Genomic DNA, 57,392 nt, shown 5'->3' with positions numbered 1-57,392 from the left:
GAGCGAGCTATGTATATGTTGAAAGAAATTGCAGAAAAATTTCCTGAGGAAAATGTATTAATTGTTTCCCATGCTGTAACGATTAAATGTGTGGTTAACGCCATTTTAGGCAGAAGCATTGATCAGCTTTGGTCAGAACCATTCATTCATGGTACAAGTGTAACGATTATTGAACGATTAGAGCATCAATTGCTCGTTAAAGATATCGGTAACATTCAACATCTACAATAGGAGGCGTAATCATTGCCACTGATTTTCATTACAGGGGGAGTACGCAGTGGTAAATCCCACTTTGCTGAACAAGCGGCTGTTACTCACTTTCAAACAAAGTTCATGCATGGACAACGACTTATTTATATTGCTTCAGGAGTAGCGATGGACCGTGAGATGGAGAAGCGAATAGGGCGACATCAGGCTGACAGACAGGCGCAAACTGTTAAATGGCTAACGATAGAAGCACCTTATGAAATTGCTGATACATTGAATAACCTGATTGATGGAGATGTCGTGTTATGGGACTGTGTCACGACATGGCTGACAAATGCTTTTTACGAAGGGTTTGATACAGGGACTCCGTGTGTGGCACAACCAGGCTGTTTAGAGGAGAAGCTCCGTGTTGTAAAAAGGGCGGTAGAGACGTTACTTGAGAAAAGGGTGACGTTTTTTGTCGTCTCGAACGAATTGTTTGATGAGCTTCCATATACAAACGAGGAAGTTGAATTATACCGACAAATGCTCGGGAAGTTCCATCAATGGTTCGTTTCTATAGCGGATGAGGCGTATGAAATCAATTATGGAATCGTAAAGAAATGGAAATAAAGAAACGCGCTTTGAAAATAAAAAGAAAGAAGGCAAGGCGATGAAAAATTTCTGGCAGAGCATACAACTTGCATTTCAATTTTTTACAGTTTTGCCGGTACATAAAGAAATTCCTTTAACCAAAGTAACCATTACGGGGATGTTTGCCTTTTTGCCGTGGATAGGGGCTCTGATGGGTACCGTAGTGGCAGCGGTGATATATGGTTTAACAGAATGGACGACGAGCAGTGAAGTCTTGCTTTCCTTTATGATTGTCGGATTATTCGCTTTGTTTACGGGTGGTTTACATTTAGACGGTTTTATTGATATGGGGGATGCTTATTTTTCATATCGGGATCGTGAGAAGCGGCTTGAAATTCTAGATGATCCACGTGTTGGCGCATTTGGAGTGCTTTCAGTCTTATTTTTAGTGCTTGGTAAACTTGTTATTTTACATGAGCTATTTGTGCAGCATAAATTAGCTCTTTGGATGTTGATTTTTATTCCATTATTAACACGAGTGGGTATGAGTTTTTATTTTATGTCGCTCCAGTGTTCAAAAGAAAAAGGGCTTGCCTACTTTTTTAAAACGCATATTAAGCCAGGATTACTTATCTGCTTTATGTTTTTAACATTGGTTGTGGCGTATAGTAGCTTATGGATTGTAATAGGCTTTTCGTTTGTTCCGTTCGTGTTGATGGCTGTATTAGCGATTGCCTTTTTAGTCTTTCGACAATTTACGGTGCGCAACTTTGGTGGCGTTTCTGGGGATTTACTCGGTGCATCAATTGAAGGAATGGAGGTTGTATTGTGGGTGACGTTGTTAATGTGCGCTTAATGAGACATGCACCAACAAAGGAAAATTTAGAAAAACGGTATATTGGCTGGACAGATTCTTCATTAGCCGATGTATCTTCGCTGACTGTTGTAGATAAAGATATCAAGAAAGTGTATGGTAGCGATTTACTGCGCTGTAGAGAAACGGCTGCTCATTACTTTCCGAATGCAACTTACATGGCAGATAAAAGATTCCGAGAGTCGAACTTCGGAGAATTTGAAGGGCGAACATATGAGGATTTAAAATCTGATTGTCGTTATTGTGCATGGTTAGATGATCCGGTACAATCACCGCCTCCAAAAGGGGAAGGTTTTGATGCATTTTGTGCACGAGTCATTGAAGGATTTACAGTGTTACCAAAAGGAGAAGACGTTTATCACCTTGTTGTGCATGGTGGAGTCATTCGAGCACTTCTTGTTGCATTTGCACCGACTGAGCAACCCTTTTGGACGTACCATACACCGCATGATAAAATGTTTTCTTTAACGTTTTCAAGAAAGGCTTGGGAGGAGGGGGCGAGATGCATGTCTTTATCGGAGGAGCTTATAGTGGAAAAACCGACTATGTCATGAATTTACTTGCAGATCAAAAAGTTGAGCTAGTAGATGGCTATGTACCTGATGATACTCCTGCCAGTGATGTACTTGTTATTAAAAACCTAGAGAACTGGCTCGTGACACAAGATCTAGAGGATGATGAGGTCATTGTGAGAACCATTTTGACAAGACTAAAGACTCTTGAAGAAAATTGTGCACTCTATATAATTGTGACCGATATGGGACGAGGGGTTGTGCCGATGGAAAAACAGGCACGATTATTGCGTGATACATGTGGGCGTTTGTACCAGGCTTTATTTGCAGAAGCCGACCGTGTTGTACGCATTTGGTATGGTGTCGGGGAACAGATCAAATGATATAGTTTTAAAAAATTTTTATTAGGCTTTTCGTTTTGTGGATAAGATTTCCAAGGACGTATGCTTTGTAAATAAGTTGATTGGGGTGGAGGATGGGCGACTCCCTGGGGATTAGCGCTAGAGGAACGAAGGCTAAGAGCATCACGTCTGTGATAACGCCTTCATGACCTACATCAGTGCTGCTGCCGCTTCGTTAGCACTACGCTTTCGCGCAAAAAACATCTGTAGGCCCGAGACCCTGGAGCGCAGCGGATGTTTTCTGTGCGAAAGCGAAGCGTCAGCGGCAAATGTTTATCTGTGCGAAAGCGAAGCGTCAGCGGCAAATGTTTATCTGTGCGAAAGCGAAGCGTCAGCGGCAAATGTTTTATCTGCGCGAAAGCGAAGCGTCAGCGGCAAATGTTTTATCTGCGCGAAAGCGAAGCGTCAGCAACAAAGCGCCCAGCCGGAACGGAAATCAACCTCACGCTATGATGAACAAAGTATAAAAGAAAAGAGGGAAGGGAATGGATCGACAAAGATTAATGAAATTGACACTCGTTGCCATGGTAGCGGCAATTTGTGCAGTTGGGGCAGTTATTAAAATTCCAACACCATTTATTACAACTGCTGCGCTGGACGCTGCTCCTGCATTTTTGAGCGTTGTATTTTTATCTCCGGTATTGGCTGGGGTTGCAGGGGCAATTGGGCATTTTATTACGGCCTTAACTTCTGGCTTCCTACTTGGACCACTCCATATTATTATCGCAGTAGAGATGTTTATCGTTGTATGGATCTTCGGAGTGATGCATAAAAAAGGAATGCATTTCTGGAAATGGCCTGTGGCACTGATTTTAAATGGCGTTGTGGCACCATTACCGTTTTACTTTATCATTAGTCCGGCATTTTATTGGGCATCTCTTACTAGTCTTCCGTTGGCAACACTAATTAATTTAGTCATCGTTGCAGTTGTAATGCCAATTTTATCTAAAGTATTTGTGCGTAAGGCAGGGCGATTACATTGAGAAATGCCATAAAAGTAGGTGAGCTGATTGCTACAACAGATAATGCCGCAGCCATTGGTGAAAAGACACAAGATGTTGTGTCTGCCTCAGATCAACTCACGGCATACTTGACAGCACGTGTTACTTTTTTAGAGCAGCTTGCCGCAAATGCTTTACCTACACATGTCCTACTCGCTAATTTTTCAGGGGATGCGGCATGGTCTCGTTATGTGGCGGGTATTCAACAAGTTTTTGATGAAGCTGGTCTTATTTGTCCACAAATAGACGGTAGCACTGAGTCCAATATGCCGACTGTACAATCTGGTTTGTCCATAACGATGCTTGGTGAACAGCAGCAACGCACACCATATAAGCATGAACAGCTAATTTGGTATACATATGGACTGCCGCTTGTTGGCAATGAAGTCCTTGCACAGCCTGAGGATGTTGCCCAGCTACAGCCTATTTTTCAGGCATGGAAAGAGGAAATTGTACAGCAAGTTTGGCCAGTTGGATCAAAAGGTTTGCAAGCAGAATTTACCCGTCTTTTTGGTAATCAACAGGTCAAAAGTTCGTTAAATGTTGAGAAAACGGCTGGTCCATGTGCAGTCATTTTACTCGGAATACATCCAGAAAAAGAGCAGCTGGCACAAAAAATCTTTCTTAGAAATTTTGAGAAACTACGTAAAACTGCATTGTAATTGGGCTTGCTTCGAGAAAAAGTAGTGCGTAAAAAAAATCAAGGGGCAAAACACCTATTGCAACAATAAACACAATATGTTAGATTTGTTTAGGAGTTAAAACACAATATATAGTATTTTGGACGAGCGGTACCAATGTGGTTTAAAAGGGAATTCGGAAAAAGAGTCATCTTATGCCGAAGCTGTCCCCGCAACTGTAAGTGCTGACAAATGATGAAGAGGCCACTGTTAACAATGGGAAGGTGATCATTTGGAGGAAGCATGAGCCAGGAGACCTGCCGATTTGTTCAAGACAGCGACACATTCTTCGGGGATTGAGAAGTGGAGGCGAGAGATTTGTTCACTTCTGTGTGTGCATGTCCTTCATTTCCATTTCCGATTTTACAGCGATCACGCAACCGATAGAGGATGCGTGATCGCTTTTTGTGTTGTCTGGAGAAAGAAAGGGAGAGTATGTGTATATGACAATTCAAATCGAACAGCAAATTGCTAAGCTAAAGAAAAGTTACACGGAGGATGAACTTGAAAGTTTTGTAAGGTTATCGGATCGATGGCTACGAAAAAATGACGATGCCACATTTGAGGCATGGGCGGATGCGATGATTTTACAAACGCTTAGCCTAATTGATGAAGAGGAGCCATATTGGACATTTGTTGCAGCGCAAATTTATTTAGAAAAATTATATGACCAGTTTGCAATGCGTCGCGGTGTTTCAGTAAAAGATGTTTATCAGGTGTTCCCAGCACAATTAGCACGCTATACAGAGGCTGGTTTGTATCATGAAAGTTTAACAACAAAATATAGTAAGCAGGAGCTTCAGGAACTTGCTACATATTTAGAACAAAGTCGAGATGAGTTATTTACATATATTGGCTTAAAAACATTGATGGACCGTTATGTTGTACGTGATTATACGAAAACACCTGTAGAGTTACCACAGGAACGTTGGATGGTCATTGCGATGACATTGATGCAGGATGAAACAGAAAATCGTTTACAAAAGGTGCGAGAGTCTTATTGGGCGATGAGTAATTTATATATGACTGTAGCCACTCCGACATTATCGAATGCAGGTAAAACGCATGGCCAGTTATCTAGCTGCTTTATCGATACAGTCGATGATAGTTTACAAAGTATTTATGACACGAATACAGATGTCGCAACATTATCGAAGTACGGCGGTGGTATTGGCGTTTATATGGGCAAAATTCGTAGCCGAGGCTCATCTATTAAAGGTTTTAAAGGTGCATCAAGTGGCGTATTACCTTGGATTAAACAGCTTAATAATACGGCAGTTTCAGTCGATCAGCTTGGTCAACGCCAAGGAGCTATTGCGGTCTATTTAGATGTTTGGCATAAGGACGTCTTTACGTTTTTAGATTTACGTTTAAACAATGGGGATGAGCGTTTGCGTGCCCATGATATTTTCACAGGATTATGCTTACCGGATTTATTTATGGAGACAGTTGAGGCACGTGGGGAATGGCATTTATTTGACCCACATGAAGTGCGAGAGGTCATGGGCTTCTCATTAGAAGATTTCTATGATGAGAAAAAAGGTGACGGCTCCTTCCGTACAAAATATGCAGAATGTATTGCCAATCCTTTATTAAGCCGTGAAGTCGTACCAGCGATCGATATTATGAAACGTATTATGCGCTCACAGCTTGAAACGGGCGTGCCGTTTATGTTTTATCGTGATGAAGTAAATCGTATGAATCCGAATAAGCATGAAGGGATGGTTTACTCAAGTAATTTGTGTTAATAGTAGCACCTTCAATCAGAAATGGTTGTCGAAAACTCCGTTAAACGGGGAAAGTCACAATGTGATAACCCACCGTGCTAAATCTTTTGATTAAATATACTATGTTTCATATAATAGAACAAATATTCTGTTTTAGGGGTGATCGATATTTCTAAAGCATATGGGTTCATATATGTAACAATAAATAAAGTAAATGGCAAAAAGTATATTGGAAAATGTATTTATGATCGTATAAATAACTGGGAAAATTATTTAGGATCAGGAGTATATTTAAAGAGAGCCATAAAAAAATATGGTAAAGAAAATTTTGAGAGAAAAATAATTTGTAATGCGTATTCCGATGAAGAATTGAATCAATTAGAAGAGTTTTATTTAAATTATTTTGATGTTGTTAATTCTACTGAATTTTACAATATTAAACTAACTTCTATTGGTGGAGATGTTTTCACTTTTCATCCAAATAAAGAAGCAATTAGAAAACAAAGAATTGAGCAAATGACTGGAGAAGGAAATCATCAATTTGGAAAAGCTAAAACGAAGAAAATGATAGATTCAGTGAAAAAAGCCAATTCTAAACGAGTAGTAATTGATGGTGTGCAGTATGATTCAGTTACAATTGCTTCAAAAAAATTGAGTATTGGAATTAGCACAATAAATTACAGATTAAATTCGGTTAACTTTCCAACATATGAACGATTAATGCCGAAAAAAGAACATAAAATTAGTGGATATAAATGCAAAGTTGGAAATCAAGTTTTTGATTCCATTACTGAGGCAGCAAAGTTTTATGGTATTTCAACTCATGCAATGAGGTATCGCATGAACTCTCAAAATTTCCCTGACCATGTTTTTATTAATCAAAAGTAAAAGCCTAACGACTATCGAAAGCATAGCTCATTGAAAAACATGAGTGAAGAAGCGAGTAGAGTACCCCTCAAGCGAGGCCCGATATAGGGATAATTCATAAAGGGAAAAGCGGAGCATCCTACAGGTAGAGCTAAGGATGATGATATAGTCTCCTCTGTATAGTGATATACAGCAGTTCATAAGAGAACGGATTAGGTTTAGCGAACCTAGTTGAAGAAAAGGACAGAAATATTCCAAAATATGTCAGCTACTGAATTTGAGTCAATTACCCTAGAGGATGATGTCATCGTTACGCGTCGTAAGCCTGGAGATTTCGTTGTATGTAACTTATCATCTATTAATTTAGGCAGAGCTGTACCGGCTGGTGTTCTAGAACGATTGATCCCGGTGCAAGTACGTATGCTAGATAACGTTATTGCTCTAAATACAATTCCAGTAAAACAAGCAGAACGTACGAACTTACGCTACCGCGGTATCGGGCTTGGAACATTTGGCTGGCACCACCTATTAGCTTTGAATGAAATTCAATGGGAGTCTGAGGAAGCTGTAGAATTTGCGGACAAGCTATATGAGGAAATTGCCTATTTAACGATTCGTGCTTCTAACGATTTGGCAAGTGAAAAAGGTGCTTACCCATTATTTGAAGGCTCAGATTGGCATACTGGTGCGTATTTTGACAAACGTGGCTACGACAGTGATAAATGGAATGCGTTACGCGCAGCAGTTGCTGATAACGGTATGCGTAACGGCTATGTTATGGCAGTTGCCCCTAACTCATCAACATCTATTTTAGCGGGTAGTACGGCAACGATTGATCCAATCTTCCAAAAGAGTTATTCAGAGGAGAAAAAGGATTACAAAATTCCAGTAACCGTACCAGATCTATCACCGACGACGACTTGGTATTATAAATCAGCTTATTTCATCGATCAAAATTGGACAATCAAGCAAAATGCTGCACGAGCTCGTCATATTGACCAAGGCATTTCACTTAATTTATATGTTCAAAATACGATTAAGGCGAAGGATTTATTGGCACTACATATGAACGCTTGGGCGAGTGGTGTGAAAACGACTTATTATGTACGCTCAACGTCTGTAGAATTGCTAGAATGTGAGTCTTGTGCAAGCTAGGAGGAAGTAACGATGACAACGATTACGAAACGACAAATTATGGATAAAGAAGCGCCGAACCGTTCAACAGGGATTGTGAACGGTCGCTCTTCTAACATTTTAAACTGGGATGATGTGCGTTTTAGCTGGGCTTATCCAAAGTATAAAAAAATGCTTGGTAACTTCTGGACACCATTTGAAATTAATATGAGCAATGATGTGAAGCAGTTTCCTGAGCTATCAGCAGTTGAACAGGAATCATTTTTGAAAATAATTGGTTTACTAGCACTTTTAGATAGTGTACAAACAGATTTTGCTGGTAAAGTAGCAGATTATTTAACAGATTCAAGCTTAAATGCATTAATGATTATTTTAGCGCAGCAAGAGGTTATCCATAATCACTCTTATTCCTATGTGCTATCAAGTATTGTGAACAAAAATGAGCAGGATCGTACGTTTGACTTTTGGCGAACGGAGCCTGTGTTAGAGCGACGCAATGATTTCGTTATTAAAGGCTACCATGCATTTTCGGAAGAGCCATCTGTTGAAAATATGCTAGAAGCGATTATCTATGATGTGATTTTAGAAGGTTTATTCTTTTATTCTGGCTTTGCGTTCTTCTATCATTTAGCACGCAATCAAAAAATGGTGGCCTCGTCAACGATGATTAATTATATTAATCGCGATGAGCAGCTTCATGTCGATTTATTCATCAAAATTTATCAAGAGCTATTAGCGGAATATCCTGAATACGATACACCTGAACGAGCAGCACGTGTACAGGAAATATTCCGTGAGGCCGTACAGCTAGAGGTAGATTGGGCCAATGAAGTGATTGGCGATAAAATTGATGGCCTCGATGTGGAAGATGTCCATGATTATGTGCACTTCTATGCCAATGTTCGTTGTAATCAGCTTGGCGTTGAGCGTCCATTTGAGGGCTATCGCAAAAATCCATTGAAGTGGGTTAAAGCTTACGAGGATGTTGACTTAGGAAAAACGGACTTCTTCGAGCAACGTTCTCGTCAATATGTGAAGGTTAATGTAGAAGATAACGGGTTTGATGATTTGTAATGCTAAATACACCTCAATGTTGAAATAACATTGAGGTGTATTTTTTTGAGCGTGCTCGGGGTAGGGGAAACGCTTAGGTAAAAGAAAGAACTGCTCGGGTTAAACTGCAATAAACAGTAGGGGTTGACTATATTATCGTACCAAACTATTTCTCACTAAAAATCGATCATTAAATGTAATCGGTACACCTTTCCCGTTCTTTTCGGCGTGAATATGTAAATGTGGTTCGCTTGTATTTCCCGAGTTTCCTACTTTCCCAAGTATTTGGCCCGTCGTTACTTTTTCTCCTTTTTCCACCACTATGCTGCCTTTTTGCATATGGGCTAATAAAACGGTAACATCATAGTTCTCACATGATAAGGCGACATGATTGCCCTCAGGGTTTTCTGGATCAGATTTAGGAGGAGGGAGATCAGGTAAACCATTTTGTATATTAACTACTTTTCCGTTACATGGACTATACAAATCCTCTGTGAATATTTGATACTTATCTAATTCTTCTGGATATAGTCCACTTGCGCGGGTTCCAAGCGTATTTAATTTTAAAATGTCTAACGCATATTTTTGGCCAGGATGGTCTTGATGATAGTTCATTAATACCTGATTGCCACCCTGTCCGACATAATAGGTGCCATTCTTAAGTGGGAAAGATAACTCAATTCCTTTTTCGGCTACTATATAGCTTTTTACAATCAAAGCATTATAAGTACCAAAAACCAAAATAAGGACAATAGATGTACCAATTGAAAACTTTTGATTTAGAGTGTATTTTCTTGTAAACGGTAAATTCCTTATCCTTTTCCAAGAAAAAATGAAAGTGACAATCAAGAGAATCAACCAAAGAAAGCGAACATAATATCCGACCCAACTCCAGTTTCCTGCTTGAAATAACCAAACGATTAGTACTGTAGTCACCAATGAGTCCAACAACCATTCCAGTTTACTTTTAAAAGCAGCTTTCCATAGCGAAATAATAAAGCTGGCAGGCAATATGATGAGCAAACCAATGGAAAAAAAGATGGGAAACACTATTTCTCAACCCCCTTTCGATGTTTGGTGTGAGTTATAACATTTTTGGTAATATTTACTTATCTCTGATTTTCATTCTATCATAGTGATAATAGTAATTGAACCTTTGCCACTGATCTTCCTTATAAGATAATCGAAAGCTGATAGCCTGAACAATTGCTACAGTAACTATAAACTACATAAAATATCAATCGTGTCCATAATATTACGAGACACGAAATTTAATTGCCGTTTGAGAATGTTTTTCAGTTATAATTAGAGCAGTTATGATTTATAAGAAACGGAGACGAAAGAATGCAGGCAATTAAACAGTTAGGAGGGTATTTAGGGCCCTATAAATTTTTCACCTTGATTGCACCGCTTCTTATGGTGCTTGAGGTGACGATGGATTTGCTTCAGCCGACCATAATGCAGCAGATGATTGATACGGGCATTGCCAATGGCGACAATCCATATGTATTGAAAATGTTCGTGTTGATGCTGCTAAGTGCTACGCTCGGACTTGTTGGCGGGGTTGGTTGTTCTTATTATAGTTCGAAGGCGGCCATCCATTTTGCCTCTGATGTACGTCAGTCACTTTATAAGAAAATGATGACGTATTCGGCAAAGGAACGGGAGGCTTTTACGACAGGGAAGCTCATTACGATATTAACAAGTGATGTGGAAAGTATTCAGCGCGCCTTTATGATGACGCTACGTATTTTTGTGCGTGGGCCTCTCTTATTTATTGGAGCGGTCATTATTGTTTTTGTGACAGCGCGTGAGCTATTTTCCATACTGCTTATGATCGTCCCAATTTTAATAATCGCGATGTACTTTTTCACCAAGTATTCAGGTGTCCTGTATCGCAAGGTTCAAAAGGCAATTGATGGAGTGAACACGAAGCTTCAGGAGAATTTAGCGGGGATTCGTGTCGTGAAGGCGTTCCGTCGTGAAACACAACAAACTGAACAATTTAGTGAACTCAATAATACGCTCACGAAACGTTTTATTACAGCAGAACAAATTGTTGGTGTTCTAGTGCCATTTACGATGTTTGTTGTGAATATCGGAATCGTAGCTGGACTTTGGCTAGGTGCTATTAAAGTGGAAGCAGGGACTTTGCAAGTAGGGGTTATTCTCGCTTTTATCAACTATTTAACGATCATTTTAAATGGACTTATGTCATCAAGCATGGTGCTCATGCATATAGCCCGTGCGATCCCTTCAAGTGAGCGTATCGTGGATGTCTTAAACAGAGAGGTAACGGTTAAGGAAGCTGAAAATGCGCTTACTACACCCATTCAAGGGGCTTTGGACTTTCAAAATGTAAGCTACCGTTATTATGAAACAGCTGAGGATGTCTTGAAAAATATTTCATTTTCGGCGAAAGTAGGGCAAACGGTAGGTCTAATCGGAAAAACAGGAAGCGGAAAATCAACGCTAGTTAAGCTCTTACCACGTTTATTTGATCCGACGTGTGGCGAAATACACTTAGATGGAAAGCCTCTTAAGGAATATGCATTACCAACTTTACGAAAACATATCGGCTTTACTTCTCAAAAAGCACTACTGTTCTCTGGTGCAATTGAAAACAATATTCGTCTTGGGAAGGAAGATGCAACTTTAGAAGAATTACAGCAAGCTCTTAATGCAGCATGTGCCACAGAATTTGTTGCGCGACTTGATAAAGGCTTAGCGCATGAACTTTCACAGGGGGCAACAAATCTCTCTGGCGGTCAAAAGCAGCGACTAGCATTAACGCGTGCACTTGTAAGACAGCCAGCTATTTTAGTGCTGGATGATACAACATCTGCTCTTGATAGCGCCTCTGAAAAACATGTCCAGCAAGCCATTAGCGATCAATATAAAAACACAACAACGTTTATCGTAGCGTCTAAAATTGCCTCTATTCAACAGGCAGACCTCATTTTAGTATTAGAGGACGGTGAGATTGTTGGTCAAGGTACGCATCAACAATTATTACAGAAAAATAATTCCTACCAAGCAATTTACGCTTCACAGCAAAAGGCTGGTGAACAATAATGAGTCAAAATCAACCAAAGCAAATGAGTTTTGGACGTGGACCACGTATGGCAGGACCAGCTGAAAAGGCTAAAAATTCAAAAGCAACGATCAATCGCGTGTGGCAATATGTGAAGCAACAAAAAACAGGGCTTTATTGCTCTATATTTTTTGTTGTGGCCTCTACATTTTTAAGCTTAGCGGGACCGTACTTAATCGGACATATCGTTGACGAATACATTATGAAAAAGGACATCGCTGGAACCATTCGTCTCGGTATTGTACTAGCAGTTATTTTTACAGTAGCGTCTATTTTTACATGGTTACAAACATATGTCATGATTCATGTGGCCATGAAAACCATTCAAACACTGCGTCTTGAACTATTTGAGAAGCTGCAAACGTTAACACTGAGATTTTTTGATCAGCGAGCACTTGGTGATTTAATGAGCCGTGTGACTAATGATATTGATAATTTAAATACGGCACTTGCACAAAGTGTAACACAAATCGTATCGTCACTTTTAACAGTCATTGGTGTTAGTATTGCCATGTTTTCTTTAAGCTGGCAGCTCGCAATTGTTACACTTATCATTATTCCACTAATTGTTTTTACGACGAAGCAAATTGTGAAACGTAGTAGTAAAAACTATGCGGCGCGTCAACGTGATTTAGGAAAGCTTAACGGTTATATTGAGGAAATGATTACGGGAGCGGAGGTTGTGACGCTTTTTGGGAAAGAGCAACAGACCATCGATATGTTCCATCAACAAAATGAAAATCTCCGTAACTCGGCACAGCGCGCAGAAATTACTTCTGGTCTACTAGGTCCAATTAATAACTTTATGAATAACTTAGGCTTAGCTGTTGTCATTGGCACAGGAGCGTTTTTATCGGTAAAAGGTATTGTTTCTGTTGGGGTAATCGCTGCGTTTGTCACATATACACGACAATTTTTCCGTCCGTTAAATCAGCTATCCAATCTTTTAAATACATTCCAGTCGGCAATTGCTGGGGCAGAACGAGTCTTTGAAATTTTAGATGAACCCTCAGAAGTAGCTGATAAAAAGCATGCCATTGATTGTCAAAGTTTAAAAGGGGATGTGGCATTTCAACATGTGTCCTTTAGCTATGTGCCAGAGAAGCCAGTACTGAAAAATATTAGCTTTCATGCCAAGGCGGGTGACACTATTGCACTTGTAGGGCCGACGGGATCAGGGAAAACGACCATTATCAATTTGTTAACTCGTTTTTATGATGTGGATGCAGGTGAAATATTAATTGACGGTCATAACATCGAGGATTATAAAATGGCAACAATTCGTCAAAGAGTAGGTGTCGTACTACAGGATACATATTTATTCTCTGGGACGATTCGTGAAAATATTCGTTTTGGTAAGCTTGACGCTACGGATGCAGAAGTGGAGGAAGCGGCGAAAATTGCTAATGCCCATAATTTTATAAAATATTTACCAGCACAGTATGATACACCTGTACAGGCAGGCGGGGCAAACCTTAGTCAAGGTCAACGACAATTACTTGCTATTGCCCGGGAAATTTTAGAAAATTCCGATATTTTAATTTTGGATGAAGCTACGTCTAGTGTGGATACGCAAACAGAGGTTGATATTCAAAAAGGCCTACAGCATTTGATGCAGGGACGCACAAGCTTTGTCATTGCACACCGCTTAAAAACAATCGAAAATGCCGACCAAATTCTTGTTATTCAACAGGGAGAAATTGTTGAGCAGGGTAATCACCAAGAGCTCATGCAAAAACAAGGTATTTATAGTCATCTACAGCAAAAACTTTTGCTAGAGCAAGTGGAGTAAGATATAGAAGGCGGTCTATTAAAAACTTTTAGACAGCTTTTGGTATAGCAGTTGTGGTAAACTTCTGTAAACGTTATGATGCACTAAAATGTAGAAGGTGAGGCATAAACATGTACGAATTAAAAACGAAAGAAACGGATGACAGTGTTATTGAATTTATAGAAAACGTTGATCATCCTAAGAAACGTGAAGATGCTTACCGACTATTAGATATTTTTGCTGAAGTAACAGGGCATGAAGCGAAAATGTGGGGGCCAAGTATAATCGGATTTGGTAGCTATCATTACAAATATGAATCTGGACATGAAGGCGATGCACCTTTAGTTGGATTTTCTCCTCGAAAGGCTAAAGTCAGTTTATATTTTGCCCCAGGTGACAGTGAGCGAGACCAATTATTACAAGAATTTGGCAAACATACTACAGGAAAAGCTTGTGTTTATATTAATAAACTAGCAGATGTTGATGAGGAAGTATTAAAGTCGCTTATTAAACAATCTGTATCTTTTTTACAAAAAACGTATCCCCAATCATAATTCTCTTCGGGTCAAGGGCTGTCTAAATGGTGTAAAAACTTTTAGACAGCTTTTTTATTTCTTGAAAAAATTTATTAGAAATTTATTTTTAACGTGTATCCTTTCAAGTATCAACTGAGAGGAGAATTGTATGAAAAAACTAGTTAAGAAAATAGGAATCTACTTTATTGCGTTAATGCTACTTGGGCTTGGCGTGATATTTAGCTATCATCAATACAAGTTAAGTAAGGAATCTGATATTTTGGAAAATAAAGGAGTGATTGTAGAGGTCGATCATAACAAAATGAATGTGTATACTGAGGGCGATGGTGAGGACACATATGTATTTATGGCAGGTTCAGGGGTTGCGGCCCCTATTTATGAGATGAAAGGACTTTATAGTAAATTTTCACATGAACATAAGATTGCTGTTGTTGAAAGAGCTGGATATGGATATAGTGATGTCTCTAACGACGAACGAGATATTGATACAATTTTAGCCCAGACAAGAGAAGCGCTTCTGCAAAGTGGTAATAAGCCTCCTTATATACTAGTACCACATTCCATTTCGGGGGTTGAAGCAATTTATTGGGCACAAAAATATCCTGAAGAAATTAAAGGGATTATTGCACTTGATATCAGTTTGCCAAGCCAATATATAGAGCATAAAATGGGAGTAGTCGATTCTTGGACTGTTAAAGGAATGCATCTGTTAACAGAAATGGGCTTACACCGACTAGCACCTTCGAAAGTGTATAATCCAGAAGTAATGAAGCAAAATTTTTTAACGGATGAAGAAAAAGAAATCTATAAAGCACTATCCTTTAAACAATTTTTGAATGATGATATGAAAAATGAGCTATTACATGTATACGATAATAGTATGAAATCAGAAAAGCTTCCAAAACCAAAAGACACTCCTATTTTATTGATTGATGCCATTGCTAAACAACATAAAGATTCCAAATATACGAAGTACAATCGCCAGAAATATGCGGAATTTGCTGAGCAAATACATATAGCAGATGTGAAAGAATTAAGTGGTACCCATAGCATCTATTTGTATAAACCGGATGAGATTTATCATTTTGCTATGGAATTTATGAAACAAACGAATGAAAGGCTGATGGAATGAAAGGATTTACGATTTTAATTGTAGAAGACGATCCGATGATTGGTGATTTGATGCAAAAAATACTACAGCGTGAAGGTTACGATGTTGTATGGAAAACAGATGGGCAAGAAATGATGAGCATTATTCATCAAATTGATTTAGTGATAATGGACATTATGCTCCCAGGGGAAGATGGTTATCAGCTGACAAAGAATATTAAAAGCTTAGGCTTAAATATACCTATTATTTTTCTGTCTGCTCGTAATGATATCGACAGCAAGCTTCAAGGCTTAACGGTTGGAGAAGACTATATGACAAAACCTTTTGACCCTAGAGAGCTGCTATTAAGAATACAGAAAATGCTAACGCAGCAATATGGAACATTTACGCAAATCCAGCATTTGTTAATTGATGGTGAGCATCGTAAAGTTTTTATTAATACGATTCATGATGAAATTTCATTGACTGCGATTGAACGTAAAATCTTCTTTTATTTATTTGACAACAGGGACAGAGTTTTAACAAAGGATCATTTTTTTGACTATTTATGGCCGCTTGAGGATCGAAATCATAATATTATCAATGTTCACATCAAAAAGATCAGAACAAAAATGGATGATCCTTCAGGGTACATCCTTCAAAATATTTACGGAGAAGGGTATCGATTAAATACCTACATAAAGAAATGACATTAAAAACAAAATATCGAATGTTATTATTTTCTGCCATTGTTAGTGTGCCAATCGTCTTGTTAGGAATCAGTGTATCAATGTCCATTATTTATGATGTTGCCTTTAAAACGCGCAATAAAGGCACACCATTCCATGAATCGTTTGCCTATCCAGCCATGCTGATTGTATTTTTTCTGTCATTATGTTTGCTAGCGTTTTTATTTTCGAAATCAATCAATTCATTACTTTCCAAAATTAATATGCTAAACAAAACGATTCGTGACTTAGCAAGCAATGAAAGAACACCAAGTACATTAAAGGTTGGTAGTGAGGATGAAATTGGACAGCTCATTCAGTCTGTGAATATTTTAATTGAGCGAACGACCTATCGGGAATTAGAGCTTAAGCAACAACAGGAGTTGCAAAAAGAGCTCCTACAAAAGCTAAGACACGATATTAATACACCGCTCACTGCGATCCGTTTACAATTATTTTATCTAGAAGACCACTATAAAGATCAACCGAAAATGATAGAGTCTTTAAACGAGCAAATTCAATACATGGCTAACTTAACGAATGAATTTAATGTGCAGTCCTTAGATACAATCGAAAATTCTTATGTTGTGAATGAAGAAGTGCAGCTCACGATATTGTTGGAAACGATGATAAAAAAGTGGAGCTACTTATATCGAATGCATAACATCGAACTAATCTTTCATGCAGACGATACCGATTTAACATGGACGAGCAATGAGCTATGGCTACAACGCTTGTTCGATAATGTGTTTCAAAACACAATGAAACATTCAAAAGCCACAAAACTTGAGGTAACGATTAAAGAAGGCAAGGTTTATATGAGCGATAATGGGATTGGTTTTGAACAGCATCATGCAAGTACGGGTCTAGGGTTAAAAATAATAGAAGATATCACAAGAATATTGACTATTACCTATACGTTACAATCAACTGGTGAAGGAACTTTTTATTGTTTTTCTTTCGCTGAATATCGATAAATTATGAAAGTTAGGCGATAAATTCTAAAATTGTTCCGATAAATCTGTAAATCGTTCCGATAAATTTAAAAATTAGAGCGATAAATCTAAAAACAGTTCCGATAAACTGATAAAGCCCCTATCGAACTAGCTTTGTTCAATAGGGGCTTCCAGTAATGATTCAATAACATTTTTTAGTTGATCAATGGGTGATTGTTTGCTGTCGCTCTTTTTGTAAATAAAGACTGTTTCTATTATGTTGTGGAGCTGCTGTAAATCGTAGTAGTGAATGTTCGTATAGTTATATAAATCAATTAGTTTTGTATTTAACACAGCAATCGAATTGTCTATTTGAAGGAAATCAAGAATACTACTCACCGATTTTATTTCTTTCATCGTAAACGGAACTTGATGCTTTTTCAGCCACTCGGACATCGCGCGTGAATACATACATCCTTTACTTAGTACAAGTAATGTAACGGGTGAACGTTCCTCAAAATTAATGATATGTGCATTATTCGATATGACTTCAAATGTTTCGGATGCAATCATGTCATAATTTAAATCAGGATAATGTTTAATAGGGTTACTTGTTAGTGCACAATCCATTTCGGCATTGTGTACTTTTTCATTTAAGGAAGTACTAGATTCTACTGTGAAATCGACATCTAAAGGTATATTATTTGTTTGCAAGCTATTCATAATGGATGCGCCATAAATTTTGATTGTTGTATGGGAAGTGCCAAAGCTAATTTTTGTGTTCGTTTGTGCTGCCCCGATTGCTTGTAAAAATTCATCGTACTCTTCGGTAATCAGCTTTAAAAAGTTTAAATATTGTATGCCTACATCCGTAATTTTTAAGCCTTGCGGTGTACGTTTAAAAACTTCTTGACCAATTTCAGCCTCCATTTTTTTTACCTTAGACGTTAAGGCAGATTGCGTATAATTCGTCATTTCTGCGGATTTACTGAGATTTTGCCTCTCCAAAATTTCAATTTTTAATGCTATTTCTTCTATGTTCATGTTGTCGTTCACACACCTATTAAATTTTTTGATAGCCACTATCATTTTCCTCCATTTTACGCGTTGCTATGGCAAGCGTAAACTCTAGATACATAAAGTTATACTGCTCAAAGGAATCAGTGTAACGGTATTGGAGGAATTTTCATGAATACATATTATAAATGGATCATCGTATTAGTAGCTACGCTTTCCCAAACTGCGGCAACTTTTGTAACGTACGGCATGGGGCCAATTGCTACATTTTATCAAACTGAATGGAATTTATCATCGTTCCAAGCAGGGTTTATTGTTTCAGCTGTTAATATTGGACCCATTTTCTCGATGATTGTCTTTGGCTATTTAATGGATAAGAAAGGGGAAAAACAAATCATCGGATGGGGCTCTATTTTACTAGGGTTCTCAGCTTTACTGCTCATGTTGGCGAATAGCTATACGGTGTTAATCATTTTATTAGTAGTCGTAGGGATATGGTATGGAAGTGCGCAAACAGGAGGTAGCACGGCCATTGTGAAATGGTTTCCGGATAAACATCGAGGGCTGGCGATTGGTATTCGGCAGACAGGTATTCCGATTGGTGGCGCTTTAGCATCAGTTATCCTCACATATATGTACCATCATTATAACCTAACATCGGTGCATCTTGTGCAAGGCTTGGTAGCGATTGCTGGTGGACTAATTTTTTTACTGATCTATCAGGAACCTAAAAATCATATCGCAGCGGTGGCATCATCTGTAACCTTTAAAGAAAAGTTGAGTGCCATTAAAAATAACAAAGAATTATACCCGATTTATATTGTAGGTATCGTCATGATGACCTTACAAATGATACTTGTCGCCCATTTTATGAGTTATTTACATCAAGAGGGTGATTATTCATTAACTGAGGCTGGGCAGTATTTAAGCCTTGTATTATTAGGAGGAATGATTGGAAGAGTAGCTATTGCCTGGATCAGTGATCAATTTTTTGCACAGAAGCGGGAGCATTTATTAATCATGGTGATGGCGAGTGCAGTTATTTTCACAGTTCTATTGCCTTTTATCCTGCAGGAGAAAATATTAATGCTACTATTCTGCTTTTTATTAGGCTTTGTAGCGCTTGGCTGGTATTCATTGTATATTGCCTGTGTGACAGAGCGATCAAATCCACATTATGTCGCTCTAACTGTAAGTGCAGCCTTGACGTTAAATCAACTATTTATTGTGATTGCCCCTTCATTATTTGGCTTCATGGTAACGGTTTTTTCAAGCTATCAATTGGCGATGGACATTGTCGCGATCTTTATAGCGCTAGGTGCAGTTAATTTATTTAGATCTTTAAAAAGGTGAATTTTGTTCTATTTCCTAAAATAGGATAAAATTATTTGAAAAGGCATGAATTCTGCAAACGGAGGAGCGCAATGATGAATAAAGAAAAAAGTTCGATTTGGATTGATGCAAGTATTGCTACAGTTTGGCAAGCAATTACGGATGAAGAGCAGCTGTCGCAATGGTACGCCCCAGGTTCAACATGGAAGATCCCTAAATTAGAGGCTGGTGAAAAAATAACTTTCACATTAATGCCGAATGCACATAATCAGCTCTCCGAAGAATTACCGATGATGTTAACGATACAACAAGTCCTTCCGAATCGGGAGTTTTCGTTTTACTTAGAAGTGCCAGAAACAGTCATTGCTATTGTCCTGAAGGAAGAACAAAATGGCACCACCGCAACTTTTAATATGAGCGGCTATGAGGCTTCTCTTACTAATTTGAAGGCGTTAGTAGAGGAAAAAAATATACCCAAATTTTAAAAATGAACCCTGTATGAAGGCAAATGTGTCACAATACAGGGTTCATTTTTGTTGGGTCATATTCATGAGAAAAGTCCTCACTACGTCTTAGGTCGTAGATGAATTTAAAGCTGAGGGGCGTATTTATAAATTGGTATTTTGATACAATTTAATGAGTGGTATATTATACGGTAGGAGGAATTATTTTGAAAAAGTTTTTTGGTTTTGGATTAGTCATAAGTGCTTCATTATTTGTTTTATCAGGCTGCAACTCAGTCATACCAGGTAAAACTAAAGATGAAACAATCTTAGTTGAAAAGGATAAAGCAGAGAAATTAGATGTTGAAATACAATTTGGTGTTGGAGAAATTACGGTTAAAAAAGGTGCTAAAGATTGGGTTGAGGGTACGGCTCAATATAACATTAATAAACTGGCACCAAAAGTTGAATATGACTTACGCGGCAAGACAGGAGAAGTGGTGATTGACCAAAAAGGTTCCACGAAGGTGCGTTTGGGAAAAATAAAAAATACATGGGATATCGAATTGAATGAAGATATTCCAATGGATCTTTTCGTTGAAACAGGTGCCTCGGATGCAGAACTTGATTTACAAGGTCTTCAGTTGGAAAAATTAGAGATTGAAACAGGCGTTGGCGATCTCACTGTGAATTTAGGTGGAGATTGGAAAAAAAGCTTCAAAGCGAACATTGAAACAGGTGTTGGTCAAACTACAGTCATTTTACCATCAGAGGTTGGGGTAAAGCTGACAACAGAAAAAGGCATCGGCTCTTCCAATATAGAAGATTTTATTTCAAAAGGGAATGGCGTGTATGTCAATGAAGCATATGAAAAAGCAGATGTAGTGCTAGAATTGCACTCGGAAATCGGTGTAGGCGATATTTCTTTTGAATTGGATAAATAATGAAAAGTTAAGTAGGCTACTTTGGATGAAGTAGTCTATTTTTTTGTTCTATAATATTTGGCGAGTACTAGTGATGGATAAAAGGGTCGAAGTAGCGGATAGAGAAGCCAGAGTGCCGGATAAAAGCGGAAGAAGCGGATAAAAGAGTCAAAGCTACCGATAGAAAAACAGAAGATGCGGATAGAAGAGTCAAAGCGCCGGAACGATTATGGAAACTTTACATTGTACCTTATTTCAACATTGGAGGTAGGACCGCTTTGTTCTATAAAAAAAGAAATATTTAAAAGTGAAACCTTTTGATAGGGTTATTTACTCTAAGTATTGAAAGGAGGAAACAGCATGGAACATGATCTATCTATCGTCAAACAGGCTATTGCAGGGAATAAGGAAGCGTTTGAGCAGCTACTCATTTTAGAGGAAGAAAAACTATTTTATACTGCGCTTTCTTATGTTGGCCAAAAAGAGGATGCACTGGATGCGATTCAAGAGGCAGCGTGTAAAGCCTATGTAACCGTTCACCAGTTAAAGCATCCAGAATTTTTTTCCACATGGCTGTTTCGCATTTTAATTAATGAGTGCTACCGATTACTTAAAAAAGGGCAAAAAATCATTCCTTATGAAGAAAGTGAATTATTAAATCGTTTACAAGAGCAAGAAAATGTCACGGGTAATCCTATTGATTTATCGGAAGCTATACAGCACCTCAATCATTCTCAACAAATGGCCATCATCTTATTTTATTATCACGATTTACCGATTAAAGAAATTTCAGAAATAATGGAAAAGCCAGTAAGCACGATTAAAACGTATTTGCATCGTGGAAAAAAACAGTTGAAGCGAGAATTAGAAAGGAGTGCAACGTTCAATGAAAAAGTCATTTAATGTAAACGGACCCCTTCCAGAATTCCCAAGAGATGAGGTGCGAGGAGCGATTGCTAAAGGAATACAACAAGCAGAGGAGCAAACAAATATGAGTCAGCCACCTGTACAAATGAAAAGAAAAAGCAAACGTAAACCATTATTATATATAGCAAGCACGGCAGCCGCATTTAGTATAATGATAGGTTCTGCAGCCTATGTATCACCAACCTTCGCAAGCACTTTATCGCAGCTACCGATTGTTGGGTCGGTATTTAGTAACTCTGGCTTACTTGGGCTAAAACAAGCTAGCGAACAAGGGTTAACAAGCACGATTAGAGAAAAGCAGACCATTAACGGTATTTCCGTAACTGTAGATGAAGTACTATATGATGAATCAAATATTACGGTAGGCATTACAATTGATTCTGAAAAGGAATTAAGTGGTTATTACTTCGGGGCAGGACCGAACTTTACTATTAATGGTAAAAACCCTAAAGTGAGTTCTGGTGGCTATGGTGAAAAAGTTGTAAGTTCAACGGTCCGTACAGGCATCGCAAGATTTAACGTGAAGGAGGACATGCCGGATTCCTTTGATATGGGCTTAACGTTAGAAGGGAAAGAAGGGGAAAAATGGGAATTTACAGTTCCTGTTAAAAAGATTACGAATACTATTGATTTTCCAGTTCATCATCAGCAACAAGTAGATGGCATTCAACTGGATGTGTCCAAAATTTCATTAAGTCCATCAGGTATAGCTCTTGATTATAAAGCTTCTGAAAAAGGCACAATTGATAATCCACAAGTAGGTGCATCGCATATAGAATTCCATATTACCGATGAGAATGGCAAGGAAATTACATCGCATTCTGGTGGGACAGAAGGTCATTTCGATAATGGCCTATGGAACTTTAGTAGCACAAAATCCTTTGACCCGATTTCAAAAGATGTTCGTAAATTAATTATTACCCCGTATTTAATGCTTCCATCAGGCGGTGGGGGTGTTCAAATTGATAGTGCTGGGGTAGAAACGAAAATTCCTTTCGATAAATCATCTTTAAAAGAAGTGAAGTTCCAACCATTCACAGTAGAAATCCCTTCCCAACAAAAATAATGAAAAAAGCGTCAAATACAATCTTTGTATTTGGCGCTTATTTTATGGTAGCTTTAAGGAAGCATGAGTATTGAAGGAGCGAAGGTATTGAAAATTTATACATATCAGCAACCAGCGGCGATCGAGTCAACAGAAAAGGTAGCAGTATTAAATGAAGCGGGGGAAGTAACCTTTACTGTTCAACGTGTATATTCAAACGCACTGAAAAAAGCATTCGACCGCTCAATGGACTATCGTTATTTTGTACGTTTCGATGTCAGTGATGTCGCTGGTCAGCCTCTTTTCACCTGTAAAAAGGTGTCGCGTCGTGGGCGAGTGCATTTCAAAGGCAAGGATTTCATCACAGGGAAGGACTATATGATTGCTTATGATGGCTGGCAAATTATGATCCCAGATTTAATCATTACAGATGGTGTCCAAAAAATAAATCTGAACAAAGAGATGGAGGACTGGTCCATATTCTCTCTAGACGATCAACCCATTGCGCGCTGGCAGGCCATTTTTCAGGAGACTCATTTTGAAATTACCCTGCAAATCGAAGACAACAGCCCGATACAGCATGAAGCCTTTTTTATTGCGATTGGACAGGCCGTGTTGTTTGTGGGCGCGTAATATGTCGATAAATTTGAAAAGTAGTGCGATAAATTCAAAAAAGTTTTCGATAAACTGAATAATTAGAGCGATAAATCTTTGTAATAAAATTTGGAGCTAATCTAAAGAGCATGTTTTGAAAAAATTAATCAAAACATGCTCTTATTGAATGTGGCAAATCAGGTCATTTCGATTTGAAGCGCCAACAGCTGGTCCAATGCTTCTTTTAATGGTGCTTGTGCCTTTTGGGTTTCTTCTACAAGATTTTCTATGCTCTCAAAAATCCTACACAGTACCATTTCGCATTCATAAATTTCTTTGTCTTTCAGCGCCTCGAATAGCGCCCCGGCAAGCTCAAGGCTGTCGATGATCAGATTTTTGACCAGCGTGCCTTCATCAATCCCTCCCTGCAATATAGAAACAATCACTGGCATAAGCTCTTTCTTTACGCCATGCGCCTCAATAAACGCCTCTGCATAGCCATCCTGCGCTAACTGATGCTCTGTATCTACTAGTTCCATATAACGGCAGACTAGCGGAAAATAATCTTCGCTGTACAAGCCAAGCCCCATTACTGCATATGTGCCCGGCATGACCGATTCCTCGCTCGGCTCTACATCCTCGTACCATGCGTACTCTTCCATAGCTGTATCCGCATATTCTGCAAGCTTCGGGAACAAAGCAGGGTAGCTAAGCGCATTGGCAAAAAACTGATGTAGCTCGGACCTAGCCAATTCCTTCAAAGGAAGGAAGTTCTTTTGGCTACTCTCCAGCTTTAGCTGATAACTTTTGGAAAACCCTTGCTTCAAAAGGTCAATAATATAATCCAACGCTTCTTTATAAGCAAGTTCTTCTTCGGAAAGAATCCGAATTTCTATCGTTTGTGTAATATCGTTATTTCTTCCTTCTATCAGCTCTCCTCGATATGTACGAGCAAATTTTCCGCTACCATTTTTCAAATAATCTGCAGCTTTCTTAGACCCCAATTGTACCGCAAGTTCCATATATTCCTGCGGGATATCGGTCTCTGTAAATCCAATTTGCAATGCCACATAAAGAAAGAAATCCATTTCTCTAGCATCTACGGAAGGATGATCCTCTTTCAAAGTCCAAATCATTCCATAATCATCGGATCTGGTAAAATGCTGCGGTAAAAAGTAATTATTCACCCATTTTTTTAACGCCAAAGTATAACGGCTAATCAAACCATTTTTGAGCTCTTGCTTAGTAGTCAGCTTGTCGGAGAGACGACGAACCAAAGGATCAATTACTTCCACGTCTTGTTTCATCAAATCAGGATTGCCTAAATGATAGGCGAAAAAGAAAACGTCTTTCTCTTCAGGTAACACGGGCGAATCAGGAAGAATCCTCGTCTGAATAAAATGATCCAGCGTCTTTTGGAGTTGGTTCAACTTGGGCTCATTCAACAGTTGTTTGTTAAGCGTTAATTTCGAATTCTCCCACTCAAACTCAAATACAACTTCAAACTTGTAATCAAAGAAACGAGGTCCCAGTTCCTCTGAGCGGAACAGATCATCCACAAGCCCGCACAAAGCAGGAAAGAACTCCTCAGTCAGAAGTTCATCAGTCAACTCCATGATGTAAGTATCCGCTTCCAATTTATACGAGCTGGAGTATGACAACTTGGAGAAATCGATATGAATTTTACCTTTAGCCCAGGTAAACTTGCCTTTTCTCCACGTCACTCGGAGGTAATTGTGAACTCCAACTTGCAAATTACTTCCATCCTTAATCTCATTAATCCTTTTGCTTTCTTGTGCGTAAATTGTAGTGATTTCCTTCCATACCTTATTCAGAAAAGCATCCACAGCTTGATTCAAAGGTCTCTCCTCCTAATATCACATTCTAGTTGCTCAGTTAGTTAATATAAGTAAAAGGTGTAGTGTACCTACTCTATAGTTTCAACTTAAATATATTTTACATAATTTTACACTAAAAGCGAACAACTTTTTTACTAATCGGATCCGTTCGTTTAGTTCAAGTTCAAAAATTTATATTCTTCACAGTCAGGTTCGCATAAATCTCCAATAAAAAGAGATCTATAGAGGTTAGATAATTTTAATTAAACCCTTTCTTTGGCGGGCTACTTTCGACTAGTAGACTTGGCAAATTGTCATTTCTATTCAATTATTATTATTTTATTGAAATTTAATGGGTAAATCCTAATTTATGGTGATTAATCAATTTACTGCTATAATAGTATAAATCGATTTTCAAATGGAGGTAGGATGTATCCAGTGATTAAAAGAATAGTAGTAGCTGTTGCTTTCATGATATTGATTTTCGCAGGGTATAGTTTTTCTATTAATAAAGAGCGATCGATTGAAAGTGAATTTTCAATGAATCTTTTTGAAGAACAAATTAGAAGCATCGATATCGTAAGCACTCAAAATGACGAGGTAAAAATTATTTCTCTAAAGGAAGAAAAAGAGGTTCATGACTATCTTACACTATTATCAGATAGTAGATTTACAAAAAAAGACATAAGCTACAAGGATAATAAGGAAGATATTCAATCTTATGATGTCAGTCTTACAAGCTATAAAAGAGGAACAACTTTTCATTTAACGGTTGATCAGGCTGGAGGATTTCACTTTGTAGCAGGTGGCAAAATGAAAAACAGCGGGAAAAACTATCGTTTAGTAGACCAGCTGCTATTTGAAGCAACTGCTAAGATAATGAAAGAAAATATGACTGAATAGTGCTTTCCATCGAGGAGGGAAGAAAGCGTGAAGAAAAACCCAATTTATGTGGAGATAGAGATAAATGCACCCATAGAGGAAGCATGGACGTATACGCAAAATCCAAAGCTACACGAGCAATGGGATTTACGTTTTACCTCTATTACATATATGGAGAAAAATTCACCAGAAGAGCCTCAGCGTTTTACTTATGAAACGAAGGTAATGCCAGGCTTAACAGTTAGTGGATGGGGAGAAAGTAAGGGTGAGCATCAGAAGGGAAATGGTAGCAAAACATCGTCATTACACTTTGGCACGCCTCAAAAAATATCACCGATTGCAGAAGGGAAAGGGTACTGGCGGTATATTCCTCATGACAAGGGACTTACATTTTTAACACAGTATGACTACGATGTTCGCTATGGAAAACTAGGAAAGTTATTTGATAGAGTGTTTCGTCCAATAATGGGCTGGGCAACAGCTCTTAGCTTCGATGTCTTAAAAAGATGGCTTGAAAAGGGAGAAAATCCTTCTTCTCAGTATCGTCGCTTTTTTTTAACAATCCTGATCAGTGTCTTATTTTGTTTTGTGTGGTTGTACCATGGATTTGTGCCGAAAGTTATGGTGCAGCATCCTACTGAAGTGATGATGATTGAGGAATTACTTGGTGGGGAGAACAGCCATGTTAGTCAAATTGTAAAATGGATTGGCATTGCAGAGATGATCTTTGCACTTTTTTGGCTGTTACCTCGAGGGAAGCGTTTCTTGTTTGGAGCTCAAATTTTACTATTTCCGCTATTAACATTGGGGGCCATTTTAGCAGATAAAACGATTGCTACTGCTCCGTTCAATCCAGTGACATTTAATCTAGCATTATGGGTATTGTCCATGATTGGCTTTGTTCTTTGTCAAGATATGCCGAGTGCCAAAAGCTGTAAACGAAAGCGGGGGAAGTAACATGACGATTTATCAAACTTTGTTGGGCGAGGATTTTAGACGCCTTCATCCAATGCTTCAGAGGCGTTATACATTACCAGTCGATCAACCTTTTTATGCTACGGGTGTGATGCGCAAAATTGAGTCTGGTGCAAAGTGGCTACGTCCCTTTTATGCGATCGCTACAAAAACGAGATTTTTGTTTCCTGAATCAGGTGAGGATGTTCCGTTTTCAATTTGTAATACTTGTCGAACATTGCCAAGTGGGGAACATGAAGTGTTATGGGAGCGTACCTTCTATTTTTCTAACAAAACAAGACATTTTGATGCGAGGATGACAATTGAACCAGTTCAAAAAATAGTGAAGGACTATCTAGGTTCACCAGCTCTTTTTTATTCAGACTTACATTTTGCGGTGACAAGTGAGGGACGATTAGTTATTCGCTCCGGTGTTCAACGATTTGTAGTCTCGAAATTAGAATGTTCGATACCCAATATTTTGGAGGGACGAGTTGTTGTCGAGGAAGGATTTGATGATAGCAGGAATGTCTTTACGATTCATGTGTCCATTCATAATCCGTTGATTGGGAGGCTGATGATGTATGCTGGCGAATTTACGCAACAATCTAGGTAGCCCCGTAGTACTTTTAGGATTTGTGCTGACGGTCGTTTGTTTTGTCTTTAGTGTTCAACCTAATTATATGTTGTTACTTACAGTTGCTCAGCTGATCTTCGTTCCTGCGATGGTGAAAATGGTCATAGACATAAGCAAAGTCGGCGATTCTATTGTTGTCGTAATGATGCTTGCTGTTACGATGCTCCACTGGTGGTCTGAAGGTTGGGTGGCAATCGCTCTAGCACTGATCTATGTTCTTTATACTGCGTTTATAGCTGTGCAAGGCGTTAAGAGATTTTTACAGCGAGGCTTTACCAATATGGCAGAAATTTCGATTGATGTTGGACTAATCTACCTATTTATTGGGGGACTATGGTTTTTCGCTTATATCGCAAATATTGATACAGGTTTTTCATCATTGATCACGTGGTTAACAGCTATTCATTTTCATTACTCAGCTTGTCTATTAGCGATTTCGATTGGTCTTTTTGGACGTATTCATAAGGGCAGCTGCTACAATGTGGTCGTTGTCATTTTAGTAACAGGTCCGCTTCTTGTTGCACTCGGTATCACGTTTTCTACGATACTAGAAATTATTTCAGTGGTACTTTATATAGTGGCTATTTACTGTTTATTTTTCCTTGCTCTAAAAACGAAACTTCCTCGTCAACAAAGCTTGCTATTACTAATTTCCTACGGTGCTTTATGTATCACGATATTATGGTCGTTTATGTATGCATTTAGTAATCTTGTAGGTAATTCCTATGTAGGGATACCAGAAATGCTAAAATTTCATGGAATTATGAATGGTGTTTTCTTCGGTGGAGTAGGGGTTCTGGCTTGGGCTTTAGCAATACCAGACACTACACACCAACCATTTCATTTTCCAGTTAGCCAAATTCGGGGGAAATTGCAAGACCAAAGTGATCCGCATCCAGGTTTAGTCGATGCGCTTAGTGACTTTGTTGATACGACAAAGCTACCTTACACGATTCCACATTTTTATGAAGAAACCAGTCAGTATCGTTTGCAGGCCTCTGTACAGTGGAAAACTTGGTTTAAACCGTTTGCGTTGATTTATCAAGCTATAAGTCGTGTCATGCAACAGCTGAATTTACCCTTTTCTAGTAAGGAAATCGAGATGACAGGTAGGATTGTTAAAGTGGATGAACTGCAAGATGGGCGACTTGCTCCACGTGCTTGGGTTCGTCAAATCGATAAACAAACAGTCTTTGTTGCAATCTATTCTAAGCACACGACAGGGCAAACAACCTATATGAATATTGCGCTACCATTGCCTTTTTCAACAATGATCGGGGTGTTATATTTATACGAGGATCATGGAGAGTTACATTTAACGAGTAATCATGCTGGAGATGCGGGCATTTATTTAGCCATCAATCGTTTTTTATTCAAACTACCTATACAAGAACATTTTACGATTACTGCAAAAAACGAAAAAACGCTAACGGCCGTACATAAAATGCGGATTTTTGGTGTACCTTTTTTACAAATCGACTATCGAATTACACGAAAATAGATAATTTTAAAGGAATCAGCTTGGCTTTACGAGAAGGACCTTTTGGACGCAATAAAGGGGTGATTTGATGTGCTTAACTGAAAGCAAGAAATCCTCACTTTGTTTATATGCAAGCAGTGATTCAACTCGCGGATGAACAAAATATGATTCTTTATTACAGACTTATGCCCTATGTTGTGTTTGCGAAGTATGATGAGGAACTAAGTTTGGGATGGATGATCGTTTTTCTAAAGAAGGGAGCAGCTTACTTTTGAGGCTGTTTCTTTTTTTAGAACGAAAGTCTTGTTAAAAGGGTTTGGAGATAGTTCATCTGTTTAGTAAATTTGGTTTTGGAAGATGCTAGAAAATACATAAAAATTAACTACTTATTTCTTTAACTTTGGGAAAAATTCATAAACCATCCAAGGCCGGTTTGAGAATGGTAAATTAATATTGATAGGCAAAATCACATTTAAATTACATTTGGTAAATAAGGAGATTTTGAAATGAATTTTAAGTCAATTAGTAAAAGAATCGTATTTTCCTTCAGTATTGTAGTAGCGATAGTAGTTTTATACATCGGTTATAATTCTTATGCAGTCATGCAAAGTAACAAAGCAACGGAAAAAATTATTGATGAAGAATTGCAATTACTAATTACAGATTTTGAGGAAGCTCAAACGATAGGGCTAAGAATTGCCGCAGTTAGAGGATATATCCTTTCTGGTGATGACAAGTATAAGGAGATTTTTGAAGATAATGTAAAGCATGCTCAAGAAAATGAAAAAATACGTTTAGCATTGACAGATTCGGAAGAATTCAACAAATATGCTGCAATGGCTAAGGAATGGACCCGCTATGTTAGAGAAGAAGTATTTAATGTTTATGATCAAGGACAATTTGAACTAGCGAAGAAAAATTTAGCTATTGTGAGTGAAGAGGCTACGGAAATACGCGAAGGCTTTGAAGGGTTAGCCGAGGATCGTAAGCAATCGATAAATGCGTTGGGTGCAGACATTATTAAAGCAGGAGAGACTAAGCAGCTTACAGGTATGATCGTAGGTGCTGTGATTGTGATCATTGCAATGATCATTGCATTGTTTAGTGCTCGACTAATTTCAAGACCAATCATCACAGTGACAAAACGTATGCAACAAATTACGGAAGGTGATTTAAGTGAGCCTCCACTTATTGCGAATTCAAAAGATGAGGTAGGGCAACTTACAGAAGCGACTAATACGATGTCGGATATTTTGAATCGTTTATTAAAGCAAATTCAAACAGTATCAACTGACGTAGCTGCGCATAGTGAAGAGCTTATGCAATCTGCCACAGAGGTGAAGACTGGTACGGAACAAATTGTTGATACAGTAAATGAAATTGCGAGTGGTACAGAATTGCAGGCGAGTAACGCATCAGATGTAGCCACAACAATGGCAGAATTCACCCTAAAGATGTCAGATGTCAATAACAGCAGTAAGGATGTTCATCAGTATTCCCAAAACGTCATGGCTTTAACGAAAGAGGGCCAAGGATTAATGGACGCATCCACTGAGCAAATGACATCCATTCATCATATTGTGAAGGATGCTGTTTATAAGGTAGATGAACTAAGTAAACAAACACAGGAAATCTCAAAAATTGTAGCTGTTATACAGGATATTGCTTCGCAAACGAATTTACTAGCGCTCAATGCTGCGATCGAAGCGGCGCGCGCAGGGGAACATGGTAAAGGTTTTGCGGTCGTTGCAGATGAGGTTCGTAAACTTGCTGAACAAGTAGCTGTCTCAGTAGACGATATTACGGGTATTGTTCAAAGAATTCAACAAGATTCTAACATGGTGACATCTTCACTGGAAACTGGCTTTGGAGAAGTTGAAAAAGGTACAACACAAATCGCCGCTACAAATGAAACATTCAGCCAGATTGCAGAGGCTGTTTACTCGATGTCAACGAATATTGACAACATGTCGACGAAGCTAGAAGACGTTGTACAAAATACGATTAATATTCATAAATCAGTGGACGAAATTGCAGCTATATCAGAACAGTCCGCAGCAGGAATTCAAGAAACCTCTGCAACGATTGAACAAGCAGCAAGCTCTATGGATGAAATCAACAATAGTTCAGTAAATTTAGCGGACATGGCGGAAAATTTAAACGAGCTTACGAGAAAGTTTAAATTATAATAATTAAATCTATTAAATAGAATAAAGAAAATCAGTGAAACCAGCAATTGACGAATAAATCGTATAATTGCTGGTTTTATTTTGTTAAGAATGCACTATGTCTCTTATTAAGAGAAAGTAGTAAAAAATTCTTAATTTCATGCGCAATTCGTCGATAGTGCTCGAATGAAAACTAGGTTAAATAGTTTCAATTATGTATGATTTCTTCTGCAATTATACGTGTTGATGTAAAATGTTAAAATTCGACAAAAAAGCTAATATTTTTTATGATAGAATTATAATAAGACAAGCAACGAAATAGTAACTTCAATATAAATTATTATAAAATAATATTAATGGTTTTTAGAGAAGTTAAAATATTATTAAAATTAAATTGATTTTGGATTGATTAATTTCCATGATTTATCCTATAATTAGTATAAAATGTTCATGGAAAGTGGTAATAGTGCATTGTTTTAGAAGTAAGTGTAATGTTTATGAAATAATAATTTTTCGATGAAATTGAGGTGAAAAAAGCATGTTTGGGCTTTCAAAAGAAGAAATTATGTTAATGCTAGAGAAAGTAGATTTAAAAGAGAATCAAAAAAGTGCCATAGCGGAGATCCTTCAGATGAACAATTTGAGAATTGAGCAACAGCTAGCATTTATTATTCATCTAGTGATCGATGAGCGAGAAAAAAATATTTCACATAATACATATTTAAATTAGAAAATGTCGAAGGAATGAGAAAATTGACTTTGACACATAGTATCCGAAATATTTGGATTTATAAGAATTTTTGTTCCTAATAAATGAAAATCACAAGTGTGTAAAGACAAGCACTTGTGATTTTTTTCTATTTATGGCAATTGGCTGTATACATTTTAGGAGTTAGATGGTTATATAGATGAGTTAACTACGAAATGGATATCCAAAAGTTGGTGAAATATGAATAAAGAGTGGGAGCGTCTATTGCTTGCGCATGCAGAAGTCGTTTTCAAATATTTGATAAAAATAGGGGCTACAAAAGAAGATGCAGAGGACGTTGTACAAGAAGCCATCATTAAAACAATAGAGTGTTTGTCTTCCATACAACATGATAATTTACGGGCTTGGTTATTCAAGGTCGCCCTTAATCGTTACTATACGTTGTATAACAAGCAAAAGCGTACAACATTAATCGGTGACGAAGAAATCGAAAAATTAAAGATAGCATTGGATGATGTGGAACAACATTATTTACAAAAAGAGCAAAATGCAAAAATTAATGAAGCCTTGCTTGGGCTACAGTCGACATTTCAGCAATTGCTTTTAATGAAATACGATATGGAATTATCTTATAAAGAGATCGCTGCAATTCTAGCAGTGAGTGAATCGCATGTGAAAACTTATTTACAACGAGCGCGTAAAGCATTTAAAAAACAGTGGGAGGCGTTAGAAGATGGACAATCTTTTTAATACAGAACAGATGACAAAAACTATGAAAAAAGCACAACGGCGCGCAACATGGAAAACGATCTTTATCACGTTTTGCGTCTTAATTGTGACTTTGTCTGCTGGGAAAATAGCTAATGATGCCATTACTAGATTTTTGCAAAGCCATGCACAGGATTCCTTTTATACTTTACATCAAGTAGGAAGGGCGAATGAGTTTATTGGGACAACGAAGAATTACCCAGGCATTTTAGGTGGGGAAATGCATTATAAAACGTTTAAATACATTGAAGGTAAAATCGTTCCTACAGGAGATGACACGTATGGCTACGGTTTTTTACGAGATGAGAAAGTTTATGAAGGTTCTATTTTCCCTCTTCCATTTGGAAAGAGCGGACGTGAACAAGATTTAGATGTTCAGCATTACAATGAACTTGGACAGCGTGAAATGTTGTTTTTCTATCCATTTATAGATTATCAAAAGATGCGAAATGATTTAGCGTTGTTGCCTGAAATGGATGATCATAAAATAATGGAAGTTGCTTTATCGTTTGATAAAGGCTATTCAATGCAGGAAGCGCTTGCGAAACTGCCGAAAGATGTGACTACTTCTTGGTTATGGGTGAAGGATATTAACGTGACAGATGACCATTATGTTAAGATTGCCAAAAGTGATGGAACAGTTGAGAAAGGGGACTATCTTTTGCGTTCAGAAGAAAATGTATATGGCTTTTCACTTTTTAACGCGAACGGTGAGGTAGCAGAGAACCCGGCCGAGCAATTTGTACGTGCAATAAGTAGTGGCACAAGACAGAAATCAAGATTACAAGATGAATATAAACGGTTGGAAAAAGAAATTGGCGGAGCTGATGGGTTGTCAGTAAATGATCTTGTCATTTATGGGGCTGTCGTCACTGGTAATAAGAAGACACTCACAAGCTTACAGGATCTTGATTTTATTAAAGCATCTTCAATCGGAGTTATAACGGATAAATATTAACATCTAAATAAGAGACTATATTTGGTCGAAATCTTAAAAGCGCGAGTAAAAACGTTGATTTCTCGCGCTTTTCTAATGTGAAAAAAATTTTTTTGCTTTGAAAATATACTTCTGTCCCATGCTCTTATGCTTATAATCTTTTTGTAAAGCAAATAATACGATTAGCTTCTGAGAAACCTAGTTTAAGATGGACGGCTAGACTTTCGAGATTTTGTAATTCACAATCACTTGCAAATTCAATACATCCCTTACGTTTAGCCCACTGCTCACAACTCTCGACAAGGAGCTTTGCAAAGCCTTTCTGTCGATTTGGTTCGTTGACAAAGAGTCCTTCTAAATAGCCGACTGGGCTTGAGTGGGTACCTTCCACATAATCTGTTCGGAGTTGACATTGTGCAAAACCGACTGCTTCATCATCCTCATAGGCAAGGTAGATCGTAGCATTTTCAGCATGAATTAGTTGCGCCATTTCCTCGCTAAATTCTTCTAACGTATGATTTGGCCAAAGTTGTAGTGCTAATAATGCGGCTGTTTGTACATCTTCTATGACGGCTTGTTTAATCATATAAAGTCTCCTTCTTCAATGAAATGGTAAAAATTGAAACTTTTTATTATTCAGAACGTAAAAAGAAATAAGATATAAAATACAGGGAGGTTAGTACTTCTATTATCTATATTAGGAATGAATTTGAGTGAAAGCAATTACTTTCGCATTTTTACGAAGATTCACTGCTTTAAAAGGTAAGGTGCTAAATTGGATGAACACCTAACAATGCAAGCGACACAAGACACCTTAATTGTTAGTTCACAGCAAATTTTTGAAAGGAAGATGGAAAGGGGGAAAACCATAATGACAATTTTACAAAAACTGATACAGCAAGCTAAAAAACCAAAAGGATTCGTAGGGTCATTGATGCTACGAATAATGAATAAGGCACACAAAGGTATGAACACTTGGCTAATGCGTCAAGAAGTTATTAAAGATGGCGATACAGTATTGGATATTGGATGTGGAGGAGGGAATACACTTCGATCATTATCGAAAATGAATCCAAGTGGTACAATTTATGGTATAGATTTTTCTGCGCAGGCTGTGCAAGAATCTATTAAAACAAATGAAACAGATGTAGCAAATGGAAAAGTGATCGTGACGCAAGCAAGTGTTTCAAGCATTCCGTACACGGATAAGTTTTTCGATACGATTACAGCCTTCCAAACACATTATTTTTGGCCAGACTTAGCAAATGATGTAAAAGAAGTATTTAGAGTGTTGAAGGACGGGGGTAGATTCATCATTATTTCGGAGCTCTATAAAATTAATTATCATATGAAAGCGTATAAAACAAAACCTGAGATACAGCAGTTATTTGAAAGTGTTGGGTTTCAAACCGTTACAATACAGGAAAACACACAAAAAGGATGGCTTTGTATTACAGGGCTTAAATAATACATAAAAATGGGGGATATATAAATGAAAAGATGTGAATGGGTCAAGCTAGATGAGCCTTTATATGTTGAGTATCATGACAAGGAATGGGGAAAACCGGCCTATGATGATCGGCATTTATTTGAAATGCTCTGTCTAGAAGGGGCACAGGCTGGACTTAGCTGGTGGACGATCTTACAAAAGAGAGAGGGCTACCGGGCTGCTTTCGACCAATTTGATGTTTCGAAAATTGTTCTCTATACAGAGGACAAGCTACAGGAGCTTAGTCAAGATTCTCGTATCGTGCGTAATAAATTAAAAATTGCCAGTGTTGTGACGAATGCCCAAGCTTTTCTACGAATACAAGAGGAGTATGGTTCGTTCTCTGAATATATTTGGGGCTTTGTGGATCATCAGCCGATCATCAATGAATGGTCGTCAATTGCTGATGTGCCTGTCACGACGGAAATTAGTGAACGGATGAGCAAGCAATTGAAAAAAGACGGCTTTAAATTTGTTGGTAGTACTATTTGCTATTCATTTATGCAGGCCATAGGTATGGTTAATGATCATGTCGTTGATTGTATTTGTCGCAGTGAGGGATTAGTTGATGAAAATCATTGACATCAAGTCACAGTTGGTGAGACAGGCAACGATCTTTGAAACAGGTGGGATTAGACCTACACATGACTTACTAGAAAGTTGGATTGGCTATGTAGGGTGGTCGTTACGACAGGAACAGTGGCCAGAAGGATTTCAGCCACTTGCTACTTTATTTTTAAAGGAACTGCCATTTGTACCAGCATCACTGCAACATTTTAAACTGCTAACGATATTTATTAAAGAAGAAATATTTGATCACCTTATAGAAGATGATCTTAGCCGTTTTTTTGAAATAAGAGCATATACATCTCTAGAAGGGTTAATCCAGCAAAATTGGAAGCATGAACATATTCGTGCTTTCCCACTTATTCCAAAGCATATTGATAATGATTATCCAGCATGGGATGGGGGAGGGATTCCATCCGATATGGAGGATGAAATTTTGAGTCTAGAGCATGAGGAACATATTGAGTATTTCGATGATATCGTAGAGGAAATATACGCAATTCATAAAATAGGTGGCTATCCAGCTTTTTGCCAAAGTGGTTATGATTTCGGTGAGGAGTTTCCATTTGTATTCCAAATTGCCTCAGACGAAAAGGCATATTTTAATATCGTCGATAATGGCAATTTCTATTTCTTTTTTAATCCAGAGCTAAATGAGTGGCGAGTTTATTGTGATTTTTATTAGCAGTAAAATCATTTCTCCTTCACAGCTAGCAGCGTCAATTCAAAGGTCATAAATACGGCATTCTCAACAATAACTTGATAAATAGACATGTAGCGAATCACCAAAAAAGTGACAGCAATAACAGTAGCAAAAAACGCTAATAAAATTTTTCTTATTTATGCTGTTAAGGCTTGAGGGCACTTCCTACTATGTGTCCTTGATAGGATTGAGGCTACGGAAGAGTGAAATGAGGGCGCATCGTTCTTATTAATTGATCTCATGAAGAGGAGGAATGAAGATGAGTCGGCACATACCAGAAAGAAACGGAACAAAGAAGGTGAAAAGAATGGAAAGTAAAACAGTGGTAAAAAACGGTATTGGTTTTGGCTCGGTATTAGCCATTACTATTTCTTGGAGTGTAAATCATTCAATATTATGGGCAATCATTCACGGTTGTTTTAGTTGGTTGTATGTAATCTACTATGCGATAACAAGATAAATTGTGGGTTAACGTGTGAAAATACAAGCAAAGAAGCGGGATAGATGTGAAACCTGATACTATGCAATTGTTTAGAAAAAAATTGCAACATTACATACAATAGTGAATGTATTTTCGTTCATAACTTATAGGCATTTAGCATAAATAACTAAGTGCTCTTTTTTCAAAGAAAAGCTCCTATTATGAATGAAAGTTCACTTACATCATTGCATGTATCGTAGAAGAAAGGTTGATCGGATGACACATCAAGTAACCGCCACAAGCAATATTAATTTTAATGCTTCAGGCGTTGATGAAATATTACAAAATGTAGCTTTTATATTATCTACTTTCGTAATACCTTGCCCGTTATACAGAGATTTTGGTTTTAGACTAGATACTCTCCCGCCTTTTCAGCTTGCAAAAAGACGTAATACCGCACGCCTTATTGAAAGCATTCAACGTTTCGAGCCACGAGCTGTAGTAGTAGATGTAGATTACCTTGGAGATACTTTTGTAGGAAAATTAGAACCAGTTGTGAAAGTAATTGTAAATGAATGAAATTACAAAAAATTGCCAGGCTATTTAACGGTTAGCCTGGCAAAATATAAGTAGATAAGTTGTCAAAAAAAAATAGTTATTGCTTTGGTCTTAGAGCTTTTTGTATTGATCGAACAATATGCATTTGCGTTAGAATGCTAGGATTAATTATGCAGCTCTTCTGATTGCATCAACTTTTTGGCAATCAATAGTAAGAGTAGTGTAAGCATTACCTACTTCTTCTAGGAAGTATGCACAACAATTTTTGGGATTAAAGGATAAGAAAATTAGACCTAAGAATCTACCACCGCCAGTTAAGAAAACATCTACATGTCTACCTGGCTCTAAATGTCTTAAGAAATCACATGCGCAACCTTTACAGTGATGGTGTTCAGACTTTTCTTCATGACAATGACATTTCTCGTGTTTCATTTCATGTTCACGTTCGCATTTGCATTTATCATGTTCGTGTTCCCACTTGCATTTGTCATGCTTACGTTTACATTCGCACTTGCACTCTAACTTCTCGTGTTCCTGCTGCCATTTGTCGTGCCAACTACCACAATGGCATTTCTTATGATCCCAGTTCATGTGTTTTCCATATCTATTATCTTGCATATTTTAGTCTCCTTTTAGATTAGTTTTGTTGTATTGGTAGCGCTAACCTTTACACTTATAATCTATGTTTGAAAAATGTAAGGAGATTGGTAAGATGCCCCTGAGTCAGAATAAAAATAATTTTTTTCTAGAAATATGAATAGCTCAATATATATAAATGTTAGAAAAAGATAATTTTTAGAGATGGATAGATAGACTTTCGCCTGAAAAAATGTTTCTGAAGAAATAATGGTCATCAAGAATATACAAGAATAAAAACAACTTGCATGTTGTAACATTGTATAAAATATATAGTATGGAGCGGAAAAATAAGATTATTTATTTTGAAAAAATATGAAATGGAGAGAATAAATGGGAAGATTAATAAAAGGCATTTTTATTTTATTTTCCTTGATATTAATGACTGCAGCATTAATAAAGTATAATCAACCTTCATTTGAACATACCATGCAAAAAAATCCCGACCTAGTTTACGCTGAAGAAATTGGTGGGAAATTACAACAAACGAAGTTTACGCAAAAAATTATCGTAGCATTACGAGCGGCAGGTTATTCTCCAGATAGTACGATAGGGTATTTAATTGAATCTCCAAACAACCAAGTAGTAACTATACAATTACATAATTTAGATGAATTTGATAAAAGTACAGAAAGTGAAATTCAATATATCGTCAACACGATAGCGAAAAATAATAATCTTCAGATGTTTATCGTTGATGTCAAACTTATTGATGTACATTAACAAATGGCATCAAAATTAGCGCAGTATCGGTAAAGACATCGAAATGGGTACAGAAAATTGTGTGCTATAATCAAAAAAAGAGGTGATCATGCTGAGGATTTTAGTTTTAGGTGCTACCGGGCGCGTTGGTAACCACATTGTTTCCCTAGCGTTACGGGATAAACACATCATTACAGCTGTAGTGCGTAACCCAAATAAGGTAAAAGTAGATAATGAAAATTTGCATATTATACAAGGTAATGTGTTGGAAAAACAAGATATAGAAAATGCCATGAAGAATGTAGATGTTGTGATTAGTGCATTAAACACAGATGGTACAAATACATTAACGAAAAGCATGTCTCTGATTCTGGAAGCAATGAATAAAATGAATGTGAAAAGAATAATAACTGTTGGAACGGCTGGTATTCTACAAAGTCGGCTGATGCCAAGTATCCTACGTTACCAATCGAGTGAATCAAAAAGAAAAACAACCTTTGCAGCACAGGAACATCATAATGTCTATGAATTATTGAAGAAATCTGACACTGATTGGACAATCGTCTGTCCTACATACTTACCTGATGGTGAATATACCGGCACCTATCGTATCGAACGAAGCTTATTACCTAAAGGTGGGGTAGAAATATCGGTAGCAGATACAGCAGAATTTACCTATCAACAAATTCAGTGCAAGGAATATTTGAAATCGCGTGTTGGGATTGCGTACTGAACCCTAAAGGATAACGATCAAACAGTAAAGACGTCCAATTGACGTCTTTTTTCTTTTCATGTCCATTTCGCCCCATAGACTCAAAAAAAATTAAAGGCCACCTTCAGCGATAGAAAGAGACCTGTTGTAATAAGACTAGATTTAAGGACATAAATAAACTATTGCGTAGCCAAAGTCTTAAAAATTGAGTTGAATCATACTTTTTTCTGCATTTCGATTATTTGCTGATAAATAATATCTTGATAGTTTATGTTTCGCCATAAAGTAATAACATCCAATTCTGCTAGCTCTTGAAGGCAGCTTTGTATTAACTCATATGCGATAAAATAAGCTAATCGGTTAAAGCCAAATCGTTTACCGCCATTAATAGAGAACCATTCCAGGAACACAGCTCTTGCATCGAGCAAAGTTAAATCGTTTAAAAACGCTTCGATAATTCTTTGTTTATTATTTGTAGCAAATGATAACCACTCTAAATCATCTTGAAACGCAAAATACTCATCTTTCCTGGCATTTACCACCTTTATAGAAAAATACGTTGCAATACCTTCCTGTAAAAGCCAAGTGAATGGGCTCTCCCAGTCTACTTTAGCCCAATCAATACCTCTTTTTTCGGATAATAAATGGTGTAAAGAATGCCCAAACTCATGAGCGATAATAATTTTTAAATGGCGGTTTTGAGGGGAAAGTTTCTCTAAACAAAATGCGATTTCTGGAATAATTTGTCGGTAAGTAAAAGCATTACTTCCATATAAACCTACGATCAGGTGTACATCCTTTGTAAATGTGATATTGTACATCCGTTCATAGTTACTAACAATTTCACGAATAAGCTTAGGCATTTTATCTTTTATTTCCATTAATACTGGCATCTTTTCTTGATGTTTTGGGATAGCAGTTTTCATTTTTTCATCTACGTTATGGCAATGATACCGAAAGTATTCTTCAAAATGGCTCGCATGTTTTTCATAATATCCCTTTAAATAATCAATGGTAGGCAAATAGTTTTCGGTGAAATCTGTTACTGTATCATGAATTAACATGTTCGTCTCCCTTCTAGTAAAGCAACCTTCAGATCATGTCTTAACATACTTTTTTTTGCTTAATACTCTTTTGTAGCCTAAAAGTATAAATAATTGAGTATCCATCCGGCGATCCCACCTATGATCCCTACAATAATTAAGGTAAGCCCATGTTTTTCCGCATGATAATCACTTTTTAAAACGATACCCATGCAAACGGCAATAATACCACAAAACAATTGAAAAAAGACAAATGCAAACAAAGCATTAATCCAACCAATTGTTATTAGTAAGGACTTGCAGTTTTTTTCATTTCTCATGAAGATTCCTCTTTTCACAATCATTTGGCTTTATACATACCATTTTATTGGAAAAAGCTCTTTGAGTACATGATATTCTTTGGATATTGTCAGTAACATAAAAAGAGCATTTCGATTTAAAGATTATAGGGTAGCAGGAGAGAAGGCTAAATTCTTGTGTAGATTTTAAACAAAGTTACGACGTTTTAAAAAAGGTCGCTACGCATTTGCTCAAGATAATATATCTGGAGCTTTTTTATTCAATTAATGTACGTAGGTTATTTGAAGAAAGATATTCAAATATGAGGAGTGGTGATTAGATGGATCTAGTATTTATTCGTCACGGTCAAGGTGAACATACATTAGATATTCCAAAAAGCTTACAGATAAAAGACCCTTCATTAACACTTAAAGGGGAGAAACAAGCAAAACTGTTAAGAAATCAATTCCCTTTAACTAATGATGATATTATAATCATTAGTCCTACTAGAAGAACTTTGCGAACAGCATTTATTTGGAGTGAAAATATAGATTGTCGTAAGATTGTAAATCCTTTAGTTTCACCACGATTGTTTCCTTTATTACCTGATAAAAGCACATTGCCTTGTGATAAAATACTCGATTTAGAAATAATCCAAAAAGATTTTCCAACTTTCGAAATTGATATTAATGTCCCCCTAGATTTATGGTCAAATGGAATAAATGTTATGCCAGAAAATAAATTCATAAAAATTGCAGAAGAATTTATTATCAATTGCAAGCTATTACAAAAAGAAAAGATTTATATTGTTTCCCACGATGGTACCATTACTTCTTATCGTCAATTAATTTCAGGTCATAATTTATCCAGAAACGATTTCCCATCAGAAACAGGATGGTTTCAAATTACTTGTTAAACTGACGGGGTGCTTTAAGGATCATCTAATTGATCAAACTTTTTTATGAAAATCTCATACTTAGCTAGATAGATTAACTCCATTTATTGCTTTAATTTCATCTTCAGCTATTTTATCAATAGTACATTTAATGGAATAATATTACCAAGCAAAACTAGATTCCTGTGTTAATATTAGTATTAGATTATAAAAAACACTAAACATGAGTGATAGTGGGAGAGGTTGAGATGATTTATTTGAAGAAAGCAATGACACTTCTGGCTTTCATTTTTATTGGTATTTTTATGATAGGCTCTTTTCCTTCGATTACAAGTGCTTGTTCATGTGCATATTTACCAAGTGTAGAAGAAGAATTTGAAAGTTCAAAAGTCGTATTTAGTGGGAAAGTTGTTGATATAAAAGAGAGACTAAGTTTAAAAGGATATACAACTAAATCAGTTCTTTTTGAGGTAACGAACACCTGGAAGGGTGTTGAACAATCACAAATTATCATTACTACTGGTCAAGGTGGTGGAGATTGTGGATATAATTTTATAAAGGGAGAAGAATATTTGGTTTATGCTAACGAATCAATTATGTACGGGGCAAAATCGCTTGTATCAGCCATTTGTAATCGTACTGATATGTTGAGTTCTTCACAGGAGGACTTGGAGGTACTTGGAGAAGGACAGCCCCCGATTGAAGAAGTTAATTTAAGAGGTAAACATAATAGAAATCATATGTATATTTGGGCTACAGTGGCAGTAGCCATTGGCATTGTTGCGTTTTTCATTTTAAATAAAAGAAAAAGGTTGAATTAGTAGTTGGATAAATGGTTATTGCAGAAAGAATTTTTGAACATTGCGATTTATGGTGATGATTTTGGATTTTGTGGTACCTCTCCAACTGCTGTATAGAGCATGGTTACTTATAGGCTCTACTTGCAATTATTACTTTAATCTCTGGAATTAAGTTAATTACTAAATAGAGAAAATTATCGTTATTCTTATGAAGACTTATTCCATTATCGGGCGCAATTGTGGAAGAAGCGACTCTTATCTTAAAAGCTCTCATTTTGATCAATGTTTTTTCAAAATGATGCCTTTCTTCTGTCATTAAATCAATGTTTGCAGCACCTTCTTAATCAATTTTTTTTTACAAAGTAACAACAAAAGAGTTCAAACATATTTGATATATAAAATATGTTTGAACTCTTTATTTACATATGTTTGAATGTCGTTACCCTAAGATAAATTTGTAATAAAGTTTGTGATTTAAAGATTGTGAAGAAATGTACTTATACTAATATGAACTGGCGGGATCGTTCAACAAGAGTTTGGGAATTAAAACAATAGAAAGAGACCAAAAGGGAGTAATTCCAATTTTAAAATTAATCCACTTCTGCTCTAGATAATTTGCCCTTAATATAGCGGGGGTCTGGCGCACGAATAATTCTATGCCAAGCTGTACTTATTCACGTACTCAGGCTTAGACTAACACTATGTACTTTATTATTTTGACATTTATCAGCATACTTTATTTCAAAGCAAAACCACTTATTTTTATAACCAGTAAGTGGTTTGGTTTTATTGTTGCATTTTTTGCAAACAATATGGCAAACTTAATACGTCTGTACGTGACCTATTTTCACCTAAGGACATAAGCATCTTTACGAAATATTTGTTATGTCTTGAGTTAAGTACGCCATTTGTGGAGGATGCTATTTTTAAATACTATTGTTTAGACGTTAACATTTTGGAGGTAGGAAAATTGAGTAAAAGGAGATCGGTTGGATTAGAGTTGCGTACATTGTCGCTTTTAATGAGAAGACAATTGGATCAAACCACATGTACTACATTACCGGAAAAAGATAACCTTACTGCCATGCACGGTTGGACGATTAGTTATCTTTGCAAAAACCAAGATAAAGATGTGTTTCAAAAGGATTTTGAAAGAGCATTTTCTATTCGTAAATCAACAGCGTCTAGAATACTAAAATCCATGGAAAGTAATGGTTTGATTACAAGGCAATCAGTTCCTTACGATACAAGACTAAAAAAAATTGTCTTAACAGAAGAAGCGCTGAGAATATATGACGGTATCGAAACTCGTAGAGCAATACTTGAACAAAAATTACTAACAGATATCCCGGAAGAGAAACTTGAAGTTTTTTTTGAAGTGATGGATGCTATGAAAGAGAATATTGAATCTTGAAGAAGATGCTATTTTGATGTTTTTATTACTATATAGTTAGCACGCTAACTATATAAGGAGGACTGCAAATATGTTGAAAATATTTAAATACTTAAAACCAAAAGAATGGACGCTAATCGTTGCCAGCATTGTGTTCATTGTAGGGCAAGTTTGGCTGGATTTGAAGTTGCCGGATTATATGTCTAAAATTACGACACTTGTCCAAACAGAGGGCAGTAAAACGAGCGAGATATGGTCAGCTGGAGGGAAGATGCTTTTATGTGCCCTTGGCAGTATGATATTGGCTGTCATTGTGGGTTATTTTGCGGCAAAGGTAGCAACGTCTCTTTCAAAGGAATTGCGAAAAGGAGTATTTGAAAAAACTTTATCTTTCTCTATGGAGGAGATTAATGGTTTTTCAATCGCAAGTCTTATTACTCGTTCTACAAATGATATTACGCAAATACAGCAAACCGTTGCAATGGGTCTTCAAGTTATGATCAAGGCTCCTATCCTTGCAACGTGGGCTATTTTGAAGATTATGGGGAAAAGTTGGGAGTGGTCAGCGGCAACAGGAGTAGCTGTCATTGTTTTACTTATTTTGATAGGTAACCTGATTATCTTTGTGCTACCGAAATTTAAAGTCGTTCAAAAACTGACAGATAATCTTAATCGAGTAACAAGAGAAGGTTTAACTGGTATTCGTGTTGTTCATGCTTATAACGCACAAGGGTATCAGGAAGAGAAATTTGAACAAGTAAATAAAAACTTAACTGATACGAATCTTTTTGTGAATCGCCTTATGGCCCTTATGCAGCCGGGGATGGGTCTGATTATGTCAGGTTTAACTCTTTCAATTTATTGGATTGGAGCGCATTTAATTAATAATGCAGCGAGTATGGATAGAATCGGTAAGTTTAGTGATATGGTCGTATTTTCATCTTATGCAATGCAGGTAGTGATGGCATTTATGCTATTATCAATGACATTCATTTTGCTACCGAGAGCAGCAGTATCTGTAGCACGAATTAATGAAGTACTAAATACACCTCAGACAATTATTGATGGAGAAATAAAATCGTCGCCTAAAGGAATCGAAGGTGAAATCGAACTGCGTAATGTTAGTTTTAAATATCCTGATGCAGAAGACTATGTTTTAAAGGATATTAGCTTTACAGCACATAATGGCGAAACTGTCGCTTTTATCGGTTCTACGGGTAGTGGTAAGAGTACGTTAATTAATTTAATCCCAAGATTTTACGATGCTACGGAGGGTGAGGTATTAGTCGACGGAATCAATGTGAAAGAATACGCACATGAAGCTCTTTATAATAAGCTTGGGTACGTTTCACAAAAAGCCGTATTATTTTCAGGTACGGTAAAATCTAATGTTGCCTACGGTGAAAACGGCCAGACCCCTTCAACAGATGAGGAAATCAAAAAAGCAGTGGAAATTGCCCAAGGTAAGGAATTTGTGGAGACAATGGAAGGCGAATATGAAGCGGCTATTGCCCAAGGCGGTACAAATCTTTCGGGAGGACAAAAACAGCGTATCTCTATTGCAAGGGCAGTTAATAGAAATCCAGAAATCTTTATTTTTGATGATTCGTTCTCTGCCTTAGATTATAAAACGGACCGTCAACTTCGTTCTACATTGAAAAAAGAGACAAAAGGTGCAACCTCTTTAATTGTGGCACAGCGAATTGGAACAATTAAAGATGCTGATAAAATTATTGTTCTTGATGAAGGTAAAATTGTAGGTATGGGTAAACATAGTGAATTATTGAAAACTTGTAACACTTATCAGGAAATCGCCTATTCGCAGTTATCGAAGGAGGAGTTGGAAAATGACTAATACACAAAATAAGCCTCGAAAAGGTCCCGGTGGTTCAGGTCACATGATGGCTCCTGGAGAAAAGCCCAAGAATTTTAAAAAACCTTGGGGGAAGTTGATTGCCTATTGTAAACCTTATTTGCCAGCGATTATCTTTGCACTAGTATTAGCAGTTGTAGGAACAATTTTCACAATCATTGGACCCAATAAACTTAGTGAGATCACCGATTTGATAATGGAAGGCATGGCTGGTGAGATTGATCTTACGGCTATCGGAAAAATTGGACTATTCCTTGCTATTTTGTATGGGTTGAGTTTTATCTTCAATTATATTCAAGCGTTTATGATGGCTACTATTACGCAGAGAGTTTCCAAAAGATTACGGACAGATATCTCGAACAAAATCGATAGATTACCGTTGAAATACTTTGATTCTACAACCAACGGCGATGTGTTAAGCCGTGTCACGAATGATGTGGATATGATTGGACAGTCTCTAAACCAAAGTATCGGTTCGTTAGTAACAGCGGCAGTAATGTTCTTTGGATCTTTGATAATGATGTTCTATATTAATGTTACGATGGCTCTTTCTGCCATTGCTGCAACTTTCATTGGATTTGTCTTCATGACCTTTATTATATCCAAATCTCGAAAGTACTTCGTTCGTCAGCAGCAAGACCTTGGTAGAATAAATGGTCATATTGAAGAAATCTATTCAGGGCATAGTGTTATGAAGGTTTATAACGGTGAAAATGTAGCGAAGCAAGAATTTAATGAAATCAATGAAAGTCTATTTAATAGCGCTTGGCGAGCACAGTTTATGTCGGGCATGATGATGCCTCTCATGATCTTTATTGGAAATTTAGGTTATGTTGTTGTTTGTGTAGTAGGTGCTGCACTAACAATGAAAGGGTCCATTACATTTGGTGTTATTGTTTCATTTATGGTTTATATCCGCTTATTTACGCAGCCGTTGTCTCAGTTAGCACAGGCAGCTACAAGCTTGCAGTCAACTGCCGCAGCGAGCGAACGTGTATTTGAGTTCTTACAAGAAGAGGAGCTTAAAGATGAAAGTGATAAAACAGCCACTTTAAATGCCAAAGATGTTAAAGGTAATGTGAAATTTGAAAACGTTAAGTTCGGATATACGAAAGAGAAACTTATTATTAAAGATTTCTCTGCTCAAATAAAAGCCGGTCAAAAAGTGGCAATCGTCGGACCTACAGGGGCTGGGAAAACAACACTTGTTAATCTACTCATGCGTTTCTATGAAATAGACAGCGGGGAAATCATGATTGAGGATGTACCGACTAAGTCCATTACTCGTAAAAATGTTCATGACTTATTTTGCATGGTGCTGCAAGATACTTGGTTATTCGAAGGTACCATTAAGGAAAATATCATTTATAACAAAGAGCATGTAACCGATGAAGAAGTAGTTGCAGCTTGTCAGGCAGTAGGTTTGGACCACTTTATTAAAACGTTGCCGAAAGGTTATGATACAGTTTTAAATGATAATACAAGTTTATCTGTCGGACAGAAACAGCTTATTACGATTGCTAGGGCAATGGTTAAAAAAGCACCGTTGCTTATTTTAGATGAAGCTACTAGCTCCGTTGACACGCGTACTGAAGCACTTATTCAAAAAGCAATGGATAAATTGATGGTGGGCCGAACATCATTTGTCATTGCGCATAGACTTTCAACAATTAAAAACGCTGATTTAATTTTAGTTATGAAAGACGGAGATATTATTGAAAGCGGTAATCATGAAGAGCTGATTGCCGAAAAAGGATTCTATGCGGATCTATATAATAGTCAGTTTGAAGATGCTTCTTAAAGATCAATGTCCATATACTCGCTCACTAGGATAGAGTGTAGCTTTGTAAAAAAGATTGATCGTTCATAATAAAAAATTTATAACGAGGCTGGGACAAGACCCATCTCTAAACTAAAAGCCGATGAAATTTTACGATTAGTAAAATTTCACCGGCTTTAAATTTTTTTCATTAATAATGAAGATCAAAAATGGATGGTCTTCAGCTCTTTTTTCTTATTGCGGTTCAACTAATGATTGTATTGTTCTCTTTACAGTGATAAAAGTTTCGATTGCCTATCCTACCAAGATGGGTTTTGAAATGGAAGATGGAGATAGAATTGTTGATGGTCTATCAAAATACAGATAATGACGGACCAAATCAAGACAGCGTTTTATTTTTGAAAAATTAGATTGAATTCCAGTTTTCTTATTAAACAAACGCATGCTTTTCTTTAATAAGGAGTAGAGCCTTTTTCTTCTTAAACTTTCGTTGCAGGTTAGTTTAACTGGTTCTCTTTTTAAATATTGAGATTTATTCCCATGGATTTGATTGACATAAAAAGTGTATTAAGCCTATAATACATTACGAAGAGTGTATTATAGGTTTAATACACTTTTACATTTTTTTGAGAATGGTGTATTAAGCAGTTGATACACCAAGGCTGATTAGCGAGGTAATGGCTAAATATTAAACAGGGCGGTTCTTTAAAAGTAATTAGCCCACCATTATGCTCAATCTGTATTAAGTACTTAATACGCGAAAATATGATTTTCTGGGAGTTGAGTTAATTGACTGTAAAGTTTAATAATCGGGATCCAGTGTATGTCCAGGTTATCCGGCATTTTAAAGAGAAAATCGCCAAGGGGTATTTTGAACCTGGTCAGGAGATTCCATCAAGAAGAGAACTAGCCAACCAGCTGAAGATTAACCCAAATACTGCACAACGAGCTTATAAGGAAATGGGGGAACAAGGATTGATTTTTACTGAGGGGAATATGCCGAGCTGCATTACTAAAGATGAAGCGGTCCTTAAAAGTGTCCGCGAGGAATTGATTATTGAAGCGGTTGACTTATTTTTAGGTTCTATTAAATCCATTGATGTGCCGTTATCCGAAGTGTTGGAACTAGTGAAGAAAAAGCATGATGCCGAAAGCGGAGAAGCGGAGGAATCGAAATGATCGAAGTGAAAAATGTCATGAAAAAATACGGCAGGAAACAGGTATTAAAAGGTCTTTCTTTTACTGCTGAAAAAGGTGAAATTACTTGTTTAATCGGAATAAACGGAGTGGGGAAGACGACAATCATGAAAGCTATTATGGCGCTCACTCCGATTAATAGCGGTGAAATTTTGATTGATGGGGAAAAAATCCGGAAAGAAAGCTTTGAAAAAGTTACCTTTATTCCAGATACGATTACGATGTTGCCGCAAATGAAAATTTGTGATGCCTTTGCGTTCATGGCCGATTTTTATAAAAACTGGGATCCTAAAAGGGCAGAAGAGCTGCTGCAATTTTTTAAATTAGATCCTACAGAACGAATTGCCAATTTATCAAAGGGGAATATGGCTAAAGTCAATATGATATTAGGTTTGGCACTGAATGTGGATTACTTACTCATGGATGAACCATTTTCTGGTATTGATATTTTCTCCCGTGAGCAGATTGCAGAAGTGTTTACAAGCCATTTAATTGAAGATCGTGGTGTGATTATCACAACCCATGAAATTAGTGATATAGAACACTTGATTGATAGAGCGGTGATTATTGATAACGGTGAAGTATTAAAGGAATTTAGCGTAGAGGAAGTACGTGAAAAGGAAGGGAAATCAGTCGTTGATGTCATGAGAGAGGTGTATCGTAGATGAAAAACTTTTTCAAACTTCTCAATTTCGAAGTAAATCGATTTTTCAAATTGTACCTAACTTTAATAGGATTGATAATTGTCAGTCAGTTCATTGGGGCGATTGTCGAGTCAAAAGTATATATGGATAGAACAGATCAGGAAATGTATAAAAATCAACTATCAATGAGCCAATATATTGAAAGACACGGAGTTTTTTCATTTAATTATGTCTTTGAGTCTGAATGGTTTCTGTTGCCAATATTTTTTAGCATCGCCATGTTGATGATTTATGTTTTCTTTATTTGGTATCGGGATTGGTTTGGAAAAAATACGTTTATTTACAGATTATTAATGTTGCCAACTGAAAGAATTACTATTTATTTCGCAAAATTGACGACTATTATGCTTTTAGTACTTGGGTTAGTTACCTTGCAAATATTGTTAATTCCTATCGAAATACAAATTGTTAATAGTATTATACCATCAGATTTCCAATCGAATTTTTCATTTTATCATTTTAGTAGTTTTGAAATATGGGGCTGGATGTATCCGAATACTTTTACTGAATTTATCCTGATTTATGGAGTGGGGCTAATCTTTGTTGCAGTTCTATTCACTGCCATTTTAATTGAACGAAGTTATGGTTTAAAAGGCATTTTATTCGCAATCGTTTATGGAATGGTTTCGTTCGGCGTCTTTTTTGCACCAATACTATTGAATGAATTTTCTAGTGGCTATTTTTACTCACTTGAGATCTTTCTAATGCTACTGGTAATGAGCTTCATCGTATTAGGAAGTGCCATTTGGATCGCGAATCATTTGCTAAAATATAAAATCAGGGTCTAAGGGGGAAATGACTATGAAAAAATATTGGAAAACGATATTGATTAGTTTAATCATCGTGACGACAATCGGTTCTTATTATATTCAACAGGCAATGGCCTCCAAAAAGGATGTATCCTTTAAAATTGAAACTACTAATGGAGATAAGGGAGAAATCGACAATCTTATCCTTCAAGCGAGTTATCAAAATGGTGGTAATATTCATCGTTGGTTGCATATAGCAAAGGATGGTTCAACTAATCAGATAAGCCGAACTTTTTTTAGAGATTTGGTAGAAGCACATGAACCTTTGATGTTTCAAAAATATATTCAAGAATACCGTAATTTTATGCGTGGAAAAGTATTAAATCCTGGTCAGTATTTTGAAGACGAAGACCGTTTGATTTACACCACTTTTCAAAGTAATGGTCGAAATAAGGGCCTAGGAAATTTGTTCACTCTTCAAATCGATACACTTGATAAAAAAACAAATGACAGTTCTTCATTTGAAATCAATATGCCGGACCAAGTGAGATATGACTGGATCAATGAGAGAGATATCTATATAGAAAATGGAAAAATAAAGATATTAGCAACAAGCTATCTCAATGGTGAGGAAGAGCTGCATATATATACGGTTGATGAAAACAAAAAGGAATTAGAACATGACTTAATACTTGCAAAATTAGAGTCAGAAGAAAGAGCCCAGACCAGTATCAATATATTGAATGACTATAATAAAGTACAAAATGAAAATTATATCTTATATATGGTTGAAAAATACAAATACCTAGATGATGGTGAGCGTGAAACGATCCCTAGCAAAATGTATCTGTATAACTATCTCAATAATGAAGTGAAGGAATTGACAATTCCTGCCGAATTAAAACCATATATGAAGTACATGATTCTACATGGAACAGATATATTCATTCCTGTTCATTCAGCCATTGGGTTAGAGCTGAAGCGTTATAATATTGAAAAGAATCAGTGGGAAGAGCATTTAAGCTTTAAATATCCAAGCATTGCAAATGATGAAGAAGCACCTTTTTTACAGATTACAGATGATAAGCTATATTTAGTCAGTCGTGTTTCTGACGGTCATTTCTTCTTTATCGGTGATGTACGTACAGGTGAATCATTATATGAAGGTAAAATCATCAACGAAAATAAAGAAAATCTAAATGCAGATTACTCACTTATGATCGAGCAAATATATAACAACATGAATTAATTAAAGAACATACAATTTAGAAAATTAGAGTAAGCAGCTTTGGCAGGTATTAATTTTATGATTTATATCTGCCGATTTTTGACCCTTGGACTGATGATTGTGAAATGATATTAGATAGTCTAACGATCATGAAATTTGTCACTGTGCGAAGTAAACAAAACGTAGCATTCGTATTATCTTTTTAACTTTTGAAGTAACGGTTTCAAGAGTTTAAGTTCCAGATGTCAATGTCAAAGGCAACTTTTCTTATTGAGCTAATAGAGCAGAATAATCGAACAAGGTTTGGAAACAATATCACTAAAAAAGGGGGCGAGAAATCGAAGAAAATGGTATTTGTTGTCTTGTTTTTGTTAATTTCAACTGGTCAAGTTGAAAAAGTATCTGCTGAATATACTTTTGAAGTAAATGAACACCAAGAATTATCAATAAGGCAAGCGATTGAATTAGCATTTCCTCCTGCATTGAAATAGAATGAAGATGCTCAGTTATTACAGGCAATAAATATAGATTTGGATAAACCAGGGAAGTCAATCGGAAGTAACGGTAAAAGAAAACATTGGAACATTTCATTTGGAGTACCAGATACTAATAAGTATTTCTTAGTTACCATTCACGATGGAAAAATTGATATGGTCAATGATTTAACAGGAGAGGGTACATCTCCTTACCCTAAAAAAGAGTTTGTACTAATGAAGGATATCAAGTATGATTCACCAGAGTTGCTGAAAAAAGCATTAAAAGTTGGTAGTATTTATCCTGGTAAAGATTAGGCTAAAGGTTTTAATTTTATGCTTAGAAAAGATACAGAGAGAAATATTAACCTGCTATTAGTAATAGGTTGGAACAGTGAGCAGACAAACATGGAAGCTGCGGGCTTTAATGCTTCAACAGGAGAATACATTAAACCTAATTAGTAAGTTTTGTTCTTTTTAAGCTAACGGGGGCGTTACTTGACGATCATTGAGTTGCATAGGCAGCTCTTTTTTCTTATTGAACGAATTGGGCACGTTAGTTGAATAGAAATTAGGTGTGACTGGAAGAATAGTCGATGATATAAAAAAGGTCTTATGTATTTTCAAATTAAGCTTATGGACAACTTGGAATTTGTAGGGTTAATCATAATAGTGAAATTCAAAACCGTCTTCTGGTTCGCCAACTTCATATCCCAATAATTTTGTAGCTCTATTCTTAAATAATGTAATCCATTCATTCCATTCTTCTGATGGTAATTTAGCATAGAATTGTAATCCGCTTGGTTCAACACTTACTTCTATCAATTTACCATCTGAACCATACCACTTTGGACAGCCGATTACAAAGTTGTTCCAGTTAGGCATTTCTCTATATAAACGCTCCAACTGATCCCAAACTTCTTGTGGGGCAGAATAATGAATATTCAAATTAATGTTGTATATTTCCATATGTTCTCCTTTTAATATTTAGATTTAAAAGTTGTTAATTCTTGATTTTATTCGCTAATTCAACCAAAAGTCGAACTTCTGAATCTTTGATAAGCTCATACATTGAATTGCAATATCCCATATCTACTAATAACCTTGCAGTAAAATAGTCATGCTATTTTTATCTGAGTATTTAGAAAATAATATCTAACGCTTTTTTAACACTTTCAATTAATTCTGCGTAACCCATCATTTTCATAAAATCTAAAGTTCAATGTTTCTTTTTATATCCTAATAGTTTTAGAACTCAATAATTTTTTTCAATAATTCCTTGAATTCATCATCTATATTCTAGCGTTTCTTTCGAATTATTGTTTTACTGTGGGTCAACTGTGATAAAAACACTTTTTAATCCGTCATCCGTATATAAAAACTCCATTTGTAAACACATATCTGCCAATTCTGAATTTGAAGTTAAATCATAATCAACAGCAAATCCACTGTGATCATTGAATTCATAGAAGTTGATTTGTGAATATTCGTATTTTGGGTGGAAATTACATGGAGCGCCATATTCATCAAATGAATCAAATCCATTTAAGTTTAATGTTTCTTGGACATAATAGAATAATTCACCAATATCATCCACTTCAGATTCATCCACATAATTTAAAATGTTTTCATATTCTTTACTGTGCATTACTTTTAATATATTAGTAATAACAGTTAAAGCATATTGTTTATCTTCACTTTTCATATTGAACCTCCAAATTCTAATTTGTCTTTCTATTCAACTGTATAATATCATATATTTGTGAGAAAATTCACTTAAACTAACAGGGGCATTAATTGAGCCTCCTGCGGATGTCACGGAATCGGAAAGGAATTCTTTATACAAGTACAAAGCCGATTCCGGACGCAATTATGCCGAGGCATAATTGATTAACGTGGATACAAAATAGAGAACGATTAGAAATTGCACTTACAAAAGCAGGTTATGAACACATTTCTGTCAGAAAGCAGTTTCGTAATAGGCAGTCTGATTTCCATAAGGATAATGTAGAAGTCACATTTTGCTATATAACCCATTCCGTTAATGGAAGCCTTATTATGAACGGATTACTTGAATGGATATGGCGAGCAGACGCCCTGTTACCCCAAAGTTTTATGTTGCACGGAATATCAGCAAATGTCTTAAACCCAAAACAACTTTTGTAAGAAAAAGAAGTCTATAAACAAATTGGTCGGAAGCCTCGACTAAAGGATATAGAAAGCAAAAATTTTTTGCCCCGTATAATATCGGATTTCAGTTAGATTGAGAAATAGTGTACTTAAAGTAACGGGTGCGATAATTAAAGATCATTGAGTTGCATAAGCAGCAATTTTTTTACGAAGCATTTAGCTAAACAAGCTATAAAATGAAAAGAATAAAATAATTTAAAAAAGCATTCAGGGAATGAAGTTCACCCTTGAATGCTTTTTCACTTCTGTTATTTAGAGTGGATTTCCTGTATACGTCCAATCTGTCCATCTATAAACCTGACTTTAATTCCGTGGGAAAGGGTGCCCGATTTGGTAAAAACATCTTAAATGATATCTCGGGTAATCTTCCCTTTTCCGATCCTTTTTTTACAATAGCAACAGCTTTGCCTGGTAATATGTCTTCCGGATATTGTCCGTATATTAGACGCCCATTTTTCTACGGGTATTGCTTGTTTTTTTCGTTTGCTGGCTTTTCATTTTTTTTGTTGAAAGGTCGACATTCTTTTTTCCTTTATTAGAAGAGGAATGGTTCTTTTTGTTTTCAAGCTGCTGTTTCACTGCCTCATGTAGGCTGATTTTTTTCTTTGGTACTTCAGAATGATTATTCTCGGTCATAGAAAATGCTCCTTTTTGAATATGATAGTTAGTCCAGTATACTCTATTTTCTATCATTTGTGAAACTTTCCACTTTAACTTACAACAAGTAAAGACGCTTTTTTCCTAACGATGCAGGATAGTTGAAAAAGCGTGGGTACTTTTGTGTTTTAATTTCAAACAAAGGAAATTAATGTTAATATTAAAATGGAATATCGGCAATAATTAGAATAGTAAAGAACAGGACTGCTATTAAGGTGGAGGTAAAACTTATGAAATACAATAAAGGCTTATATGTATCACTTGTACTAATGCTGTTTGTTATTTTGGTTAACACAACAATATTTGATGATGAATATTCAGGGATTGCAATGTTCGTTTGTTTAGGCATATTTATAATGGGAACAGCATTTTTTATAAATACTAAACAATTAAAAAATTAGGATGCGTAAAGCATAAACTAACGGCGGTTTTACTTCAAGATGGGATTTAACAGGTCCCATCTTTTTCATCTTCAACGAACATTGATATAATAACAAAAACTCTTTGATTAAAAAGTTGTTTCGAAAAGATTGTTGCTATTCAACTAACGGCGCAGTGCAGTTCAACAACGAATGGACGTTATACTTAAAAGGAATTGTTTGAAATCGATGTTCAGCTATTTATAAAATCTAAGAATAAGTTAGTGAGGTATTCAAAATGATGAAAATAGTACCCCCTAAGCCTTTTTACTATAAAGGTGGAGAGAAGGCCGTTTTACTATTACATTCTTTTACAAGCAATACGATTGATATGAAAAAGTTAGGGAAGTATTTGCAAAGGAACGATTATTCTTGCTATGCACCATTATACAGTGGACATGGTTTAACAGCAGAAGAACTTCTCACATACAGACCGTCAGATTGGTGGCAAGATGTACTAAACGGTTATCAATTTTTGAGGGATGAAGGTTTTGAAAAAATAGCTGTGATCGGTCTTTCTTTTGGTGGTGTGTTTGCATTAAAAGCTGGTCAAGAGTTAGAGATAAATGGTGTTGTGACAATGTCTGTACCAATGCATAGGGAAGCTAGTTTTCTACAGAAGCGGGTCTTTCATTATGCAAAAGGCTACAAACAACTTGAAGGGAAAAATGAAGAACAAATAAATTTAGAAATGAATCGTCTTCAAAATATGTCAATCGATTCATTAGTGGAGTTCCAACAGCTAATTAATAAAACGATGAATAAATTAGCACTTTTAACGTCACCCATTCGTATATTATATGGTGAATTAGATGAACCATTGTATAAAGAGAGTGCAGAGGTAATTTTTCAAAGCGTTGCGACGAATAAAAAAACAATGAAGGGGTATCCGAACTCTAAACATTTAATGACAATAGGTATGGACATTAACGACGTGAACAAAGATATTCTTACATTCTTAGATGATTTAACTTGGTAGTTTTAATGATCTTCAACTAACAGTAGCTTTACTTCAAAAAGGAGTAACGCTGTTTCCTTATTCAACAAACGGGGGTTTTACTTTAAATAAGTTTCTTAATAATACAACTGCAATCAGCGCAGTTGCAATTGACTGGAATACATATTCATATAAAAGGAGGGGTGTTGTGGTCTTGACGGCTTTATGGAATGAACAGGGTTTGCTTGCATGATCACTAAATTGGTACAGAATACTCTGATTGTTGTAGATTTCATAAAGTTGTATTAAATCCGGAGTTAGTACAACTTATTTACACTCATTCTTTTTTAACTGACGGTGCAGTATAGTGGAAGAAGGAATAATTCTTAGTAATGTAGAACCTATTAAATAACATTAATGTTAAAAAAGTATTAAAAGGATGAATTTTATGAAAATTAAATATCCAGCATCCCTAAAGACAGGCAGGATCCGTCTAACAATCCGAGGAGGGATAACATGAAAGTATCAAGATTATTTTTGGGTTTGGTTATGTTCGTTTTATTAACTGCTGTCGGATGTTCTAATTCATCGGATAAAGGTAAAGTAGAAGTTCATGAAACTGAAAATCCTAATGCAGAAGAGGTTTTAAAATTAGACCCTGAAGCCGATATATTTCAGTTAAATGGAGTGATTTATCAGACTGGAATTGATTGGGTTGAAGAACTAACCTTAACAAAAGGCGAGCAGGTAGGAGAAATAAAAACAAAAAACGATACAAATACAAACTTTAAAGACGAAATGTCGAACAAATTGCCTGTTGGTGCAAAAGTCTTTTCGGTTAATGAAAAAGAAGAAATTGGAGGACCAATTTTACTCGTAGAATCAGAAGGTAAACTTTATAAATATTATGGGCTTGTTGAGGGTTAATCAATTTTAATATATCCGCAAACGGATGCTTTACTTGAAGATCATTGAGTTGCATAAGCAGCTCTTTTTTTATTGAGCTAACAGGGAAAATTATTCAGTAATTTACCCACCTGAATATAAATATAAAAGTAAGCCCGTAATCAAATAACGCATATAAACAACCAGGCACCTCCGGTACGATGATAAATGTATCAAATTAGAGGAGGTGCTTCTTTATGTCAAC

General features: G+C 36.6%; 64 protein-coding genes, 2 pseudogenes and 1 riboswitch (1 of these 67 running past the window's edge). Of the genes and pseudogenes, 54 read left to right on the top strand and 12 right to left on the bottom strand.

The genetic code is table 11. The features are described 5' to 3' along the window. The 12 genes and pseudogenes from ACVWXS_RS15225 to ACVWXS_RS15170 all read left to right on the top strand — a co-directional run. On the top strand, positions 1–231 hold the final stretch of the coding sequence (locus tag ACVWXS_RS15225) for a histidine phosphatase family protein (RefSeq protein ID WP_456958859.1). Its footprint begins 378 nt before the window's first position; only the last 231 of its 609 coding nucleotides appear in the window; its start codon lies off the left edge, out of view; the stop codon is at positions 229–231. Positions 232–243: 12 nt separating this feature from the next. Next, the gene (locus tag ACVWXS_RS15220; RefSeq protein ID WP_456958857.1) at positions 244–819 is read left to right on the top strand and encodes a bifunctional adenosylcobinamide kinase/adenosylcobinamide-phosphate guanylyltransferase; all 576 of its coding nucleotides are present in this window, start codon (positions 244–246) and stop codon (positions 817–819) included. 40 nt (positions 820–859) lie between these two features. Beyond that, entirely contained in the window at positions 860–1,636 is a 777-nt protein-coding gene (gene cobS / locus ACVWXS_RS15215) for an adenosylcobinamide-GDP ribazoletransferase (RefSeq protein WP_456958856.1), read from the top strand. Continuing rightward, positions 1,609–2,208, top strand: coding sequence for a histidine phosphatase family protein (locus tag ACVWXS_RS15210; RefSeq protein ID WP_456958854.1), 600 nt, complete (start codon positions 1,609–1,611; stop codon positions 2,206–2,208). Before cobS ends, ACVWXS_RS15210 begins: the two co-directional genes overlap by 28 nt. Beyond that, positions 2,157–2,549, top strand: a complete 393-nt coding sequence (locus ACVWXS_RS15205) for a bifunctional adenosylcobinamide kinase/adenosylcobinamide-phosphate guanylyltransferase (RefSeq protein WP_456958852.1) — start codon at positions 2,157–2,159, stop codon at positions 2,547–2,549. The genes ACVWXS_RS15210 and ACVWXS_RS15205 overlap by 52 nt, the downstream gene beginning before the upstream one ends. A 163-nt stretch (positions 2,550–2,712) precedes the next feature. Further along, a complete protein-coding gene (locus ACVWXS_RS15200) occupies positions 2,713–3,129 on the top strand; it encodes a hypothetical protein (RefSeq protein WP_456958851.1) in 417 nt (138 codons plus the stop codon). Further along, complete coding sequence (locus tag ACVWXS_RS15195) at positions 3,053–3,550, top strand: ECF transporter S component (RefSeq protein ID WP_456958849.1); 498 nt, start codon at positions 3,053–3,055, stop codon at positions 3,548–3,550. Before ACVWXS_RS15200 ends, ACVWXS_RS15195 begins: the two co-directional genes overlap by 77 nt. Next, positions 3,547–4,230 carry a hypothetical protein gene (locus ACVWXS_RS15190; protein WP_456958848.1) on the top strand — a complete coding sequence of 228 codons (684 nt, stop codon included), beginning with the start codon at positions 3,547–3,549 and terminating at the stop codon, positions 4,228–4,230. Before ACVWXS_RS15195 ends, ACVWXS_RS15190 begins: the two co-directional genes overlap by 4 nt. A gap of 110 nt (positions 4,231–4,340) precedes the next feature. Then, positions 4,341–4,528: riboswitch (cobalamin riboswitch) on the top strand. Positions 4,529–4,691: 163 nt separating this feature from the next. Next, positions 4,692–5,993, top strand: a pseudogene (locus tag ACVWXS_RS15185) (ribonucleotide reductase N-terminal alpha domain-containing protein); the annotation flags it as partial. A gap of 141 nt (positions 5,994–6,134) precedes the next feature. Further along, positions 6,135–6,863: a GIY-YIG nuclease family protein gene (locus ACVWXS_RS15180; protein ID WP_456958847.1), complete on the top strand. Its 729-nt coding sequence runs from the start codon at positions 6,135–6,137 to the stop codon at positions 6,861–6,863. Between the two features lie 222 nt (positions 6,864–7,085). After that, positions 7,086–7,997 (top strand): annotated as a pseudogene (locus ACVWXS_RS15175) (ribonucleoside-diphosphate reductase subunit alpha); the annotation flags it as partial. A 12-nt stretch (positions 7,998–8,009) separates the two neighbouring features. Further along, the gene (locus ACVWXS_RS15170; protein ID WP_374966984.1) at positions 8,010–9,050 is read left to right on the top strand and encodes a ribonucleotide-diphosphate reductase subunit beta; all 1,041 of its coding nucleotides are present in this window, start codon (positions 8,010–8,012) and stop codon (positions 9,048–9,050) included. A 132-nt stretch (positions 9,051–9,182) separates the two neighbouring features. On the opposite strand, the gene ACVWXS_RS15165 is transcribed toward ACVWXS_RS15170, so the two are convergent. Further along, positions 9,183–10,079, bottom strand: coding sequence for a M23 family metallopeptidase (locus ACVWXS_RS15165; protein WP_456958845.1), 897 nt, complete (start codon positions 10,077–10,079; stop codon positions 9,183–9,185). Positions 10,080–10,373: 294 nt separating this feature from the next. On the opposite strand from ACVWXS_RS15165, the gene ACVWXS_RS15160 reads away from it, so the two are divergent. The 6 genes from ACVWXS_RS15160 to ACVWXS_RS15135 all read left to right on the top strand — a co-directional run bounded on the left by ACVWXS_RS15160 (position 10,374) and on the right by ACVWXS_RS15135 (position 17,225). Next, positions 10,374–12,104, top strand: coding sequence for an ABC transporter ATP-binding protein (locus tag ACVWXS_RS15160; protein ID WP_456958844.1), 1,731 nt, complete (start codon positions 10,374–10,376; stop codon positions 12,102–12,104). Next, positions 12,104–13,915 carry an ABC transporter ATP-binding protein gene (locus ACVWXS_RS15155; RefSeq protein WP_456958842.1) on the top strand — a complete coding sequence of 604 codons (1,812 nt, stop codon included), beginning with the start codon at positions 12,104–12,106 and terminating at the stop codon, positions 13,913–13,915. The genes ACVWXS_RS15160 and ACVWXS_RS15155 overlap by 1 nt, the downstream gene beginning before the upstream one ends. A 110-nt stretch (positions 13,916–14,025) precedes the next feature. Further along, positions 14,026–14,448: a DUF1801 domain-containing protein gene (locus ACVWXS_RS15150; protein WP_456958841.1), complete on the top strand. Its 423-nt coding sequence runs from the start codon at positions 14,026–14,028 to the stop codon at positions 14,446–14,448. Between the two features lie 130 nt (positions 14,449–14,578). Beyond that, positions 14,579–15,562 (top strand): alpha/beta fold hydrolase, encoded by a 984-nt coding sequence (locus ACVWXS_RS15145; protein WP_456958840.1) that lies wholly within the window; start codon positions 14,579–14,581, stop codon positions 15,560–15,562. Continuing rightward, on the top strand, positions 15,559–16,230 hold the full coding sequence (locus ACVWXS_RS15140; protein ID WP_374966978.1) for a response regulator transcription factor: 672 nt from the start codon (positions 15,559–15,561) through the stop codon (positions 16,228–16,230). The genes ACVWXS_RS15145 and ACVWXS_RS15140 overlap by 4 nt, the downstream gene beginning before the upstream one ends. Then, positions 16,227–17,225, top strand: a complete 999-nt coding sequence (locus ACVWXS_RS15135; protein WP_456958838.1) for a sensor histidine kinase — start codon at positions 16,227–16,229, stop codon at positions 17,223–17,225. The genes ACVWXS_RS15140 and ACVWXS_RS15135 overlap by 4 nt, the downstream gene beginning before the upstream one ends. Before the next feature lie 126 nt (positions 17,226–17,351). Here the strand turns inward: ACVWXS_RS15135 and ACVWXS_RS15130 are convergent, their stop codons facing one another. Then, the gene (locus tag ACVWXS_RS15130; protein WP_456958837.1) at positions 17,352–18,266 is read right to left on the bottom strand and encodes a LysR family transcriptional regulator; all 915 of its coding nucleotides are present in this window, start codon (positions 18,264–18,266) and stop codon (positions 17,352–17,354) included. A 105-nt stretch (positions 18,267–18,371) separates the two neighbouring features. Here ACVWXS_RS15130 and ACVWXS_RS15125 point away from each other — a divergent pair, with 105 nt between their 5' ends. The 6 genes from ACVWXS_RS15125 (at position 18,372) to ACVWXS_RS15100 (ending at position 23,503) form a co-directional block, all read left to right on the top strand. Beyond that, positions 18,372–19,553 carry an MFS transporter gene (locus tag ACVWXS_RS15125; protein ID WP_456958836.1) on the top strand — a complete coding sequence of 394 codons (1,182 nt, stop codon included), beginning with the start codon at positions 18,372–18,374 and terminating at the stop codon, positions 19,551–19,553. A 74-nt stretch (positions 19,554–19,627) separates the two neighbouring features. Next, complete coding sequence (locus ACVWXS_RS15120) at positions 19,628–20,017, top strand: SRPBCC family protein (RefSeq protein WP_456958835.1); 390 nt, start codon at positions 19,628–19,630, stop codon at positions 20,015–20,017. A 185-nt stretch (positions 20,018–20,202) separates the two neighbouring features. Then, positions 20,203–20,919 carry a toast rack family protein gene (locus tag ACVWXS_RS15115; RefSeq protein ID WP_456958833.1) on the top strand — a complete coding sequence of 239 codons (717 nt, stop codon included), beginning with the start codon at positions 20,203–20,205 and terminating at the stop codon, positions 20,917–20,919. Positions 20,920–21,258: 339 nt separating this feature from the next. Beyond that, positions 21,259–21,801, top strand: coding sequence for a sigma-70 family RNA polymerase sigma factor (locus ACVWXS_RS15110; protein WP_456958832.1), 543 nt, complete (start codon positions 21,259–21,261; stop codon positions 21,799–21,801). Beyond that, entirely contained in the window at positions 21,785–22,891 is a 1,107-nt protein-coding gene (locus ACVWXS_RS15105) for a DUF4179 domain-containing protein (RefSeq protein WP_456958831.1), read from the top strand. Before ACVWXS_RS15110 ends, ACVWXS_RS15105 begins: the two co-directional genes overlap by 17 nt. A gap of 63 nt (positions 22,892–22,954) precedes the next feature. Beyond that, complete coding sequence (locus tag ACVWXS_RS15100) at positions 22,955–23,503, top strand: tubby C-terminal domain-like protein (RefSeq protein WP_456958829.1); 549 nt, start codon at positions 22,955–22,957, stop codon at positions 23,501–23,503. A gap of 158 nt (positions 23,504–23,661) precedes the next feature. Here ACVWXS_RS15100 and ACVWXS_RS15095 read toward each other — a convergent pair whose 3' ends face one another. Continuing rightward, positions 23,662–25,323, bottom strand: coding sequence for a DUF6138 family protein (locus ACVWXS_RS15095; RefSeq protein ID WP_456958828.1), 1,662 nt, complete (start codon positions 25,321–25,323; stop codon positions 23,662–23,664). A 408-nt stretch (positions 25,324–25,731) separates the two neighbouring features. Between ACVWXS_RS15095 and ACVWXS_RS15090 the strand changes: the two genes are divergently transcribed. The 8 genes from ACVWXS_RS15090 (at position 25,732) to ACVWXS_RS15055 (ending at position 33,858) form a co-directional block, all read left to right on the top strand. Next, a complete protein-coding gene (locus ACVWXS_RS15090) occupies positions 25,732–26,205 on the top strand; it encodes a hypothetical protein (RefSeq protein ID WP_456958826.1) in 474 nt (157 codons plus the stop codon). 27 nt (positions 26,206–26,232) lie between these two features. Next, a complete protein-coding gene (locus tag ACVWXS_RS15085; RefSeq protein ID WP_456958824.1) occupies positions 26,233–27,141 on the top strand; it encodes a DoxX-like family protein in 909 nt (302 codons plus the stop codon). A 1-nt stretch (position 27,142) separates the two neighbouring features. Beyond that, positions 27,143–27,754: a DUF4166 domain-containing protein gene (locus tag ACVWXS_RS15080; protein ID WP_456958823.1), complete on the top strand. Its 612-nt coding sequence runs from the start codon at positions 27,143–27,145 to the stop codon at positions 27,752–27,754. Then, positions 27,723–29,276 (top strand): YndJ family protein, encoded by a 1,554-nt coding sequence (locus ACVWXS_RS15075; RefSeq protein WP_456958822.1) that lies wholly within the window; start codon positions 27,723–27,725, stop codon positions 29,274–29,276. Before ACVWXS_RS15080 ends, ACVWXS_RS15075 begins: the two co-directional genes overlap by 32 nt. 485 nt (positions 29,277–29,761) lie before the next feature. Continuing rightward, the gene (locus ACVWXS_RS15070) at positions 29,762–31,444 is read left to right on the top strand and encodes a methyl-accepting chemotaxis protein (RefSeq protein ID WP_456958820.1); all 1,683 of its coding nucleotides are present in this window, start codon (positions 29,762–29,764) and stop codon (positions 31,442–31,444) included. A 517-nt stretch (positions 31,445–31,961) separates the two neighbouring features. Continuing rightward, positions 31,962–32,153, top strand: a complete 192-nt coding sequence (locus tag ACVWXS_RS15065) for a hypothetical protein (RefSeq protein WP_368637709.1) — start codon at positions 31,962–31,964, stop codon at positions 32,151–32,153. A gap of 219 nt (positions 32,154–32,372) precedes the next feature. After that, positions 32,373–32,882, top strand: coding sequence for an RNA polymerase sigma factor (locus ACVWXS_RS15060; protein ID WP_456958818.1), 510 nt, complete (start codon positions 32,373–32,375; stop codon positions 32,880–32,882). Continuing rightward, a complete protein-coding gene (locus ACVWXS_RS15055) occupies positions 32,866–33,858 on the top strand; it encodes an anti sigma factor C-terminal domain-containing protein (protein ID WP_456958817.1) in 993 nt (330 codons plus the stop codon). Before ACVWXS_RS15060 ends, ACVWXS_RS15055 begins: the two co-directional genes overlap by 17 nt. 130 nt (positions 33,859–33,988) lie before the next feature. Here the strand turns inward: ACVWXS_RS15055 and aac(6') are convergent, their stop codons facing one another. Next, on the bottom strand, positions 33,989–34,423 hold the full coding sequence (aac(6'), locus tag ACVWXS_RS15050) for an aminoglycoside 6'-N-acetyltransferase (RefSeq protein WP_456958816.1): 435 nt from the start codon (positions 34,421–34,423) through the stop codon (positions 33,989–33,991). Positions 34,424–34,708: 285 nt separating this feature from the next. Here aac(6') and ACVWXS_RS15045 point away from each other — a divergent pair, with 285 nt between their 5' ends. The 5 genes from ACVWXS_RS15045 to ACVWXS_RS15025 all read left to right on the top strand — a co-directional run bounded on the left by ACVWXS_RS15045 (position 34,709) and on the right by ACVWXS_RS15025 (position 37,596). Beyond that, positions 34,709–35,305, top strand: coding sequence for a class I SAM-dependent methyltransferase (locus ACVWXS_RS15045; RefSeq protein WP_456958815.1), 597 nt, complete (start codon positions 34,709–34,711; stop codon positions 35,303–35,305). Positions 35,306–35,329: 24 nt separating this feature from the next. Beyond that, a complete protein-coding gene (locus ACVWXS_RS15040; RefSeq protein WP_456958813.1) occupies positions 35,330–35,908 on the top strand; it encodes a DNA-3-methyladenine glycosylase I in 579 nt (192 codons plus the stop codon). Further along, complete coding sequence (locus tag ACVWXS_RS15035) at positions 35,895–36,578, top strand: DUF1963 domain-containing protein (protein ID WP_456958812.1); 684 nt, start codon at positions 35,895–35,897, stop codon at positions 36,576–36,578. Before ACVWXS_RS15040 ends, ACVWXS_RS15035 begins: the two co-directional genes overlap by 14 nt. 277 nt (positions 36,579–36,855) lie before the next feature. Further along, a complete protein-coding gene (locus ACVWXS_RS15030) occupies positions 36,856–37,056 on the top strand; it encodes a hypothetical protein (protein WP_456958811.1) in 201 nt (66 codons plus the stop codon). Positions 37,057–37,293: 237 nt separating this feature from the next. Further along, positions 37,294–37,596: a GPW/gp25 family protein gene (locus ACVWXS_RS15025; RefSeq protein ID WP_368637716.1), complete on the top strand. Its 303-nt coding sequence runs from the start codon at positions 37,294–37,296 to the stop codon at positions 37,594–37,596. A 147-nt stretch (positions 37,597–37,743) separates the two neighbouring features. Here the strand turns inward: ACVWXS_RS15025 and ACVWXS_RS15020 are convergent, their stop codons facing one another. Beyond that, positions 37,744–38,193, bottom strand: coding sequence for a hypothetical protein (locus ACVWXS_RS15020; RefSeq protein ID WP_456958809.1), 450 nt, complete (start codon positions 38,191–38,193; stop codon positions 37,744–37,746). Positions 38,194–38,544: 351 nt separating this feature from the next. Between ACVWXS_RS15020 and ACVWXS_RS15015 the strand changes: the two genes are divergently transcribed. Both ACVWXS_RS15015 and ACVWXS_RS15010 read left to right on the top strand, forming a co-directional pair. Beyond that, complete coding sequence (locus ACVWXS_RS15015) at positions 38,545–38,934, top strand: hypothetical protein (RefSeq protein WP_423489961.1); 390 nt, start codon at positions 38,545–38,547, stop codon at positions 38,932–38,934. Between the two features lie 91 nt (positions 38,935–39,025). Beyond that, positions 39,026–39,646 (top strand): NAD(P)-dependent oxidoreductase, encoded by a 621-nt coding sequence (locus ACVWXS_RS15010; RefSeq protein WP_456958881.1) that lies wholly within the window; start codon positions 39,026–39,028, stop codon positions 39,644–39,646. Between the two features lie 194 nt (positions 39,647–39,840). Here the strand turns inward: ACVWXS_RS15010 and ACVWXS_RS15005 are convergent, their stop codons facing one another. Further along, on the bottom strand, positions 39,841–40,689 hold the full coding sequence (locus ACVWXS_RS15005) for a hypothetical protein (RefSeq protein ID WP_456958808.1): 849 nt from the start codon (positions 40,687–40,689) through the stop codon (positions 39,841–39,843). A gap of 77 nt (positions 40,690–40,766) precedes the next feature. Continuing rightward, complete coding sequence (locus tag ACVWXS_RS15000) at positions 40,767–40,988, bottom strand: hypothetical protein (protein WP_374966950.1); 222 nt, start codon at positions 40,986–40,988, stop codon at positions 40,767–40,769. 299 nt (positions 40,989–41,287) lie between these two features. Here ACVWXS_RS15000 and ACVWXS_RS14995 point away from each other — a divergent pair, with 299 nt between their 5' ends. Together ACVWXS_RS14995 and ACVWXS_RS14990 are read left to right on the top strand one after the other, a co-directional pair. Further along, a complete protein-coding gene (locus ACVWXS_RS14995; RefSeq protein WP_456958806.1) occupies positions 41,288–41,863 on the top strand; it encodes a phosphoglycerate mutase family protein in 576 nt (191 codons plus the stop codon). Positions 41,864–42,090: 227 nt separating this feature from the next. Continuing rightward, positions 42,091–42,663 (top strand): hypothetical protein, encoded by a 573-nt coding sequence (locus tag ACVWXS_RS14990; RefSeq protein ID WP_456958805.1) that lies wholly within the window; start codon positions 42,091–42,093, stop codon positions 42,661–42,663. Positions 42,664–42,766: 103 nt separating this feature from the next. On the opposite strand, the gene ACVWXS_RS14985 is transcribed toward ACVWXS_RS14990, so the two are convergent. After that, complete coding sequence (locus tag ACVWXS_RS14985; RefSeq protein WP_456958804.1) at positions 42,767–42,958, bottom strand: hypothetical protein; 192 nt, start codon at positions 42,956–42,958, stop codon at positions 42,767–42,769. A 654-nt stretch (positions 42,959–43,612) separates the two neighbouring features. On the opposite strand from ACVWXS_RS14985, the gene ACVWXS_RS14980 reads away from it, so the two are divergent. From ACVWXS_RS14980 to ACVWXS_RS14935, 10 genes are all read left to right on the top strand, one after another. Continuing rightward, a complete protein-coding gene (locus ACVWXS_RS14980) occupies positions 43,613–44,056 on the top strand; it encodes a MarR family winged helix-turn-helix transcriptional regulator (RefSeq protein WP_456958802.1) in 444 nt (147 codons plus the stop codon). Positions 44,057–44,126: 70 nt separating this feature from the next. Next, positions 44,127–45,890: an ABC transporter ATP-binding protein gene (locus ACVWXS_RS14975; RefSeq protein WP_456958801.1), complete on the top strand. Its 1,764-nt coding sequence runs from the start codon at positions 44,127–44,129 to the stop codon at positions 45,888–45,890. Next, on the top strand, positions 45,883–47,709 hold the full coding sequence (locus ACVWXS_RS14970; RefSeq protein WP_456958800.1) for an ABC transporter ATP-binding protein: 1,827 nt from the start codon (positions 45,883–45,885) through the stop codon (positions 47,707–47,709). Before ACVWXS_RS14975 ends, ACVWXS_RS14970 begins: the two co-directional genes overlap by 8 nt. Positions 47,710–47,884: 175 nt before the next feature. Then, a complete protein-coding gene (locus ACVWXS_RS14965) occupies positions 47,885–48,055 on the top strand; it encodes a hypothetical protein (protein WP_456958799.1) in 171 nt (56 codons plus the stop codon). A gap of 422 nt (positions 48,056–48,477) precedes the next feature. Continuing rightward, positions 48,478–48,867: a GntR family transcriptional regulator gene (locus ACVWXS_RS14960; RefSeq protein ID WP_456958798.1), complete on the top strand. Its 390-nt coding sequence runs from the start codon at positions 48,478–48,480 to the stop codon at positions 48,865–48,867. Continuing rightward, a complete protein-coding gene (locus ACVWXS_RS14955; protein WP_223555262.1) occupies positions 48,864–49,553 on the top strand; it encodes an ABC transporter ATP-binding protein in 690 nt (229 codons plus the stop codon). The genes ACVWXS_RS14960 and ACVWXS_RS14955 overlap by 4 nt, the downstream gene beginning before the upstream one ends. A 119-nt stretch (positions 49,554–49,672) precedes the next feature. Continuing rightward, the gene (locus ACVWXS_RS14950; RefSeq protein WP_456958797.1) at positions 49,673–50,377 is read left to right on the top strand and encodes a hypothetical protein; all 705 of its coding nucleotides are present in this window, start codon (positions 49,673–49,675) and stop codon (positions 50,375–50,377) included. A 13-nt stretch (positions 50,378–50,390) separates the two neighbouring features. Next, the gene (locus ACVWXS_RS14945; RefSeq protein ID WP_456958796.1) at positions 50,391–51,587 is read left to right on the top strand and encodes a hypothetical protein; all 1,197 of its coding nucleotides are present in this window, start codon (positions 50,391–50,393) and stop codon (positions 51,585–51,587) included. A 227-nt stretch (positions 51,588–51,814) separates the two neighbouring features. Continuing rightward, entirely contained in the window at positions 51,815–52,057 is a 243-nt protein-coding gene (locus ACVWXS_RS14940) for a hypothetical protein (RefSeq protein WP_456958795.1), read from the top strand. 39 nt (positions 52,058–52,096) lie between these two features. After that, entirely contained in the window at positions 52,097–52,357 is a 261-nt protein-coding gene (locus tag ACVWXS_RS14935) for a hypothetical protein (RefSeq protein WP_456958794.1), read from the top strand. A 342-nt stretch (positions 52,358–52,699) separates the two neighbouring features. On the opposite strand, the gene ACVWXS_RS14930 is transcribed toward ACVWXS_RS14935, so the two are convergent. The 4 genes from ACVWXS_RS14930 to ACVWXS_RS14915 all read right to left on the bottom strand — a co-directional run bounded on the left by ACVWXS_RS14930 (position 52,700) and on the right by ACVWXS_RS14915 (position 54,865). Continuing rightward, positions 52,700–53,008: a hypothetical protein gene (locus tag ACVWXS_RS14930; protein ID WP_456958793.1), complete on the bottom strand. Its 309-nt coding sequence runs from the start codon at positions 53,006–53,008 to the stop codon at positions 52,700–52,702. Between the two features lie 355 nt (positions 53,009–53,363). Beyond that, complete coding sequence (locus ACVWXS_RS14925; protein ID WP_374966922.1) at positions 53,364–53,744, bottom strand: DUF7668 domain-containing protein; 381 nt, start codon at positions 53,742–53,744, stop codon at positions 53,364–53,366. 733 nt (positions 53,745–54,477) lie between these two features. After that, on the bottom strand, positions 54,478–54,537 hold the full coding sequence (locus ACVWXS_RS14920) for a hypothetical protein (RefSeq protein WP_456958880.1): 60 nt from the start codon (positions 54,535–54,537) through the stop codon (positions 54,478–54,480). A 133-nt stretch (positions 54,538–54,670) separates the two neighbouring features. Beyond that, positions 54,671–54,865 carry a hypothetical protein gene (locus tag ACVWXS_RS14915; RefSeq protein ID WP_223555314.1) on the bottom strand — a complete coding sequence of 65 codons (195 nt, stop codon included), beginning with the start codon at positions 54,863–54,865 and terminating at the stop codon, positions 54,671–54,673. A gap of 251 nt (positions 54,866–55,116) precedes the next feature. On the opposite strand from ACVWXS_RS14915, the gene ACVWXS_RS14910 reads away from it, so the two are divergent. From ACVWXS_RS14910 to ACVWXS_RS14900, 3 genes are all read left to right on the top strand, one after another. Then, a complete protein-coding gene (locus ACVWXS_RS14910) occupies positions 55,117–55,287 on the top strand; it encodes a hypothetical protein (protein ID WP_175401771.1) in 171 nt (56 codons plus the stop codon). Positions 55,288–55,543: 256 nt separating this feature from the next. Further along, positions 55,544–56,284, top strand: a complete 741-nt coding sequence (locus ACVWXS_RS14905) for an alpha/beta hydrolase (protein ID WP_456958791.1) — start codon at positions 55,544–55,546, stop codon at positions 56,282–56,284. A 474-nt stretch (positions 56,285–56,758) separates the two neighbouring features. Continuing rightward, positions 56,759–57,169: a hypothetical protein gene (locus ACVWXS_RS14900; RefSeq protein WP_456958790.1), complete on the top strand. Its 411-nt coding sequence runs from the start codon at positions 56,759–56,761 to the stop codon at positions 57,167–57,169. Positions 57,170–57,392 lie beyond the last annotated feature (223 nt).

Source organism: Lysinibacillus sp. TE18511 (assembly GCF_054062295.1).
The sequence above is the reverse complement of the archived record's forward strand: the minus strand, read 5'-3'. Positions and strand labels throughout refer to the sequence as shown.

Excerpts from the sequence above, each read along its gene's own strand:
- ACVWXS_RS15030 (WP_456958811.1), top strand. The coding sequence starts at position 36,856 with ATGAGTCGGCACATACCAGAAAGAAACGGAACAAAGAAGGTGAAAAGA.
- ACVWXS_RS15140 (WP_374966978.1), top strand. The coding sequence starts at position 15,559 with ATGAAAGGATTTACGATTTTAATTGTAGAAGACGATCCGATGATTGGT.
- ACVWXS_RS15055 (WP_456958817.1), top strand. The coding sequence starts at position 32,866 with ATGGACAATCTTTTTAATACAGAACAGATGACAAAAACTATGAAAAAA.
- ACVWXS_RS15080 (WP_456958823.1), top strand. The coding sequence starts at position 27,143 with ATGACGATTTATCAAACTTTGTTGGGCGAGGATTTTAGACGCCTTCAT.
- ACVWXS_RS15110 (WP_456958832.1), top strand. The coding sequence starts at position 21,259 with ATGGAACATGATCTATCTATCGTCAAACAGGCTATTGCAGGGAATAAG.
- ACVWXS_RS14975 (WP_456958801.1), top strand. The coding sequence starts at position 44,127 with ATGTTGAAAATATTTAAATACTTAAAACCAAAAGAATGGACGCTAATC.
- ACVWXS_RS14925 (WP_374966922.1), bottom strand. The coding sequence starts at position 53,744 with ATGAAAAGTGAAGATAAACAATATGCTTTAACTGTTATTACTAATATA.
- ACVWXS_RS15075 (WP_456958822.1), top strand. The coding sequence starts at position 27,723 with ATGCTGGCGAATTTACGCAACAATCTAGGTAGCCCCGTAGTACTTTTA.
- ACVWXS_RS15200 (WP_456958851.1), top strand. The coding sequence starts at position 2,713 with ATGACCTACATCAGTGCTGCTGCCGCTTCGTTAGCACTACGCTTTCGC.
- ACVWXS_RS14910 (WP_175401771.1), top strand. The coding sequence starts at position 55,117 with ATGAAATACAATAAAGGCTTATATGTATCACTTGTACTAATGCTGTTT.
- ACVWXS_RS15100 (WP_456958829.1), top strand. The coding sequence starts at position 22,955 with ATGAGTATTGAAGGAGCGAAGGTATTGAAAATTTATACATATCAGCAA.
- ACVWXS_RS14990 (WP_456958805.1), top strand. The coding sequence starts at position 42,091 with ATGATTTATTTGAAGAAAGCAATGACACTTCTGGCTTTCATTTTTATT.
- ACVWXS_RS15090 (WP_456958826.1), top strand. The coding sequence starts at position 25,732 with ATGTATCCAGTGATTAAAAGAATAGTAGTAGCTGTTGCTTTCATGATA.
- ACVWXS_RS15135 (WP_456958838.1), top strand. The coding sequence starts at position 16,227 with ATGACATTAAAAACAAAATATCGAATGTTATTATTTTCTGCCATTGTT.
- ACVWXS_RS15170 (WP_374966984.1), top strand. The coding sequence starts at position 8,010 with ATGACAACGATTACGAAACGACAAATTATGGATAAAGAAGCGCCGAAC.
- ACVWXS_RS15105 (WP_456958831.1), top strand. The coding sequence starts at position 21,785 with ATGAAAAAGTCATTTAATGTAAACGGACCCCTTCCAGAATTCCCAAGA.
- ACVWXS_RS14970 (WP_456958800.1), top strand. The coding sequence starts at position 45,883 with ATGACTAATACACAAAATAAGCCTCGAAAAGGTCCCGGTGGTTCAGGT.
- ACVWXS_RS15195 (WP_456958849.1), top strand. The coding sequence starts at position 3,053 with ATGGATCGACAAAGATTAATGAAATTGACACTCGTTGCCATGGTAGCG.
- ACVWXS_RS15065 (WP_368637709.1), top strand. The coding sequence starts at position 31,962 with ATGTTTGGGCTTTCAAAAGAAGAAATTATGTTAATGCTAGAGAAAGTA.
- ACVWXS_RS15035 (WP_456958812.1), top strand. The coding sequence starts at position 35,895 with ATGAAAATCATTGACATCAAGTCACAGTTGGTGAGACAGGCAACGATC.
- ACVWXS_RS15205 (WP_456958852.1), top strand. The coding sequence starts at position 2,157 with ATGCATGTCTTTATCGGAGGAGCTTATAGTGGAAAAACCGACTATGTC.
- ACVWXS_RS15060 (WP_456958818.1), top strand. The coding sequence starts at position 32,373 with ATGAATAAAGAGTGGGAGCGTCTATTGCTTGCGCATGCAGAAGTCGTT.
- ACVWXS_RS15015 (WP_423489961.1), top strand. The coding sequence starts at position 38,545 with ATGGGAAGATTAATAAAAGGCATTTTTATTTTATTTTCCTTGATATTA.
- ACVWXS_RS15070 (WP_456958820.1), top strand. The coding sequence starts at position 29,762 with ATGAATTTTAAGTCAATTAGTAAAAGAATCGTATTTTCCTTCAGTATT.
- ACVWXS_RS15045 (WP_456958815.1), top strand. The coding sequence starts at position 34,709 with ATGACAATTTTACAAAAACTGATACAGCAAGCTAAAAAACCAAAAGGA.
- ACVWXS_RS14915 (WP_223555314.1), bottom strand. The coding sequence starts at position 54,865 with ATGACCGAGAATAATCATTCTGAAGTACCAAAGAAAAAAATCAGCCTA.
- ACVWXS_RS15020 (WP_456958809.1), bottom strand. The coding sequence starts at position 38,193 with ATGCAAGATAATAGATATGGAAAACACATGAACTGGGATCATAAGAAA.
- ACVWXS_RS15145 (WP_456958840.1), top strand. The coding sequence starts at position 14,579 with ATGAAAAAACTAGTTAAGAAAATAGGAATCTACTTTATTGCGTTAATG.
- ACVWXS_RS14955 (WP_223555262.1), top strand. The coding sequence starts at position 48,864 with ATGATCGAAGTGAAAAATGTCATGAAAAAATACGGCAGGAAACAGGTA.
- ACVWXS_RS15160 (WP_456958844.1), top strand. The coding sequence starts at position 10,374 with ATGCAGGCAATTAAACAGTTAGGAGGGTATTTAGGGCCCTATAAATTT.
- ACVWXS_RS15005 (WP_456958808.1), bottom strand. The coding sequence starts at position 40,689 with ATGTTAATTCATGATACAGTAACAGATTTCACCGAAAACTATTTGCCT.
- ACVWXS_RS15040 (WP_456958813.1), top strand. The coding sequence starts at position 35,330 with ATGAAAAGATGTGAATGGGTCAAGCTAGATGAGCCTTTATATGTTGAG.
- ACVWXS_RS14930 (WP_456958793.1), bottom strand. The coding sequence starts at position 53,008 with ATGGAAATATACAACATTAATTTGAATATTCATTATTCTGCCCCACAA.
- ACVWXS_RS14965 (WP_456958799.1), top strand. The coding sequence starts at position 47,885 with ATGAAGATCAAAAATGGATGGTCTTCAGCTCTTTTTTCTTATTGCGGT.
- ACVWXS_RS15000 (WP_374966950.1), bottom strand. The coding sequence starts at position 40,988 with ATGAGAAATGAAAAAAACTGCAAGTCCTTACTAATAACAATTGGTTGG.
- ACVWXS_RS15025 (WP_368637716.1), top strand. The coding sequence starts at position 37,294 with ATGACACATCAAGTAACCGCCACAAGCAATATTAATTTTAATGCTTCA.
- cobS (WP_456958856.1), top strand. The coding sequence starts at position 860 with ATGAAAAATTTCTGGCAGAGCATACAACTTGCATTTCAATTTTTTACA.
- ACVWXS_RS14950 (WP_456958797.1), top strand. The coding sequence starts at position 49,673 with ATGGATAGAACAGATCAGGAAATGTATAAAAATCAACTATCAATGAGC.
- ACVWXS_RS15150 (WP_456958841.1), top strand. The coding sequence starts at position 14,026 with ATGTACGAATTAAAAACGAAAGAAACGGATGACAGTGTTATTGAATTT.
- ACVWXS_RS14905 (WP_456958791.1), top strand. The coding sequence starts at position 55,544 with ATGATGAAAATAGTACCCCCTAAGCCTTTTTACTATAAAGGTGGAGAG.
- ACVWXS_RS14945 (WP_456958796.1), top strand. The coding sequence starts at position 50,391 with ATGAAAAAATATTGGAAAACGATATTGATTAGTTTAATCATCGTGACG.
- ACVWXS_RS14900 (WP_456958790.1), top strand. The coding sequence starts at position 56,759 with ATGAAAGTATCAAGATTATTTTTGGGTTTGGTTATGTTCGTTTTATTA.
- ACVWXS_RS15125 (WP_456958836.1), top strand. The coding sequence starts at position 18,372 with ATGAATACATATTATAAATGGATCATCGTATTAGTAGCTACGCTTTCC.
- ACVWXS_RS14985 (WP_456958804.1), bottom strand. The coding sequence starts at position 42,958 with ATGACAGAAGAAAGGCATCATTTTGAAAAAACATTGATCAAAATGAGA.
- ACVWXS_RS15120 (WP_456958835.1), top strand. The coding sequence starts at position 19,628 with ATGAATAAAGAAAAAAGTTCGATTTGGATTGATGCAAGTATTGCTACA.
- ACVWXS_RS14995 (WP_456958806.1), top strand. The coding sequence starts at position 41,288 with ATGGATCTAGTATTTATTCGTCACGGTCAAGGTGAACATACATTAGAT.
- ACVWXS_RS15155 (WP_456958842.1), top strand. The coding sequence starts at position 12,104 with ATGAGTCAAAATCAACCAAAGCAAATGAGTTTTGGACGTGGACCACGT.
- ACVWXS_RS14940 (WP_456958795.1), top strand. The coding sequence starts at position 51,815 with ATGTCAAAGGCAACTTTTCTTATTGAGCTAATAGAGCAGAATAATCGA.